Source organism: Streptomyces sp. RLA131, from assembly GCF_056270125.1.
The window spans coordinates 398,398-454,179 of the sequence record NZ_JBWDOQ010000002.1; the positions used below are offsets into that span (position 1 = coordinate 398,398).

At 69.4% G+C, this 55,782-nt stretch carries 56 protein-coding genes and 6 pseudogenes (1 of these 62 only partly in view); 27 read left to right on the forward strand and 35 right to left on the reverse strand.

All coding sequences use genetic code 11. From position 1 onward, the window contains the following. Positions 1–64: 64 nt before the first annotated feature. Positions 65–1,594: a non-reducing end alpha-L-arabinofuranosidase family hydrolase gene (locus RWE79_RS02455; RefSeq protein WP_475938323.1), complete on the reverse strand. Its 1,530-nt coding sequence runs from the start codon at positions 1,592–1,594 to the stop codon at positions 65–67. 572 nt (positions 1,595–2,166) lie between these two features. On the opposite strand from RWE79_RS02455, the gene RWE79_RS02460 reads away from it, so the two are divergent. Further along, entirely contained in the window at positions 2,167–2,445 is a 279-nt protein-coding gene (locus tag RWE79_RS02460) for a hypothetical protein (RefSeq protein ID WP_475938324.1), read from the forward strand. A gap of 266 nt (positions 2,446–2,711) precedes the next feature. Here RWE79_RS02460 and RWE79_RS02465 read toward each other — a convergent pair whose 3' ends face one another. Beyond that, the gene (locus tag RWE79_RS02465; RefSeq protein WP_475938325.1) at positions 2,712–4,220 is read right to left on the reverse strand and encodes a CoA-acylating methylmalonate-semialdehyde dehydrogenase; all 1,509 of its coding nucleotides are present in this window, start codon (positions 4,218–4,220) and stop codon (positions 2,712–2,714) included. A 13-nt stretch (positions 4,221–4,233) separates the two neighbouring features. Then, entirely contained in the window at positions 4,234–4,545 is a 312-nt protein-coding gene (locus RWE79_RS02470) for a hypothetical protein (protein ID WP_475938326.1), read from the reverse strand. 274 nt (positions 4,546–4,819) lie between these two features. Between RWE79_RS02470 and RWE79_RS02475 the strand changes: the two genes are divergently transcribed. Beyond that, a complete protein-coding gene (locus RWE79_RS02475) occupies positions 4,820–5,842 on the forward strand; it encodes an LLM class flavin-dependent oxidoreductase (RefSeq protein WP_475938327.1) in 1,023 nt (340 codons plus the stop codon). A 96-nt stretch (positions 5,843–5,938) separates the two neighbouring features. Continuing rightward, positions 5,939–6,136, forward strand: a complete 198-nt coding sequence (locus RWE79_RS02480; protein ID WP_475938328.1) for a hypothetical protein — start codon at positions 5,939–5,941, stop codon at positions 6,134–6,136. A 269-nt stretch (positions 6,137–6,405) separates the two neighbouring features. Here RWE79_RS02480 and RWE79_RS02485 read toward each other — a convergent pair whose 3' ends face one another. Then, positions 6,406–6,879: a VOC family protein gene (locus tag RWE79_RS02485; protein WP_475938329.1), complete on the reverse strand. Its 474-nt coding sequence runs from the start codon at positions 6,877–6,879 to the stop codon at positions 6,406–6,408. Between the two features lie 468 nt (positions 6,880–7,347). Here RWE79_RS02485 and RWE79_RS02490 point away from each other — a divergent pair, with 468 nt between their 5' ends. Beyond that, entirely contained in the window at positions 7,348–7,503 is a 156-nt protein-coding gene (locus RWE79_RS02490; RefSeq protein ID WP_475938330.1) for a hypothetical protein, read from the forward strand. 108 nt (positions 7,504–7,611) lie between these two features. Here RWE79_RS02490 and RWE79_RS02495 read toward each other — a convergent pair whose 3' ends face one another. Then, positions 7,612–7,977, reverse strand: coding sequence for a MerR family transcriptional regulator (locus RWE79_RS02495; RefSeq protein WP_475938331.1), 366 nt, complete (start codon positions 7,975–7,977; stop codon positions 7,612–7,614). Positions 7,978–8,073: 96 nt separating this feature from the next. Here RWE79_RS02495 and RWE79_RS02500 point away from each other — a divergent pair, with 96 nt between their 5' ends. After that, positions 8,074–8,553 carry a hypothetical protein gene (locus RWE79_RS02500; RefSeq protein ID WP_475938332.1) on the forward strand — a complete coding sequence of 160 codons (480 nt, stop codon included), beginning with the start codon at positions 8,074–8,076 and terminating at the stop codon, positions 8,551–8,553. Here RWE79_RS02500 and RWE79_RS02505 read toward each other — a convergent pair. From RWE79_RS02505 to RWE79_RS02520, 4 genes and pseudogenes are all read right to left on the reverse strand, one after another. Then, the gene (locus RWE79_RS02505; protein ID WP_475938333.1) at positions 8,547–8,984 is read right to left on the reverse strand and encodes an NUDIX hydrolase; all 438 of its coding nucleotides are present in this window, start codon (positions 8,982–8,984) and stop codon (positions 8,547–8,549) included. The genes RWE79_RS02500 and RWE79_RS02505 overlap by 7 nt on opposite strands. Positions 8,985–8,993: 9 nt before the next feature. Beyond that, positions 8,994–9,193, reverse strand: a pseudogene (locus RWE79_RS02510) (hypothetical protein). A gap of 40 nt (positions 9,194–9,233) precedes the next feature. Then, on the reverse strand, positions 9,234–9,935 hold the full coding sequence (locus RWE79_RS02515) for a Clp protease N-terminal domain-containing protein (RefSeq protein WP_475938334.1): 702 nt from the start codon (positions 9,933–9,935) through the stop codon (positions 9,234–9,236). Between the two features lie 48 nt (positions 9,936–9,983). Beyond that, on the reverse strand, positions 9,984–10,208 hold the full coding sequence (locus tag RWE79_RS02520) for a hypothetical protein (protein ID WP_475938335.1): 225 nt from the start codon (positions 10,206–10,208) through the stop codon (positions 9,984–9,986). 204 nt (positions 10,209–10,412) lie between these two features. On the opposite strand from RWE79_RS02520, the pseudogene RWE79_RS02525 reads away from it, so the two are divergent. Both RWE79_RS02525 and RWE79_RS02530 read left to right on the forward strand, forming a co-directional pair. After that, positions 10,413–10,629: pseudogene (locus tag RWE79_RS02525) on the forward strand (IS1380 family transposase); the annotation flags it as partial. A 188-nt stretch (positions 10,630–10,817) separates the two neighbouring features. Then, positions 10,818–11,366, forward strand: a complete 549-nt coding sequence (locus tag RWE79_RS02530) for a DUF1062 domain-containing protein (protein ID WP_475938336.1) — start codon at positions 10,818–10,820, stop codon at positions 11,364–11,366. Positions 11,367–11,558: 192 nt separating this feature from the next. Here the strand turns inward: RWE79_RS02530 and RWE79_RS02535 are convergent, their stop codons facing one another. Next, positions 11,559–12,146, reverse strand: a complete 588-nt coding sequence (locus RWE79_RS02535; RefSeq protein ID WP_475938337.1) for a TetR/AcrR family transcriptional regulator — start codon at positions 12,144–12,146, stop codon at positions 11,559–11,561. A gap of 208 nt (positions 12,147–12,354) precedes the next feature. On the opposite strand from RWE79_RS02535, the gene RWE79_RS02540 reads away from it, so the two are divergent. The 3 genes from RWE79_RS02540 to RWE79_RS02550 all read left to right on the forward strand — a co-directional run bounded on the left by RWE79_RS02540 (position 12,355) and on the right by RWE79_RS02550 (position 15,071). Further along, positions 12,355–13,800 (forward strand): MFS transporter, encoded by a 1,446-nt coding sequence (locus tag RWE79_RS02540; protein ID WP_475938338.1) that lies wholly within the window; start codon positions 12,355–12,357, stop codon positions 13,798–13,800. A gap of 217 nt (positions 13,801–14,017) precedes the next feature. Further along, positions 14,018–14,500 (forward strand): carboxymuconolactone decarboxylase family protein, encoded by a 483-nt coding sequence (locus tag RWE79_RS02545; protein ID WP_475938339.1) that lies wholly within the window; start codon positions 14,018–14,020, stop codon positions 14,498–14,500. A gap of 85 nt (positions 14,501–14,585) precedes the next feature. Next, a complete protein-coding gene (locus RWE79_RS02550) occupies positions 14,586–15,071 on the forward strand; it encodes a carboxymuconolactone decarboxylase family protein (RefSeq protein WP_475938340.1) in 486 nt (161 codons plus the stop codon). Between the two features lie 396 nt (positions 15,072–15,467). Here the strand turns inward: RWE79_RS02550 and RWE79_RS02555 are convergent, their stop codons facing one another. Together RWE79_RS02555 and RWE79_RS02560 are read right to left on the reverse strand one after the other, a co-directional pair. Beyond that, positions 15,468–16,280: an alpha/beta fold hydrolase gene (locus RWE79_RS02555; protein ID WP_475938341.1), complete on the reverse strand. Its 813-nt coding sequence runs from the start codon at positions 16,278–16,280 to the stop codon at positions 15,468–15,470. A gap of 75 nt (positions 16,281–16,355) precedes the next feature. Beyond that, the gene (locus RWE79_RS02560; RefSeq protein WP_475938342.1) at positions 16,356–17,021 is read right to left on the reverse strand and encodes a DUF4097 family beta strand repeat-containing protein; all 666 of its coding nucleotides are present in this window, start codon (positions 17,019–17,021) and stop codon (positions 16,356–16,358) included. Between the two features lie 236 nt (positions 17,022–17,257). Between RWE79_RS02560 and RWE79_RS02565 the strand changes: the two are divergent. Beyond that, positions 17,258–17,443: pseudogene (locus RWE79_RS02565) on the forward strand (helix-turn-helix domain-containing protein); the annotation flags it as partial. An 84-nt stretch (positions 17,444–17,527) separates the two neighbouring features. After that, a complete protein-coding gene (locus RWE79_RS02570) occupies positions 17,528–18,124 on the forward strand; it encodes a Tn3 family transposase (RefSeq protein ID WP_475945559.1) in 597 nt (198 codons plus the stop codon). Here the strand turns inward: RWE79_RS02570 and RWE79_RS02575 are convergent. Next, a pseudogene (locus RWE79_RS02575) lies at positions 18,007–18,417 on the reverse strand (LysR substrate-binding domain-containing protein); the annotation flags it as partial. The gene RWE79_RS02570 and the pseudogene RWE79_RS02575 overlap by 118 nt on opposite strands. An 89-nt stretch (positions 18,418–18,506) precedes the next feature. On the opposite strand from RWE79_RS02575, the gene RWE79_RS02580 reads away from it, so the two are divergent. Beyond that, positions 18,507–18,689, forward strand: a complete 183-nt coding sequence (locus RWE79_RS02580) for a hypothetical protein (RefSeq protein ID WP_475938343.1) — start codon at positions 18,507–18,509, stop codon at positions 18,687–18,689. On the opposite strand, the gene RWE79_RS02585 is transcribed toward RWE79_RS02580, so the two are convergent. The 6 genes and pseudogenes from RWE79_RS02585 to RWE79_RS02610 form a co-directional block, all read right to left on the reverse strand. After that, positions 18,673–18,981, reverse strand: a complete 309-nt coding sequence (locus RWE79_RS02585; protein ID WP_475938344.1) for a hypothetical protein — start codon at positions 18,979–18,981, stop codon at positions 18,673–18,675. The genes RWE79_RS02580 and RWE79_RS02585 overlap by 17 nt on opposite strands. A gap of 76 nt (positions 18,982–19,057) precedes the next feature. After that, positions 19,058–19,491 (reverse strand): annotated as a pseudogene (locus RWE79_RS02590) (transposase); the annotation flags it as partial. A 170-nt stretch (positions 19,492–19,661) separates the two neighbouring features. Beyond that, a complete protein-coding gene (locus tag RWE79_RS02595; RefSeq protein ID WP_475938345.1) occupies positions 19,662–20,171 on the reverse strand; it encodes a hypothetical protein in 510 nt (169 codons plus the stop codon). Between the two features lie 43 nt (positions 20,172–20,214). Beyond that, positions 20,215–20,757, reverse strand: coding sequence for a hypothetical protein (locus tag RWE79_RS02600; RefSeq protein ID WP_475938346.1), 543 nt, complete (start codon positions 20,755–20,757; stop codon positions 20,215–20,217). Between the two features lie 171 nt (positions 20,758–20,928). Beyond that, positions 20,929–21,687: an MFS transporter gene (locus RWE79_RS02605; RefSeq protein WP_475938347.1), complete on the reverse strand. Its 759-nt coding sequence runs from the start codon at positions 21,685–21,687 to the stop codon at positions 20,929–20,931. An 845-nt stretch (positions 21,688–22,532) separates the two neighbouring features. Beyond that, positions 22,533–23,489, reverse strand: coding sequence for a helix-turn-helix domain-containing protein (locus RWE79_RS02610; RefSeq protein ID WP_475938348.1), 957 nt, complete (start codon positions 23,487–23,489; stop codon positions 22,533–22,535). A 71-nt stretch (positions 23,490–23,560) separates the two neighbouring features. Here RWE79_RS02610 and RWE79_RS02615 point away from each other — a divergent pair, with 71 nt between their 5' ends. The 3 genes from RWE79_RS02615 to RWE79_RS02625 all read left to right on the forward strand — a co-directional run bounded on the left by RWE79_RS02615 (position 23,561) and on the right by RWE79_RS02625 (position 27,216). Further along, positions 23,561–24,415: a phytanoyl-CoA dioxygenase family protein gene (locus RWE79_RS02615; RefSeq protein WP_475945561.1), complete on the forward strand. Its 855-nt coding sequence runs from the start codon at positions 23,561–23,563 to the stop codon at positions 24,413–24,415. A 687-nt stretch (positions 24,416–25,102) separates the two neighbouring features. Next, on the forward strand, positions 25,103–26,575 hold the full coding sequence (locus RWE79_RS02620; protein ID WP_475938349.1) for an RICIN domain-containing protein: 1,473 nt from the start codon (positions 25,103–25,105) through the stop codon (positions 26,573–26,575). Positions 26,576–26,742: 167 nt separating this feature from the next. Next, the gene (locus RWE79_RS02625) at positions 26,743–27,216 is read left to right on the forward strand and encodes a hypothetical protein (protein WP_475938350.1); all 474 of its coding nucleotides are present in this window, start codon (positions 26,743–26,745) and stop codon (positions 27,214–27,216) included. A gap of 591 nt (positions 27,217–27,807) precedes the next feature. On the opposite strand, the gene RWE79_RS02630 is transcribed toward RWE79_RS02625, so the two are convergent. Continuing rightward, entirely contained in the window at positions 27,808–28,371 is a 564-nt protein-coding gene (locus tag RWE79_RS02630; protein ID WP_475938351.1) for a TetR/AcrR family transcriptional regulator, read from the reverse strand. A gap of 106 nt (positions 28,372–28,477) precedes the next feature. Between RWE79_RS02630 and RWE79_RS02635 the strand changes: the two genes are divergently transcribed. Continuing rightward, on the forward strand, positions 28,478–29,374 hold the full coding sequence (locus tag RWE79_RS02635; RefSeq protein ID WP_475938352.1) for an SDR family oxidoreductase: 897 nt from the start codon (positions 28,478–28,480) through the stop codon (positions 29,372–29,374). Here the strand turns inward: RWE79_RS02635 and RWE79_RS02640 are convergent. After that, positions 29,346–29,780: a hypothetical protein gene (locus RWE79_RS02640; RefSeq protein ID WP_475938353.1), complete on the reverse strand. Its 435-nt coding sequence runs from the start codon at positions 29,778–29,780 to the stop codon at positions 29,346–29,348. The genes RWE79_RS02635 and RWE79_RS02640 overlap by 29 nt on opposite strands. Before the next feature lie 547 nt (positions 29,781–30,327). Further along, positions 30,328–30,714, reverse strand: a complete 387-nt coding sequence (locus tag RWE79_RS02645; RefSeq protein WP_475938354.1) for a MerR family transcriptional regulator — start codon at positions 30,712–30,714, stop codon at positions 30,328–30,330. Positions 30,715–30,830: 116 nt separating this feature from the next. Between RWE79_RS02645 and RWE79_RS02650 the strand changes: the two genes are divergently transcribed. Beyond that, positions 30,831–31,541, forward strand: a complete 711-nt coding sequence (locus tag RWE79_RS02650; protein WP_475938355.1) for an SDR family oxidoreductase — start codon at positions 30,831–30,833, stop codon at positions 31,539–31,541. Positions 31,542–31,745: 204 nt separating this feature from the next. Here the strand turns inward: RWE79_RS02650 and RWE79_RS02655 are convergent. Together RWE79_RS02655 and RWE79_RS02660 are read right to left on the reverse strand one after the other, a co-directional pair. Further along, a pseudogene (locus tag RWE79_RS02655) lies at positions 31,746–31,886 on the reverse strand (IS21-like element helper ATPase IstB); the annotation flags it as partial. A 93-nt stretch (positions 31,887–31,979) separates the two neighbouring features. After that, positions 31,980–32,987: a terpene synthase family protein gene (locus RWE79_RS02660; RefSeq protein ID WP_475938356.1), complete on the reverse strand. Its 1,008-nt coding sequence runs from the start codon at positions 32,985–32,987 to the stop codon at positions 31,980–31,982. 263 nt (positions 32,988–33,250) lie between these two features. Here RWE79_RS02660 and RWE79_RS02665 point away from each other — a divergent pair, with 263 nt between their 5' ends. Continuing rightward, positions 33,251–34,660, forward strand: coding sequence for an alpha/beta hydrolase family protein (locus RWE79_RS02665; RefSeq protein ID WP_475938357.1), 1,410 nt, complete (start codon positions 33,251–33,253; stop codon positions 34,658–34,660). 333 nt (positions 34,661–34,993) lie between these two features. Here the strand turns inward: RWE79_RS02665 and ltrA are convergent, their stop codons facing one another. From ltrA to RWE79_RS02690, 5 genes are all read right to left on the reverse strand, one after another. After that, on the reverse strand, positions 34,994–36,238 hold the full coding sequence (gene ltrA, locus RWE79_RS02670; protein WP_475938358.1) for a group II intron reverse transcriptase/maturase: 1,245 nt from the start codon (positions 36,236–36,238) through the stop codon (positions 34,994–34,996). 715 nt (positions 36,239–36,953) lie between these two features. Beyond that, positions 36,954–37,877, reverse strand: a complete 924-nt coding sequence (locus tag RWE79_RS02675; RefSeq protein ID WP_475938359.1) for a hypothetical protein — start codon at positions 37,875–37,877, stop codon at positions 36,954–36,956. Positions 37,878–37,899: 22 nt separating this feature from the next. Beyond that, positions 37,900–39,492, reverse strand: a complete 1,593-nt coding sequence (locus RWE79_RS02680) for a hypothetical protein (protein WP_475938360.1) — start codon at positions 39,490–39,492, stop codon at positions 37,900–37,902. 185 nt (positions 39,493–39,677) lie between these two features. Continuing rightward, positions 39,678–40,250, reverse strand: coding sequence for a GNAT family N-acetyltransferase (locus RWE79_RS02685; RefSeq protein ID WP_475938361.1), 573 nt, complete (start codon positions 40,248–40,250; stop codon positions 39,678–39,680). Between the two features lie 77 nt (positions 40,251–40,327). Then, positions 40,328–41,263: a MerR family transcriptional regulator gene (locus RWE79_RS02690; protein ID WP_475938362.1), complete on the reverse strand. Its 936-nt coding sequence runs from the start codon at positions 41,261–41,263 to the stop codon at positions 40,328–40,330. A 666-nt stretch (positions 41,264–41,929) separates the two neighbouring features. Between RWE79_RS02690 and RWE79_RS02695 the strand changes: the two genes are divergently transcribed. From RWE79_RS02695 to RWE79_RS02725, 7 genes are all read left to right on the forward strand, one after another. Further along, positions 41,930–43,000 carry a bifunctional class I SAM-dependent methyltransferase/NUDIX hydrolase gene (locus tag RWE79_RS02695; protein WP_475938363.1) on the forward strand — a complete coding sequence of 357 codons (1,071 nt, stop codon included), beginning with the start codon at positions 41,930–41,932 and terminating at the stop codon, positions 42,998–43,000. Positions 43,001–43,038: 38 nt separating this feature from the next. Next, positions 43,039–44,157, forward strand: coding sequence for an NUDIX domain-containing protein (locus tag RWE79_RS02700; RefSeq protein ID WP_475938364.1), 1,119 nt, complete (start codon positions 43,039–43,041; stop codon positions 44,155–44,157). 445 nt (positions 44,158–44,602) lie between these two features. Further along, the gene (locus tag RWE79_RS02705; protein ID WP_475938365.1) at positions 44,603–44,785 is read left to right on the forward strand and encodes a hypothetical protein; all 183 of its coding nucleotides are present in this window, start codon (positions 44,603–44,605) and stop codon (positions 44,783–44,785) included. 89 nt (positions 44,786–44,874) lie between these two features. Beyond that, positions 44,875–46,035, forward strand: a complete 1,161-nt coding sequence (locus RWE79_RS02710) for a response regulator (RefSeq protein WP_475938366.1) — start codon at positions 44,875–44,877, stop codon at positions 46,033–46,035. Positions 46,036–46,426: 391 nt separating this feature from the next. Further along, positions 46,427–46,978, forward strand: coding sequence for a mycothiol transferase (locus tag RWE79_RS02715; protein ID WP_475938367.1), 552 nt, complete (start codon positions 46,427–46,429; stop codon positions 46,976–46,978). Positions 46,979–47,144: 166 nt separating this feature from the next. Next, a complete protein-coding gene (locus RWE79_RS02720) occupies positions 47,145–47,708 on the forward strand; it encodes an NmrA family NAD(P)-binding protein (RefSeq protein WP_475938368.1) in 564 nt (187 codons plus the stop codon). Further along, a complete protein-coding gene (locus RWE79_RS02725) occupies positions 47,701–48,087 on the forward strand; it encodes a hypothetical protein (RefSeq protein ID WP_475938369.1) in 387 nt (128 codons plus the stop codon). The genes RWE79_RS02720 and RWE79_RS02725 overlap by 8 nt, the downstream gene beginning before the upstream one ends. Before the next feature lie 112 nt (positions 48,088–48,199). Here RWE79_RS02725 and RWE79_RS02730 read toward each other — a convergent pair whose 3' ends face one another. The 5 genes from RWE79_RS02730 to RWE79_RS02750 all read right to left on the reverse strand — a co-directional run bounded on the left by RWE79_RS02730 (position 48,200) and on the right by RWE79_RS02750 (position 53,727). After that, positions 48,200–49,090 (reverse strand): COG4705 family protein, encoded by an 891-nt coding sequence (locus tag RWE79_RS02730; protein WP_475938370.1) that lies wholly within the window; start codon positions 49,088–49,090, stop codon positions 48,200–48,202. Positions 49,091–49,278: 188 nt separating this feature from the next. Continuing rightward, positions 49,279–50,370, reverse strand: a complete 1,092-nt coding sequence (locus RWE79_RS02735) for a sensor histidine kinase (protein ID WP_475938371.1) — start codon at positions 50,368–50,370, stop codon at positions 49,279–49,281. Beyond that, positions 50,367–51,095, reverse strand: a complete 729-nt coding sequence (locus RWE79_RS02740) for a response regulator transcription factor (RefSeq protein WP_475938372.1) — start codon at positions 51,093–51,095, stop codon at positions 50,367–50,369. The genes RWE79_RS02735 and RWE79_RS02740 overlap by 4 nt, the downstream gene beginning before the upstream one ends. After that, entirely contained in the window at positions 51,064–52,101 is a 1,038-nt protein-coding gene (locus RWE79_RS02745) for a DMT family transporter (protein WP_475938373.1), read from the reverse strand. Before RWE79_RS02745 ends, RWE79_RS02740 begins: the two co-directional genes overlap by 32 nt. Before the next feature lie 240 nt (positions 52,102–52,341). Next, positions 52,342–53,727 carry a serine hydrolase domain-containing protein gene (locus RWE79_RS02750; RefSeq protein ID WP_475938374.1) on the reverse strand — a complete coding sequence of 462 codons (1,386 nt, stop codon included), beginning with the start codon at positions 53,725–53,727 and terminating at the stop codon, positions 52,342–52,344. Between the two features lie 162 nt (positions 53,728–53,889). Here RWE79_RS02750 and RWE79_RS02755 point away from each other — a divergent pair, with 162 nt between their 5' ends. Beyond that, on the forward strand, positions 53,890–54,642 hold the full coding sequence (locus RWE79_RS02755; RefSeq protein ID WP_475938375.1) for a TetR/AcrR family transcriptional regulator: 753 nt from the start codon (positions 53,890–53,892) through the stop codon (positions 54,640–54,642). Positions 54,643–55,194: 552 nt separating this feature from the next. Here the strand turns inward: RWE79_RS02755 and RWE79_RS02760 are convergent. Beyond that, positions 55,195–55,782, reverse strand: the final stretch of a protein-coding gene (locus RWE79_RS02760) for a PfkB family carbohydrate kinase (protein ID WP_475938376.1). Its footprint extends 1,011 nt past the window's final position; only the last 588 of its 1,599 coding nucleotides appear in the window; the start codon falls outside the window, past its right edge; it ends in the stop codon at positions 55,195–55,197.

Consider the following 55,782-nt stretch of genomic DNA (forward strand, 5'->3'; position numbering starts at 1 on the left):
GCCGCACCGGCGGATGTTCTCCTGGCCGGTGCGGCAACGGTCCTCCCCCTCCTGCCCGTTCGGGTCAGCAGTTGGAGTTGGCCTGGGTGAGCAGGCCCATGCGGTAGGGCAGTTGCGAGTAGTCGCCGCTGGAGCCGGGGTCACGACCCTGGTAGACGTACTGCAGATGACAGGGGTCGATGGTCAGTGTCTGGTCGTTGCCGGAGCGGACCATCTCGCCGTGGCTGATGTCGTTCGTCCAGGCGCTGCCGTTGAAGGAGACGTTGGCCTTGCCCGCGAACGGGGCGCTCTCGGTGGACGCGAGCGGGGTCCAGGTGCCGGTGAGGCTGCTGGAAGTCCAGGAACGGAAGTAGCGGCCGCCCGATCCGATGGCCTCGACCAGCAGGAGGTACTGGTTGGCGCCGGACACCTTGTAGACGTTGGACGCCTCGAAGAGGGCGTACTGGGAGTCGGACATCACGATGGTGGTGTTGCCGAAACCGTTGGGGAAGTTCGCGAGCGTGGTCTGGGCGCGGTAGAGGTGCCCGTTGTCGTCACTGAAGAACAGGTAGCAGTTCGAGGTGTCGCAGACGGTCCAGAAGTCGATCCATCCCCCGTTGCCCTTGTTCTGTGTCACCACGGCGGGTTCCGAGGAGATGAAGGTCTTCGGGGCGGACCAGGAGGTGGGGTCGCTGGGGTCGGTCGTCGTGGAGTAGGTGGGCGGACCGGTCTGGTAGACCATGTACCAGAGGTTCTGCGGGGCGAAGTAGAAGACCTGGGGCGCCGCCCGGTAACCGGTGCCGATGGCGGAGGAGTCCAGGTAGTGCTGGGTCGCCGAGGAGGCGTTCGCCCACTTGTCGAAGCTGAAATACTCCAGGTTCCAGCCCCCGGACGTGCTCGCCGTGGTCGCGTAGACGTGGTACTTGCCGTTGTACCGGATGACCGAGTAGTCCTTGATCGATGCCAGGCTGTGCGAGGAGTTCGACTGCGGGCTTGCCAGTACCCCGGTCGACACCCATGAGTACGACGAGGGCAGGGAGTTCGACACGGTCCCGACCTTGACCAGCTGCCACTGCTGGCCGGTTCCGCCGCTGTCCGTGTACTGGTCGACGGCTGCGGCGTCGGCCGTGGACGCATTGGCGACCTCGACGGCCTTGCCGCTGTTGCGGTTGATCAGGCGAACGTACCCGCCCGTGGAGTCCGCCAGGGAGAACTGCTGGTTGGTCGCGTTCGCGTCGTCCCACTGCTGGATCCGGGCCCCGTTGACCGTCGACTGGGCGGACACGTCGAGCACCTTGCCGGTGAAGCGGGAGCGCAGCCGGTAGTAGCCGCTCCCGGAGTCGACGAAGCGCCACTGCTGCCAGGCCCCGTCGTTGCGGGCGTACTGCTGCAGTCCGACTCCGTTGTCTGCGTCCCGGTTGGTGACGTCCAATGCCTTGCCACTGTTGCGGTTGACCAGGACGTACCAGGCGCTGGTGTCGACCGAGGCGGCCGACGCCGGCGTCGTGGTGAGGGCGAGAAACAGGCCGGCGAGCAGCGCCGTCACCGCGATCCCGACCACGCTTCGTCGCCGGCGCCACAGCGCGCCTTCGCGTTTCTTCCTGCCTGTTGCCATGTGTCTTCTCCTGGATTCGCGGTTCTGCCACCTCACGGCGCGAGGCGGCTGCGGGGAAACATCCCGGCGGGCGTCCACCGTTCGCACGCGTGCGCGTCACTGTCCGGTCCGGAGCGTGGCGGCCGGGCCCGTTCGGTGTGAGCGGGGATGATCCGGAGAACGGGGTTGCCGTAGGTCGTGGCCCAGGTCGAGGAAGACGCCGCGGGCTGTGCGGCGGACGCCTGTCCGGTACGCCGCGGCGGGCTGGACAGTTCCCGCCAGCAGGCCGGTGCCCGTCGCGAGTACGGCACGACGGTTCACAGCATGACGAGCGCATGACATATGACACTCCTTGTGACGTCTGGGCCGGGCGGGCGGCAGGGCGAGGCTCGGCGGCCGCTGCATGTTCGATGTTTCGAACGCGTAACGGCAGCCCGGACGGTAAGGATCGTAGACAGCACCTGGGACGCGTCAACCCCCTCTGCATCATTCGATCGCTCATCGAATTGACGCGCTCGCCCGGCAATGCCCGGACGTCACCCTCTCGGCCGTACTGCCCTCCGGGTGCGGGACTTTCCTTCCAGGCGAAGCGCGTGCAGGCCGTGCCCGGCGATCGTCGTTCCTCACCAACGGCGCATCGCTCCTGCGCAGCCGGGCCCCCCTGCGGGGGCGAGCCCGCCGATCCGGTCGACGCCGGCGCCGCCGTGGACGCGGTCCTGGTGGCCCTGGTGCCCACCGCGCAGGCGGCCGACCCGGTGTTCGGGCGGGCCGTCTCCCGCCGGATCACCGAGATCGTCGCCCACCGGCTGCAGGGCGCCCGCACCCGTCTGCTGGACCTGTACGGACCGCACGGCAGCGGCCCCCTGCGGTGAACGCCGCCCGGCTCGGCACGGGACCCCGGTGAAGGAGGAGACCCCATGCACCCCCGCGCAACCCTCTACGGAGACGGCCTGGCCAGTCTCTGGTTCGGCGCGCCCCTGCCCCGGCTGTACAGGGCCGGGCGCGCCGCCTCGTGCCAGATCCGCATGAACTCACCGTCCGGGACGTCGAGCGACGGCCGGCTCGACCTGGCCGCGGACGGCCGCGGCCGCCCGGGCACCGTGGGGTGCCGGGGCGGCCGCGTGCGGGCTTGCGGGGGTCAGCGGGACACGGGGAAGCCCAGGTCCGGACCGGCCGCCGTCTCGCCCGGGTCCGACCAGCGGCTCGTGATGACCTTGCCACGCGTGTAGAAGTGCACGGCTTCGCTGCCGTACATGCGGTGGTCGCCGAAGGCGGAGTCCTTCCAGCCACCGAAGGAGTGGTAGCCCACCGGCACCGGCATCGGCACGTTCACGCCGACCATGCCGGTCTCGACCTCCAGCTGGAACCGGCGGGCCGCGCCGCCGTCGCGGGTGAAGATCGCGCTGGCGTTGCCGAACGGGGAGCCGTTGATGATTTCCATGGCCTCCTCGTAGGTCTCCGCGCGCAGCACGCACAGGACGGGGCCGAAGATCTCGTTCCGGTAGGCGTCGGAGTCCGTGCTGACCTTGTCGAGGAGCGAGATGCCCATCCAGTGCCCGTTCTCCAGGCCCTCGACGGTCAGGCCCCTGCCGTCGAGCACCACGTCGGCTCCCTGGGCGGCCGCGCCCGCGACGTAGTCCGCGACCTCGTCGCGGTGTGCCTTGGTGACGAGCGGGCCCATCTCGGACGTCGGGTCGTTGCCCGGGCCGATCTTGACCTTCACGGCGCGCTCGACGATCCGGGACACCAGCGCGTCGCCCGCCGAGCCGACCGCGACCACCACGGAGACTGCCATGCAGCGCTGGCCCGCGGAGCCGTAGGCGGCGGTCACGGCAGCGTCGGCGGCCGTGTCGAGGTCGGCGTCGGGCAGTACCAGCATGTGGTTCTTCGCGCCACCGAGGGCCTGGACGCGCTTGCCGCTGGCGGACGCCCTGCTGTAGACGTGGCGGGCGACCGGCGTGGAGCCCACGAACGACACGGCCGCCACGTCCGGGTGGTCGAGCAGTGCGTCCACCGCGACCTCGTCGCCGTGCAGGATGTTGAGCACACCGTCGGGCACGCCGGCCTCGGCCGCGAGTTCCGCGAGGAGTATGGACGCGGACGGGGCCTTGCTGCTCGGCTTGTGGATGAAGGTGTTCCCGCACGCGATCGCCATGGGGAACATCCACATGCTGATCATCGCGGGGAAGTTGAACGGTGAGATGCCGACGATGACACCGAGCGGCTGGCGGATCGACGCCACGTCGATCTGGCTCGACGCCTCCGTGGACGTGTCGCCCTTGAGCGCCATGCCGAGCCCGCAGGCCAGCTCGACGATCTCCAGGCCCCGGGCCACCTCGGCGAGCGCGTCCGCGTGGACCTTGCCCTGCTCAGCGGTGATCAGCGCGGCGATGTCGTCGCGGCGTGCGTCCAGCAGCGCGCGGTAGCGGAAGAGCACCGCGGTCCGCTGCGCGAGCGACGATGTGCGCCAGGTGGCGTAGGCCTCCTTCGCCGCGGCGACCGCGGCTTCGACCTCGTCGGCGCCGGCCATCGCGACCTGAGTGGTGACCTCTCCGGTCGCGGGGTCGGTCACGGGGCCCCACTTGCCGGAGGCGCCTGAGGCGTCTCCGAAGGGCTTGCCACCGATCCAGTGGGTGACGGTCTTCATCGGCGGAACTCCTTCAAAGATGGCGGCGGCGGGCTGCGAGGTTTCTGTCGTGCACCTCACCGGTCTTGACCCCGGCCGGACGGGCCGCGGTCTCGGTCACGAGCGCCCTGCGGCGCCCGCGGAACGGGACCGTTGACACGGAATCCACGGTTCCGATTTCTATACTCAGGCCGATGAAGGCCTCGGAGTCCGCCTCGGCCCGAAGTGCCTCCATCACGTCCCGTACCGTCGTGGCGTGGATCACCCCGCTGTCGAGCAGCGTCGCGTCCACCGCGGGATCGACACCCGTCTCTGCCAGTGCCGAGTAGTCATCCGGGCTGGTCAAGCGGCGTGTTGGTAATGGGTTCAGCACACCGGCGGGAGCGCGCACGGATCACAGGCGGCCGGGGCAATTCGCACCGGGCCGGCGCGCCGGCACATGGCTCGCCGTCCTCGAACCGGCCGCCCGCTGCTGTATCGGGCGCCATCGTGGCAGTCGCAGCAGTGCAGGGAAGCGACAGTCGCCTCTCTGGGGGTCCCGGTACTCGCACCGCCGGTCGGCCTGGTCACACCGCGCCGACGCGGGGAATAAACGTGGCCGCCGGACGCTCTCAGCTTGCGTGAAGAAGATTGGATTCCTCTCCTTCGGCCACTGGTCGCCGAGTGAGTACTCCCAGACCCGGTCCGCTGCCGACTTCCTGCATCAGTCCATTGACCTGGCGGTCGCTGCCGAGGAACTTGGCGTGGACGGTGCGTATTTCCGCGTGCACCATTTCGCGCGGCAGGCCGCCAGCCCGTTCCCGCTGCTATCGGCCATCGGTGCACGGACCTCGACGATCGAGATCGGCACCGGCGTGATCGACATGCGCTACGAGAACCCGCTGTACATGGCCGAGGACGCGGGCGCTGCCGACCTCATCTCAGGCGGCCGGCTGCAACTCGGCATCAGCCGCGGGTCGCCGGAACAGGTGACCGACGGCTGGCGCTACTTCGGTCACACCCCCGCGGAGGGCGAGACCGGCAGCGACATGGCCCGCCGGCACACCGAGGCCTTCCTCAAGGTGCTTGAGGGTGAGGGCTTCGCGCAGCCGAACCCGCGGCCGATGTTCCCCAACCCGCCGGGGTTGCTGCGTATCGAGCCGCATTCCGAAGGGCTGCGCGAGCGGATCTGGTGGGGCTCCGGCTCGAACGCGACCGCTGTCTGGGCCGCGAAGCTGGGGACAAACCTGCAGAGTTCCACACTCAAAGACGACGAGACGGGCGAACCGTTGCACGTCCAGCAGCGCAAGCAGATCGAGGCGTTCCGCGAGGCGTACCAGGAGGCAGGCCACACGCGAGAGCCGCGGGTGTCGGTCAGTCGCAGCATCTTTGCCCTGACCAGCGACCTGGACCGGGTCTACTTCGGCCACGACCGCGACTCGCGGGACCAGCTCGGCATGATCGACGACACGACCAGGGCGATCTTCGGACGCTCGTACGCCGCCGAGCCGGACGTGCTGGTGAAGCAGCTCCAGGAGGACGAGGCCATCCAGGCCGCGGACACCCTGCTGTTGACCATCCCGAACCAGCTCGGGGTCGACTACAACGCCCATGTGCTGGAGAGCATCCTCACCCACGTGGCACCGGAGCTCGGCTGGCGCTGAGCGCTCCCCCGCACTGCGCCCGGGCCGGCCGGGCTCCGACCCGGGCGGCCTTTCACCGAATGTGCTCTCGGGCTTCTGCCTGCGAGATGAATCGCGGTGCGGCTGCTGGAGATTGACCACGAAAAGGTGAGAGAAAAGGATCGTATTCTCATCGTTCCCTACAACTCTCCCCAGTACCTGAAGACTCGTAACGAATACGACAGGATTTTGGACACTTGGCCCATTCTGGTGGAATTAAAAAACGGTTCCATTCGTTTCGCAGAGCTTGACGAACTGACATTCTGGGGCAGTTAGATCCGGGCGGCGAGAATCAAGACCGGGCGGCTCTGCACCCCAACAACTTGTAGGGGACTGCCCGCTATGTAGCGGATCGAACAAAGGGCCGCGACCTGGTTCCGCTGCCGGACGGCCCGGGAGCTCGCGCACTGCACGGGGTTGTGGCAGTGCCCGTGTGACGGGAGCGTACGGCGTGGTCCCATACCGGCCGGGCCGCTGGGCGTGGAGCGCACCCTCGACCCAGCGGTCCTGCGCCGGCGCTGCGCACCCGGGTGGCCGGCGTGGTGTCAGCGGCCGGGAAGCCGCTGCGTGATCTCCTGGAGCACCCAGCCGTTGCCGTCGGGGTCGCTGAAGGTCGCGAAGGAGGCATACGAGGAGCGGTCGGGGTGTGAGGCCGGAAGCCGCCCCTGGCCCTCGACCTGGTGGGTGACCTCTCCGGCCTCGTGGCCGTGGTAGAACAGTCCACCGGCGTCGTGGAACACCTCGCTCACCTCGACGCCACGGCCGACGAGTTCCGCGCGGGCCGCTTCGATGTCGGTGACGATGAGGTACAGGCCCTGGGTCGAGCCGGGCGCGGCGGGGGTGAGCCCCCTGCCGAAGATGATCGAGCACTCGGAGCCGGGCGGCGTGAAGTGCACCGCACGCCAGTCCTCACTGACGGCCTTGTCGACATCCAGGCGGAATCCCGCCGCCTCGTAGAAGGCCTTGGCCCGATCGATGTCGGAGACAGGCAGCACAATGAGTTCAAGCTTCAAATCCATGGTGTTTCCTTCTTTCTTGACGTCGGTGAAGCGACGCACCCGCAAGTCACCGGTTCCGTAGGGGCCGAGGTCGGCAGAGCGATACGTGCCGCTGGGTGGCGCCTGCCGTCCAAATTTCGGGGAACTCATGACCGAGACCTATGCGCCGCGCCGCGGTTCTTCGGCCGATCACGGTGATGGGTGCAGGCGCTGTCGACCGGCGCAACGAAACCAACCGCGAAGCGCCTGTTCGCCGGTCCGCTCCGCGCGTGAGGTCGGCTCAGCGGTCGAAGCCCGTGGACCGTGCTTTCGGAGCCGCGAAGTAACGAGGTTTCCGGCAACCGCCCTGCGGCATCCGGGCCGGTCGGCGGGCTCGGCCGTGCTGGGGTGGGCGGTGTGCGTGAGCGCAAGCCTCAGAGGAACTGACGCACTGCTCGGACGCGTCGGTTGGTGATCACGCGGCAGGCCGGCCGGTTTCAGGAATGCTTCGTGGATGTCGTCGTGGATGTCGGCTCGGATGTCCCAGCGGATGCGCAGGCGGCGGTACTTGTCGAGGCCGTAGCCACGGTCGGCGAACAGTTTCCGGGGGCGGTGACGAGGGCGACCGGTGCGGCCCTTGAAGTGCGGTACCGCATCGAGCTGTGACTGAGTGCTTCAGTTGGCCGGCTTGAGCGCCCGGCCCCGGGTGGTGCGCGGTGGCCTCGTCTACGGCCTTGGTCAGCGGTCGGGCCCGTCGCGCTCCCGACCCCGTCCTCATCCGGGTTGGCCGGCTGCCCGCAACGGGCATCCGGTGCCGACGCGCATGGCGAGTTCGGCCCGCAGGGTGGCGAGTTCGGCCATGCGTGCGTCGACGACGTGGATCTTCTCCTCGAACAGCGCGGACAGCGCTTCCGCGACGTCCGGTGCCCCACGCAGTTCCTCGCCGTTCCGCGCGATCTCCGCCAGAGAGAATCCCAGTGTCTGTGCGGTGCGGACATAGTGCAGCCAGGCCACCGCCTCGGGTGGGAAGTCGCGATAGCCATTGGCCAGGCGGCGACCTGCGATGAGGCCGACCTTCTCGTAGAACCGGATCGTGTCCCTGGTCATCCCCGTCTGCGCGGCCAGCTCTCCGATGCGCATACCCCAGCGCCCCCTTCGGATGGTGAACTTGACCTTGGACCGTACTCCACTGTTTAGCGTGAGGCTTCGCTGACCCCGACCAGCCGGAGCCGCATCATGAGCCGTCCCTTCACCCCCGCACGTCCCGCCTATCTTCGTGTCGTACGCGCGAGCGCCTGGTACGACCTCGCCGTCACATCGGGATTCGCGACACCGTGGACATTCACGCTGGTGCACGACGCGCTCTCTTCATTGGGCGGCGCACTCGGGTTGGGCCTCCTGCCCGAAGTCGAGCCTTGGCAGACCCTGTACGCCAACCTGATGGGTTCGGTCGTGATCGTCTGGGCCGCCCTGCGCATCGTGCGGCCGCTGCCGGTGCACGGACTGCTCGACGGCATCGCGCGCATCCTGTTCTCAGCGTGGATGGCGTACGCGCTGGCCCACGGAGCCTCGCGGATATTGTGGCCGTTCATCACCGTCGAGGTGGCCTGGGGCATCGTCCAGCTTGTGCCGTGGCGGCGGAATGGACACGCCAACCCGGGGGACGGCCACGCCGGCCCGGCCGATGGGCACCCGCTCGGCGCGGCAAGTCAATGAGCTCTTTCAGCGTGGCCGCTGATCGGGTGACGGCGTCGATGCCCGCGACGCACCACGATTGCGAGACCGGCACCGCGGAGTTCGTCCTGCACTGGCGAGACCCGAGCAAGGCCGTCGGGGCGCGGCCCAAAACCGGGCCGAGCCCGGTCGACCGCGCCGGACCCGGCCCCGGGCGAAGTCCCGCTGGACGTCGCCCCGGCGGTCGCGCGGGGTGGGTAGGTGCCGACGTGCACCATCGTGGCCGTATCGATCCGGGACTGGAGTTCCTCGTCGATCTCGCGCGCCAGGGTCTCGGCATCGGACTCCCCCGGCTCCCTCTTCCCACCAGGAAAGTAGAAGACGTCCACACCGCGGTTGCGTGTCACCAGCACCCGCCCGTCACGCACCAGAACCCAGGCCACCTTCTCCGGAACGACTTCGGCACTCCCCATGCCCGGACCCTACCCACCCCCGCACCGACACAGCCGGGCCGCCTCGCCAGCTTCCCCGGGTCCCCGGCCCGCGATGTGGAGCAGCAGTCCGTCCAGCGGTCCGCCTACGAGTGCGGCGTACGTCTGGTGCGGCAGCGGGCCGGGGTTGGGTCGTCGTGGTCGTGGCCGTACACCCGGCCGCGCAGCGGCTGCTCGCCATCGGCGTTCATCCGTTCGGCCTTCCGGCCATCACCGACGGCGCGGGCCGGACTACTTGTCGCGCGCGGCGGACCGTTTGGTGATCTCGGTCTTGACCGTCTCGCGCAGCTCCTCCGACGTGAAGCCGAGGTTGCGCAGGATCTGCGCGGCCCGGCTCTCCTCGGCACGGATCAGGCCCAGCAGCATGTGTTCCGTGCCGACCCAGTCATGGCCGAGGTCGGCCGACGCGCGGCGTGCCTGCTCGATGGCCTCCTTGCTCTCCGGCCGGAAGGCGATGTGACCCCGAAGCGCCTTCTCCCCGGCCGGCGGCATCGCTTCCTCGATCGCGTCGCGGACGCGTTGCTCCGACTCGGCTTTCGCCACCAGCACCTCGTACGCCAGGCCCCGTGGTTCGCCGAGCAGGCCGAGCAGCATGTGTTCGGTGCCGATGGAGTCGTGCTTGTGCGTTCGGGCGGCCTCCTGCGCCAGCACGATGCTGTGCCGGTTCAGTTCGGTGAACTGCGCGAACGCGGCGGGCGCGTGGCGTTGCTGGGCGGCCTGCTTGGACACGCCGATGGCGTCGCCGATCTCGGTCCACGACGCGCCGTCCCGCTTGGCCTTGCTGACGTAGTGGTCGATGAGCTGGTCACCGAGGTCGGACAGGGTCTGGGCACGCAGTCGCGCTTCGCTGATGCGGGCCAGTTGGTTGACTTCGGGCAGTTCCTCGTCGAGACGGGCGATCAGGTCCGCGAGGCTGATGTCGAGTGGACTCATGCGTCAATCGTAAGTTGACGATACCCAATCGTCAACCTCTAATTGACGCTAGTTGCCGTCTCGCGAGCCGCGCGTCGCCGGCTCGCAGGCGGCCATCATCACTCGCTCGCCGAGCCGGCCGGTGACCCGGCGGCCCAAGGCCCGGCCCAGAGCCGTCCGCGCCGACTCGGCGAGGCGGGTGAGGAGGAACAGCACGACGACGAGCCAGCGGTAGCACTCCCGTGCCGCCGGGGTGCCCAGCCCTTGGCCGATCGCCGAGGTGAGCCTGTCCACCAGCTCGCCGATCGCGATGGCGATGCCGACCGGGGCCGCACCGGCGAGGCGGCAAGGGTCTGAATGGTGGTACTGGTGTCCACCTCACCGCAATGCAATTGACCTCGCGCTTGCACGAGTCAGGTCGCCCACGGGGTGACCCAAAAGCAGAGGAGCGCCGCTGACCTGGGACGGTAGGGCTTGTTCGAGGTCCTGATCGTCGGCCTGGTCGACGCGCTCGCCCGGTCCGGGCCCCGTGCCCTGGAGGCGATCCGCCGGACCGGGGCCGAAATGCGGGACCGGGTCCGGCAGTTGGCCGGTGAGCAGGCCCCGCACACGACCGGCCGGGTTGGCCGTGGACATCGACGGCGTACTGGTGGTGGCGCACTCCGACAAGGAGAACGCCCGACCGACCTGGAAGAAGACCTACGGGCACCAGCCACACCGCCGAAAACCAGTGGAGCAGCGCCGCTGTGCGCCATTACCGTGCTGCCGAGCCAAGTCGTCTAGTCAAGGACCTGCCGTTGTACACCGTGTGAGACCTCCCGAGCGCTGATTCGTCGCGCGTCGCGCATGTGCGCGCCGCGCTGCTTTTTGCTGCGGACTTCTCACTGGAACCGGTGTACTTCTGTGCTCAAAACCTGGGTGGTCGTGCCCACCTGCCTGCCGCTCGTTCTCCGCCGTTGCCACGCGTGCGCGTCCGAGCGCTTCCGGGCAAGCGGTAAATTTCGCGTCAACGCAAACCACAAGCTCCTCGACGCCTGGCTCCTCGTGCTCTGTACCGCTTGCGGGGAAACCGCAAAGCTCACGGTCCTGGAGCGGATGAATGTGCGCTCCGTACGACCTGAGCTGCTGGGCCGGCTGCATGACAACGACCCTGGACTGACAGCCGAGTTGCTCCAGGATCCGGTCGTGCGGCGTCGTAATCGCATCGCCCTCGACTGGGACAACGCCTGGCGCCTCGACACCGGCGGATCGGATCACCTGGACCGCGAGGCGATCGATGTCTCGGTCCGCTTCGCGGCGCGGATCCCTGTCCGGCCGGTACGACTGATCGCTGAAGGTTGCGGTCTCGCGCGGGCCGAGGTCGAGAGACTGATCACGGAGGGGAATCTCGTTTCGGGAGTCCGGCTGAGCGGCAAGCTCTCCGGCGACTTCACCTTCACACTGAAGCGCTGAGCCCTCCTCGGGACCGAGGGCCTGTCCGGCATGATCCGCCGGACAGGCTCCTCCAGCGACAGGTGGCCACAGGCGAGACGGGAAGTTCGCCGGTGAGTGGCCGTACTCCATGGTGGCCGGCCACAGCGGTCTCCTCCTCGGCGCGGAGTCCGGGCGCGTCCGTACGGCGAGAAGCGGGTTCCCGCAGCGGGGCTAAGCCGCCGGCCGGGGAGGTGGTGGATCGATCAGGTCGCAGGCGATGCCGAGTGCCGCGTCGATCAGGTCGGGGCCTCCGTTTTCCGCGCGTTCTGCCTCGTCGCCCGCCATGTGCAGTGCGGAGATGGCGAGTCGGACTCGCAGGGACGCGGCAGGGTCGCCGGGCCCGGTCAGCACGCCGGGCCCGGTCAGTAGGTCGAAGAGCGTGATGACGTGCTCTCGTACCTCCGTCGCGAGCGGCTGGTTGCGGAGCGCGGGCTCGTTGTCCTGAGCGAAGCGGGCCGCCGCCGTGATGCCGCTGGTAGTCAGCTCTGCGTACCGGCGCAGCAGTTCGCGCCGGGTCTCGGGCCCCGGAGGCTGCTGCTTGCCCCAGTCGGTGAGTTCGGCGACCGCGGCCGAGAAGTCGGCGAGTACGGCGGCGAGGATCTCCTCCTTGGACTTGTAGTGGTAGTACAGGGCCGCCTTCGTGATGTTCAGCCGTTCCGCGATCATGCGGAGCGAGGTGCCGTCGTACCCGTGCTCGGTGAAGAGCTGAAGGGCGACGCGCTGGGCGCGTTTACGAGTGTCGGTGCGGCGGCCTGCCATGGAAGTCCCTTCTTCGCCGTCGTCGCGGCCCAGCCTACGGATCGGGCCGCCCGAGGCTGTCCACAGACACCATTGCTTGCCGATCGGCAGGCAATGGGCTAGGTTCGCCCTGCCATCAACTTTACCTGTCGGCAGGTAATGGATGCGTACGTGCCCGTACACGAGTCCACGAGGGGGCCTTTTCGTGCTGACCAAAACCGGCAAAAGAGTGGGGAGCGCTTTAGGCGCCGATCCGGCGCGACTGCATGCGCGCCGGTGGTGGGGGCTGGCGGTCATCGCGCTCGCCCAGCTGATGATCGTGCTGGACACGACCATCGTGACCATCGCACTGCCCACCGCCCAACAGGACCTGGGCATGTCCGACGCGAACCGGCAGTGGGTCGTGACGGCCTACACCCTGGCCTTCGGCGGGCTGCTTCTGCTCGGCGGCCGCATCGCCGACCGGATGGGCCGCAAGAACACCTTGGTCGCCGGCGTCCTGGGCTTCGCCGTCGCCTCCGGCCTCGGCGGCATGGCGGCCTCCGGCTGGATGCTGCTCGCCGCCCGCGCCGGACAGGGCGTGTTCGCGGCGCTGCTGGCGCCCTCGACACTCGCGCTGCTGATGGCGGTGTTCCCCGGACCGGCCGAGCGGGCCAGGGCCATTGGGCTCTACACCGGGGTGCTGACCGCCGGCGGCGGGCTCGGCCTGGTCGGCGGCGGGCTGATCACCAGCTATCTGGACTGGCGCTGGTGCATGTACGTCAACATCCCGATCGCTCTGGTGGCCGTGCTCGGTGCGATCGCCGCGCTGCCCGACCCGCCTGGGCGGAAGGACGCACGGATCGACGTCCTCGGCGCCCTCACCGGCTGCGGCGGCATCGCAGCCCTGGTCTACGGCTTCTCCGAGGCCGGCGAGCACGGATGGCACACACCACGTTTCTCCCTCTCTGTGGCCCTGGCCGCCGCCCTGCTCCTGGTGTTCGGGATCCTGCAGGCCAGGCTGCGCACACCCCTCCTTCCGCTGCGGATCCTGACCGACCGCAACCGGGGCGCCGCCCTCGGCACCGTCGCGCTGGCCACGCTCGGACTGTTCGGGGTGTTCCTCTTCCTCACCTACCAACTGCAGTCCGTGATGGGCTACTCCGCGGTCAGGACCGGCATCGCCCTGCTCCCGCTGGCCGCGATGAACGTGACGGCGTCGACCCAGCTGTCCAGCCGTCTGCTGCCCAAACTGCCGCCCCGGCTGCTGATCGTGCCCGGACTGCTCTCCGCGGCGAGCTCGCTCGCCCTCCTCACCCAGCTCACCCCCCACAGCTCCTACACCGCCGTCATCCTGCCCGCCGAGCTGCTCCTCGGGCTCGGCATCGGCACCCTGTTCGCCCCCGCCGTAGCCACGGCCACCAGCGGAGTCGAGGCCCACGACGCCGGCATCGCCTCCGCGACCGTCAATACCGCCCAGCAGACGGGCGCCTCGATCGGCACCGCGCTGCTCAACACCATCGCGGCCAACGCCACCAGCGCGTACCTGGCCGACCACCGCGGCGCACACGCCCTCCAGGACGCCGCCGTGCACGGCTACGCCGTCGCCGCGACCTGGGCACTGGGCATCATGCTCGGCACCGCGGTCCTGGCGGCCCTGTGCATCACCGCGGACCCGCGCAGGACCACGGCGTGACGGGCGGCGGAACAGGTCCGGGCAGCCGCGCCCCACCGGCACAGCGCTCGCGCCGTGCGGCACAGCCTGATCTCCCCCTCACAGCGCCGGATCGGCGCACAGGGACACCGGCAGCCCCCGATCGGTGTACACGGCGCACGCCACCCCTGAGGGAGCGTCACAAAACGCGAGGCGCCGGTGTCTTGATGCCGACAACGCCAACATCAAGGAGCACACCATGACCGTCCGTTTGAACCTCTTCGGCAATCCGACCGCGACCACCGCCAAGGCCGCCGGGCATTTCGGAAGGGCGAGCAAGACGATCCTGGAGGAATCCACGCTGCCGGCCGCGACCCAGAAGCTGGTGCTGCTGCGCGCGAGCCAGATCAACGGCTGCGGCTACGCCACCGACGTGTGGAGCAAGAACGCCGCACACGCCGGGGAGAGCGCCACCCGCATCAACCTCGTCGCGGCCTGGCGCGAGTCCACGGTCTTCACCGGCGCCGAGCGCGCCGCCCTGGAACTGACCGAACAGGGCACCCGCATCGCCGATGCCGCCGGCGGCGTCACCGACGACGCATGGGCCAATGCCGCCCAGCACTACGACGAGGACCAGCTGTCCGACCTGGTGATGCTCATCGCCCTGATCAACGCCACCAACCGCATGGGCGTCATCGTCCGGCAGCGCGGCGGCGACTACCAGCCCGGACGGCTCGGATAACCACAAGCAGCCTCCGGCGCCCGAGCGACGGACACCGTGGATACATGCCCCACGGCCCCCCATGGCATGAGTGAGGAACCACATCATGGAAGCCCGTTTCGACCTGCTGGCCAACCCGCTCGGCGCCAGGATCGCCAAGCGGATCTACAACGTCGCCCTGGCGATCGTCCAGTCGCCGCTCCCCCGCAGCACCCAGAACCTGGTGATGCTGCGGGCCAGCCAGATCAACGGCTGCGGCTTCTGCGTCGACTACCACACCAAGGACGCCGTGGCCGCCGAAGGGGACACGACCCGGATCAACCTGGTCGCCGCTTGGCGTGAGTCGACGGTGTTCACCGAGGCCGAACGCGCCGCGCTGGCGCTCACGGAGGAGGGCACCCGACTCGCCGACGCCGACCCGGGCATGTCGGACGAGACCTGGGCCCGGGTGCGCGAGCACTACGACGACGACCAGATCGCCGCGCTGGTCTCCCTGATCGCCATGATCAACGCGAACAACCGGCTCAACGTCATCGTGCGCAACCCTGGCGGCTCCTACCAGTCCGGCATGTTCGCCGACATGGCGAACTGACGCACGGACCCACGGCGGCCCGGCGGCCCGGCGGCCCGGTGGCCCGGCCAGGATCGCTCGATCCCAGCCGGGCTCGTCCGGGCCAGCGAGTACATTCCGAAGACGGCCAGGCCCACCACGAACAGCGGACGGTGACCGTACAGGTCACAAGCGCGACCCCCAGTAGCAGCAGTCCGCCGAGGTGAGCGCGTAGACGTGCACGACCCACGACAGGTCGAGCGGTGCGAATCCCAACGCGGTGCGGATTGTGGGCAGTGCGACGTTGACCACCGACATGTCCAGGGCGAAGAGGAAGCCCTTGCCCCTGCGCGACCCGGACCCAATCGACCTGGACGATGATGACGATGGTCGCGCGGACGTGCAGCTGCAGCTGTCGTCAGTCCTCAGGTCGTGTCTTCAGCGCCCGCGCTCCAGGGCTGCGACCGCGCGTACAGCCTCGGCGATGGCCGGGAAGTCCTTCTTGAGGATCGCGCCGTGGTTGCTGGCGACCTTCGCACCGATCTGGATGTTCGGGTTGTCGGCGGTCACCGCATCGAGGCTGGTGCGTATCCGTTCCTGCTCATCACCGCGGCTTCCGAAGGACGTCCCCGAAGCGATCACATACCGCACCGGGACGGTGATGTTGTCCAGCACGGGGCCCAGCTCGCGCTCGCGGGAGAGCCTGCCGAGCTCGATGTTGCTGTCCGCCTGCTGTTCGGCGGTCAGCCGCGGGGCCAGGCCCGTGGGGCGCAGCAGCGGCAGGAACCAGCTCAGCCGACGGAACAGTCTCCGGATCCGCAGCTCCATGGCCTCGTCGAGCCAGTCGTACGGGAACGCGCCGTCGACCAGGACCGCGCCCAGGGCACGCCCCGGATTCCGGCTGGCCCAGTGCGCCCCGACGACCGCCCCGTAGGACCAGCCCACCACCAGCGCCCGGTCCACACCCCTGGCCGCGAGAACGGCGTCGACGTCCCGGACGGCTGCCTCGAAGGAATAGTCCGCCGAACGCTTCGATTTGCCGCGGGCCCGCTCGTCGTAGGTGATGTGCCGCCACTCCGGCCCCAGTTCGGCGATGACCCGCCGCCAGTACCCCTGAGTGGCGAACTGGCCGTTGAGGTAGAGCACAGGGACACCGGGACCGCCGGTGTCGGTGACGGCCAGGGCCGTATCGTCAACCGGCACCATGCCCGTCCACGTCGAACTGGTCGCGGAAGTGCTGTTCTTCGTCATGTGTTCCCCCTGGTCGCGTGAGAGCGTCTGGTACGACTTGCGGACGGCCGCGTCGATGGTCCTGCTTCTGGTCCGTCAGAGGCTGCGGGCGGTGATGTCGCCGCGGGCGGTGGTGGCGCGGATGTCGAGTTCGGCGGTGCCGTCGTTCTTGAGGGCGTTGCTGACCCGGCCGTAGTCGGTGCCGGCGTCCAGGGCGGCCGAGACGCCGGGGGCGGCGGCGATCGAGATGTCGCCGGACTGGGTGCGAAGCACGACCGTGCCGCGCACGGCCTCGGTGATCCGGATGTCGCCCCTCGCGGTGCTGATCTCCGCGGGGCCGTTGAGCCGGCCGATCTCGACGTCGCCGTCGATCGCGGTGAGGCGGACGCTCGCGGCCTCGTCGATCTTGATCTGGCGGTACGCGCCGTCGAACGCGACGTCGCCGAGGCGTCCGACGCCGCGGAGCTCGGCGCCGGCGGCCTTGGCCTCGATGCGGGAGCCGGCGGGCAGTTGGACGGTGACCTCCAGGGATCCGGAGGGGCCGAAGAGCTGGTTGTCGGGGGTCGAGGCCGTGATCCGCAGGACGCCGTCGGCGTAGGTGACGGTGGTCTGCTCGGCGGTCTTGGTGTCGCGGCTCTTGGAGGGGTCGGCGGGCAGGATCTCGACGGTGGTGTCGGCCCGGTCGGCGGCGATGAACTGGATGCGTCCGGCGGGGATGTCCAGGACGGCGGAGATGGGGGCGGGGGTGTCGAACTTCTGCATCGTGGTCTCCCGTACTCGTTCGCTGTTTCTGACTTCAGAAACGCTACGTTGCTTTTCAGGATTCGACAACACGTCCGTTGCACAGAATCCGCATCCACGCAGGTCATAGCCAGGAAAACGTTGCAATGACCCTAGGGATAACGCAACGCCATCTGGTCTCAACGTTGCAATGGCTGAGAAGTGAAAGCTATAGCGGGGGATCAGAGACCGCCATGAGGCATCACCGAGGGATCGTGATGCCTGGAGGCAGGCTCATCCGGCAGGAACGCCTGCAGATCGCGCTGGGGCTGGCCGACAGCCTCCCCCACGCCGAGATCGCCCGACGCCTCGGCCGTCCGACCTCGACGATCACGCGTGAGGCGATGCGCGGCGGCGGCCCCACCGCCTACCGCCCCGACCACGCCCACCGCGCTGCCGAACGCACCTGTCTGTTCACCACCGACGCCGGGCAGCCTCACCGCCTCCCGACTCGCTCCTGAAGTACGCCGAGTTCGAGACGGACTTCAATCGCCGAGTTCACCTCGGCCGTCACCAGAGAGAACCTGTCCAAGGACGTGCTGCGGCGCCGCCTGCTGCTGGTCCTGTTCGGCCTGGGCACGAACATGGGCATCAGGCGGGTCGCGGTGACCGGCCAGCACGGCGAGAGCGGGGCCACGCTGCGCGGGGTGCGGCAACTGTTCGTCAACCGGACCAACAACGCCACCTTCGCCATCCGGGACGAGATGTGGTGGGACACCGGCACCGCGTACGCCTCCGACAACCGCAAGTTCGGCGCCTGGTCCAGCAACCTGATGATCGCCGACGTCGAGATGCGCCGGGGAATCGGGGCGGACAAGCTCACCGACGCGGACCGCGGGGCCCGGCACGATGACACCCGCGGGCTCCGGGCGCGGCCCGAAGGCGGCCCCCGCCACCCCACACCGGGGCCGCAACCGCCCAGGGCCGGGCCAGGTAAGCGCCCGCGTCCTCGGATCAGAATCGAGTCTCAAGGTGCAGTCCGCCGGGCCCCCGGGACGGGGCCTGTGAGAAAGGACTGGGCGAGCGTGCGGAAAGCGGCGACGAGTCGGCTGCGATCTTCCGCACGCACGGCCAGCACGACGTGACTGGGTTCGACATCGCGCAGCGGGACGGCGGTGAGGTAGGGGCGGCTCCTGCCGTCCAGGGCCGGGACGATGGCCACGGCCCGTCCGGAGGCGATGAGTTCGAGCTTGTCCTCCAGGTCCTCCACGAGGGGACCGTCCGGAGCGCGGCTTCCGTCGGGACGGGGGTCGATGCGCCAGAAGGCGTCACGGGCCGGGTCGCTTGCACGGATCAGGGGCTCATCGGCGAAGTCCGCGAGACTGGCGGAGTCCTTGCCGGCCAGTCGGTGGTCGCTGGAGACCACCAGGACGCGAGGCATGGGAATCGGCGCATAACCGCATCGATCGCGTCAGCCGCGGCTGAACGCTTGGCATGCATGGCCCCGGACACGACACCGCAAGCGCCTTGACGACCCCACCGACCCCGGTGCGGAGCCGGGCGCTGGCCGAGCACGAGAAGAGCCAGGCGTATCCAGAGGCCGTCGAGACGGCGCACGCCGACTTCGCCGCCCTTCAGCAGCGCGACAGCGCTAAACGCCACCTGGCCGTAGAGACCTCGCGTTGCTATGCGGTCAAGTCCTCGGGATGAGTTCTCCGTTCACGGCGCGGTCGTAGAGCCGCTTGTGCCACTCGTTGGCGTCGGGTCCGGGATCGGTTGTCAGGACGGGGTTCGGGCCGGTCTCGATGAGGTGCAGCAGGGTTCCGGCGACGCCGTAGCAGTCGTCTGGGCCGAAGCAGGAGACGAGCGCTCGGGCTTCCTCTCCCGTCACCGGCTTCGGGATCGCTTCGAGTTGCTCGACGCGTCTGTCGATCTCTTCTCCACACGCGTCCCAATTGGGGAGCGGGCCGTCGGCGACGAACCTCTGCACTTCGGGTCTCATGGGTGAATTGTCAGCCTCCCTCGCCACCTCAGGCAAAGTGCGCTTGCTGGTCAGGACACGTCGCGATGCCAACGCGTCAAGCTGCGGCGGCGGCTTCGGTGGGGTCGGCGGTGTTCTGGTCGAACAGCTCGTGCTGCTGTAAGCAGTGGTAGAGCTGGCCGAGCATGCGGTTGAAGAGGTTGCGCCGGGCGACTGCGTGCCAGTCCCGGCCCGGGTGATGGGCGATGTGCCTGCGTAGGCCTTGAGGCCGCGGGCGTCGGCGAAGCGGGTGTGGTCGTCCCCGATCTCAGCGAGGATCCGGGCGGCGAGCTGGATGCCGAGGCCGGGGAAGCTCAGCAAGGTCTCGGCGTCCGGGTGCTGAGGGGGTGCGTCCTCCACCGCCTCGGCAAGGTCGTCGGCCGCGGTGCAGGCGGCGCCGAGCTGGGTGAGGAGGGCGAGCATCTGCTTGCCGAGGGCGTCCTCGACCAGCTGGGGCTGGTGGTGAAAGGCATCCCTTCGACGCCCCCTCAGGCAGCGAGTGCTGACGCTATGCGATCAGCATCGTTGCTCGAACGGCACCAGGGCTCGACGCCTGTTCCATGGGGCCGCTAACAACGGATTAGCTGTACAGGGCCGTGAGTCCCGTGGGTTCACGGAAACCGAAGTCTCTTCAGTGCGACCCACGGGGCCACCGATGTGCTTCAGGTCAGTGGATCCGTGGGTTCGGGCGTAACACGACGATGCTGAGTGAGCCGAAGAGCTTCGGCCAAGACGTCGGCGTCGACCTGTGCCGGTGTCCTGTCGCCGTATTCGAGGATGTCGTACTCGTCGTCCAGGTTGGCGAGTCGTTCGGCCAAGGGCAGTTCGTGCCCGAAACGATGGTGAATCCGGAAGGCCAGCTCGCGTGATGTCAGCTCGCCGGCCAGCATCCGGGCGGCAAGTGCTCGCGCGGCGGCTTCCTGTCCGGCAACGCTGCCCGCTGGGTGGAAGGTGAGGCCCAGTTCGTCGATTGCCGGGGGAAGGAGGTCGGGGACGTCGTAGTCCGCCTCCGCGCGTGTGCACGCGGCCAGCATCCGCAGGGCGGGACTGTCGAGGCCGGCGACGAGAGCATCACAGGCGCCGGTGACAACATCGGTTGCACGGATCTCGCCCATGCTCCAGAGAACGGCACGGTCCTGAAGCTCGCGGGCTGCTGGTTCGGGCGACGTCATCTGTCCATGATCCCGTCACTGGGATGAGCAAAGCGAGCCGGTTTCACTGCGATACCTGCTCGGCGGCCTCTCCCAGAAGCGCGCTTGCCGAGTCCGCGTAGCGGATGGCGGTCTTCTCATCGATGCCGAAGACGAGGGCGCGGTGGAGTGGGTCGGCGCCGTGGTCGAGGGCTTCTTCGAGCTGGCGGTCGACGCGCTGTCGTTCGAGGGTGGCGGTGAGGTTGCGGGTGGCCCGGGTGGTCCAGAGTTTGCCGGCCGGGCCGAGTTCGACGGCGGTCTTCTGGGTGATCAGCTGGTGCGGGTTGGCTGTGTTCGGCCATCGGTTGCGGCGGTAGTCGAGCCAGTCCGGCACAGCACGGCGTGTGAGGTCGTCGAGGGGGCGGACGTGACCGCCGACGGTGTTGCGCTGGCTGCCCAGGTCGACGTCCTCCAACTGCATGGTGCGGATCATCTTCGGTCGTGCTGCGTGGACGGCGGCCAGGGCGATGATGAGCCGGATGTCCGGAGTGCTCGCAGTGGCGATCGCCTCGTCGATGTCCGCCTGGTCGAGAGGCTGGACAACGCCGCCGCTCTGACGGGGGGACACGGATCCGCATCGTGGGATTGCGGAAGATCTGCCCGTTCTTCTTCGCGTGCCGGAACAGTGACCGCACAGTGACCGCAGGGCGACGACATGGCTCTCGCGATGTTTGCCAGTGATGACATCCCGGACGGTGATGATGTCCTCCCGGGTGACTTCCCTCAGGTGGTAATCCGGTCAAGGCTGCACGGTGTCGACGCCCTGCGGCATCATCCCCAGCGCTTCTGCGTCGTCCGGTGGTTCTTTCGCTTCCGTTCGGTCATCAACGAGCCACATGCCGCGCCCTCGGTCCGCCAGGAGGAGTGCCAGTGCAAGCAGTAGCGCTGCTGTTGCCGCGATCGGTGCCACCAGGAATGATCCGGCGCTTCCATGACGGTCGGCGAGGTACCCGGCCAGCGCTTGCCCTGCCGCGGTGCCGAGGGGTCCTCCGGCGCACAGGATCGTCATCGCGACGGTCGCCCGGTCGGCCGGCGCGAGTCGTTCGGTGAGGGCGTAGAGACTGATCATGTAGGGGGCTACGGTAACGCCGGCGACGGCCACGGCGGCGGGAACGGCATGCAGCCTGTCCCCGACGGCAAGGGTCAGCCCGCCCAGCAGCAGGGTGGCTGCGAAGGTCACGTAGCGGTGGCGCAGCGCGAATCGCGATGGGAGCCAGGCGCAGGCAGCGCCGGCCAGGGCGCTGCCGATGCCGAAGACAGCGTAGAGAAGTCCGGCGGTGCCGGGTTGCCCGCTGTTGTTGGCGTAGGCGGTGACGCCGGTCTGTACTGCGCCGAACATGGCGCCCATAGCGGCCATGGCAAGGAACATGGCCGCAAGCGGGCGTCGTGGCAAGGGAGTTCTCGATGCGCTCGGTGTTGGCTGCTGCGTACCGCCGCAGTGGGTGAGGGACAGCGCGAAGGGCAGGGTGGCCAGTGCGAGAAGGGCTGTGGTGGCCACGGTCGGCGCTGTCGGTCCGAGGGGGGGTGAGGAGCCCGACGATTGCCGGTCCGGCGACGAAGCTTGTCTCATCGGCGATCGCTTCGTACGACAGGGCGGTGGCCATGAGTTCTGGCCGGTTGCGTGCGTGCAGCAGGCGTGACCAGTGCACTCGTACGAGCGGGCCGACCGGCGGTTGGGTGAGGCCGACAAGGGCCGCTGCGGTGAGCATGCTCGCGCGGTCGGCGTGGCTTGCCACGACGAGGCCGGTCAGGGCAACGATGTTGGCGATGGCCATGGTTGCCCCGATGGAGCGGTGACCGTGGCGGTCGGCCAGCGCCCCGACGATCGGACCGCCGAGAGCGTTGGCGCTGCCCTGCGCTGCTGCGGCCAGACCGGCGAAGGCGTAGCTGCCGGAGGCTGCCTGGACAAGGATGAGTGTCGCGAGGGACGAGGTTGCGTAGGGAAGCCGGGCCAAGAAGCCCAACGGGAAGAACCCCGCACCAGGAACACGCAGAAGGGACCGGTACGCCATTGGCGTCTCCAATGAGCACGTCTGAGAGACGCGCTACCCAGCCACCGGCGCGTTGACTATCCCGATTCTGTTCCGCAGCCTAGCGAGCGAACCCGCATGTCACCAGATGACATGGTCTCCTCACCGGTAGCGGAGGCAGGGGCGGAGGCTTCTCCCCGTGAGGTGACCCCGGGAGTGTGATCTTGTGAGCCCGCGCCTGACTCGTGCACCCGGGCAACCGTCGCGCCACGAAAGGGGGCTTGCGGCAAGGCCCCGGGGGCCTACCGCAGAATCAGTGGCCAAAGCCAGGATCCAAGGAAGCACAGGATGCCGTGATCTCCGACGCGCCGGATCAGGTTCGCGGGTCGGTACGCACCGATCCGTGTTCGGCTCTGTACGCGGTCCGGTAGGTGCCGGGCGGCACTCCGTAGCGCTGTCGGAAGACCCGGTTGAAGTGGAACGGGCTGGCGAAGCCGGATGCCGCGGCCACCCGTGCCACCGGCAGCTCGGTGGCCTCCAGCAGCCGGGCCGCGTGCCGCAGCCGGGCGTGCCGCAGCGCCCGCATCGGGGTCTGGCCGAGCTGCTCGGTGAACAGATGCGCCAACCGGGACGGTGACAGCGAGACGGTGTCCGCCAGCGACCGTACGGTGTGCGCGGCGCCGGGGTCGGCCGCGATCAGCGCCTGGGCCCGGCGCACCCGCGGGTCGGTGCCCGCGCCGTCGAGCTCATGCCGCGCGGCACCCGCGGTCGCGGTGGCGAGCAGGACGACCTCCTCCAGCGCGCACAGGGCCAGCTCTTGTGCGGCGCTGCTGTGGGCCACGGCAGTCCGATCGACCTGGGGGTCGGGGTCGGGGTCGGGGTCGGGCGGGGCGGCACTGCCCGACCAGCGGGCGTCCGCGAGCATCCGGCGGAAGGTGGTGCCGATCCGGTCGTGCACGTCACCGGGTACCGAGTCGACAAGGAACAGCCGGTCGCCGCGGGCGTACGGCCGCAACCAGGCGCACCAGGACGGCCTGGCCTGGCAGTGAGCCCACCAGAAGGTCCACTGCCGCGCGCCCGGAGCGACCGCGTAGCGGTGCGGCACTCCGGGCCCCAGCACCACCAGGCCGCCCGCCCCCGCCTCGGCCGTTGCCGTCCCCTGCTGAAGTCGTCCACGCCCGCCCGTGGTCCAGGTGAACAGCCAGCTGTCCGCGCCGTGCGGCCGGTTCACGCGGTAGCCGGGCCGCTGGTCGAAGTGGCCCATGATCACCAGGCCGGACGGCGGGGACGGCGTAGCAGGACCGGACAAGTCGTCAGCGTGCACGGTCATCCTCCCGGGACGGTCTGAGCCCTAGCGTGGCAGCCCGGGGACGCCGACCGGAAGGAAATCACATGACAGCCATGGATATCGCGGCCACGGACGCCGCCGCCCTCGTGGCAGCCCGTGAGCCCGGCCTGCCGGAGGCCGGCCGTCGGCAGTTCGAGGACCAGGGCTTCACGGTGGTGCGGGGACTGTTCGGCCGGGACGAAATCGCGGAGATCTGCTCGGAGTTCAAGGCCCTCCAGGCCGGGGGGCCGATTCCTGGCCACTTCCAGCCGCGCGTGACCGGGGCCGCGTCCAGTGGGTCGGCCGACCCGCTGGACGCGTATCCGCGCGTGCTGCATCCGCATCAGATCAGCGAGCCGGCCCTGCGTTACCTGCTCGACCCCCGGCTTCGGGATGTGCTGGAGACACTTCTGGGGGAGGAGGCCTTGGCCGCCCAGAGCATGTTCTACTTCAAGCCGCCGGGCGCCCGGGGCCAGGCGCTGCACCAGGACAACTTCTACTTGCGTGTGGAGCCCGGGACCTGCGTGGCCGCCTGGATCGCCTGCGACGTGATCGACGGGGACAACGGTGGCCTGGAGGTCGTACCCGGTACGCACCGCATGGATCTGTTCTGCCCGGAGACGGCGGACCCGGATCTGTCCTTCGCCCGCGAATACGTCGCGCCGCCCCCGGGACTGGCGGTGGTGCCGGTCGACATGGAACCGGGTGACGTGCTGTTCTTCAACGGCAGCCTGGTGCACGGCTCGCAGCCCAACCGCACAGCCGACCGTTTCCGCCGCTCTCTCATCTGCCACTACGCCGGCCGCTCGGCGGAGCGGATCGGAAGCTGGTACCCCACGCTGATGATGAACGGCGAGCGTGTCGTCCTGCCGGAGAGCGAGGGCGCGGGCCCCTGCGGTACGGAGTTCGAACCGTCGGGGCCGCACTGAGGGCCTGGCTCCTGAACGTGTCGGGGACCTGGCCGCGCCGGGCGCGGACCATCGGTCCAGGGCTGCGCTGAACCGCTCCGGGATCGGTGGAGGCAGCGGCGGACGCTCACCTTTCACCCCCTTGGTTCCGCCGGATGTCGCGTGTCAGGTTCGGCAGAATCATGTTGAGGAGCAGGGCGTTGCCGCAGCGTGACGCCGACGTGACGGCCCCGGACTCCTCCAGGCCCCGGGTACAGGCGGCCCTCGCATCCGCTGGGCGGCGGAGGCTCGACGGAGGGGTAGGAACGGTCGTGGCGCCGGGAGTGGTCCCCCGAGGACGTGGCGGCGTACTGGACCGCCGGTGGGCAGCCGGCGTCCCACCCCGCAGGCCGCCGGACAGACCGCTGCCCGTCTCGCCGACACCGCCGGCCTCCATGGTCAGTGGTCCGGGCCCTCACCGCGTCGCGGCTGGTTGACCAGGTAACTCGATTTTGTAAGAGGCATTGACGAATGCCTGGAGGGCTCCTACCTTCATGGCCGTCGTACTCCATACGTCATATACGAGAAACATGGACACAACGGAAGTCGCGTTTCCAGCGCCACGACAGACAGCGCGACCGCGACAGTGAAACCTTCCAAAACCTGAGGCACCGCATCACGTATCCCGCAGTGTCATGTACGCAACAAGTAGGGACGGGAAGGAACAGCATGCGTAGAACGACATACGAACGCCCGAAGACCGCACGGCGATTACGCCGCTGGGCTCACACGGCCATCGCGTCGGTACTGGCGGTGCCGCTCCTGGTGATCGGTGTCTCCGCAGGTCATGCGCAGGCCGCGGCCCCGAGCGGCGGCGTCACCTACACCCTGGCCGTGACCAAGAGCGGCATGTGCCTCGACGTCGTCGACGCCGGCACCGCCAACAAGGCCCTGGTCCAGCAGTGGAACTGCCACTCCACCCAGTCCAACCAGCAGTGGACAGCCATCGACAGAGGCTCCTCCACCTACGAGCTGATGTCCGTGGGCAGTGGCAAATGCCTCGACGTCCCCGACTCCAGCACCACCAGCGGAATCCAACTCCAGCAATACACCTGCGTCGGCAGCACCAACCAACTCTGGCACTTCACCGCATCGGGCACCGGCACCTACCAGATCATCAGCGCCAGCAACGGCCTCTGCCTCAGCGACCTCAACGCGAGCACCACCGCCGGCAACCCCGTCATCCAGGAAACCTGCACCGCCAACACCAACAAACAATGGCTGTTCCAGCCGGTGAGCGGCCGGACCTGGTCGAACGCGGCGGACGGGTTCGCCGCCACCGGGGGCGGCACCACCGGCGGCGCGGCGGGCACCACGGTCACCGTCACGGCCTACGCCGACCTGGTGAAGTACGCGGCCGCCACCGCTCCTTACGTCATCAGGGTCTCAGGAGCCATCACGGTGCCCACCTACGGCACCGAGGTCCCGGTGACGTCCGACAAGACCATCATCGGCGTCGGCTCGACGGGCGAGATCGTCAACGGCGGCCTCAACCTGGGCACCGGCGTACACAACGTGATCATCCGCAACCTGACCATCCGTGACACGCGGATGGCCGACGACGACCCCGATGACAAGGTGTACGACTACGACGGCATCCAGATGGACACCGCCGACCACGTGTGGATCGACCACAACACCATCGAGCGGATGAACGACGGGCTCATCGACAGCCGCAAGGACACCAGCTACCTCACCGTGTCCTGGAACAACCTCGGCGAGGACAACAAGGCCTTCGGTATCGGCTGGACCGACAACGTCACCGCCCGCATGACCATCCACCACAACTGGATCCACGACACCAACCAGCGCAACCCCAGCATCGACAACGTCGCGCTCGCGCACCTGTACAACAACTACCTGCAGAACATCACCTCGTACGGCAACCTCTCGCGCGGCTCGTCGAAGACGGTCATCCAGAACAGCTACTACGAGAACGTGAACGACCCGTACACCATCGACACGACGGCGGCCTCGCTGACCCAGACGGGCAGCGTCGTCGTCAACTGCACGGGTGACCAGAAGACCAACGGAACCACTTTCGACCCGGGCAGCTACTACAGCTACACCCTCGACCCGGCGAGCGATGTCCCGGCCCTTCTGAAGCAGTACTCCGGGCCCCAGCCCGACATCGGCACCTGAGCGCCCGCCGTCCGGTGCCGCCCGCACGACACGGCACCGAACGGCCTCCGTACATGCGCATGAACAGTTCGGCTGTCGCAGCGCGCGCGCGTGCGAGTTCTCGTGCCGGCGTGGAGGATGCAGGGCCGTAGAGTGGACTCCTCGACAAAGCGGTAGGGGCAACGGCTGTGGAGATCACCGTCCAGTGGATCCGGACGACCTGGACGAAGGAATCCCGGGGCGGGGATGCTGCGGCTCGTAGGAACGCGACCCCCGTCGGCTTCGCTCTCCCGCATGAGGCGGCTCCCCTCGCGCATGTGATCCGGATGCATGAGCGCCATGCCTTCGAGCCGCATGACAGCCGGGAAGTTTTGAGCAAGGTCGATGTCCAGCTGCGTGAAGCAGATGATCGGCTGCGGGTATTTCCGCGAGTGCAACCGATGTTTGCCCTGCCGCCTCGGAAGCGGCGGCCACCGGCTGTCCGGCTCGTACCTGGCCAATGGGTCCGCTGGCAGCTCAACTACCGGTTCAGCAGCGCACTGGGTATTCGGGGCTGGACGTACTGGATGGACACGTTCAACATCGCATACGGCCCGGTGAACGCCGACGTGTTCTTGTCCGCGCCCACCGTGTTCGTCGACGAGCGCGGACCACTCCGGTAGGAGCAGCACCTGGACCAGGGCCTTGGTGCCTTCCTTTCGCCGGCAACCTCGTATCCAACGCCGTCCGCCACACGCCGCCCGGCGGTCGGGTCAGCCTCCACGCGCCCAGGGATGGTGGGCCCCAGAGGATCTGCCTTCGGCTCCTGCGGGGAACTGACCACGTGGCAGCTTTGGAAGAGGAGTTGCGCAAAGCTGGCGCAGAGCCCTTGCGTGCCGCAGGATGTGCACCATATGGCCCGCAGCGTCCCGGACTATGCAGTCATCGCGTTGACTGCCGGGCCAGGAATATGGCTCGCCCTTCGCGCCGCCATCCAGGGACTCGCCGAACGGAACCGGCACAAAAGCTTCTGTCTCGAACTGCCCAGCGGGACCTCGATGACCGCGGATGGACACCCTGGGCAATACTCGTCTCAGTCGACTCGCCCCTTAATGGAGCGGCCGCCCTCCTCGACAACTGCCGGACTACGCGCCCTGGCCTTCGGCGAGATGGTGTTTCGCTGCCCGGCGCGGCCGGCCGGTGGTTGACGGCGAGAGGTGGGTGTTGAGCGCCCGATCAATGTCAGTGGGATGCGCAGGGGCTCTTCCACGTCTTCAGGCTGCCAGTGCTTTCAATTCTTTCAGTACCTCACGCTCGACCTCGGCGAATGATCTCTGTTCGTCCTCGGCGATCCACTCGACGAAAGCCACACTGAATACCGTCACGCCGGTTTCCGCCGCGAGAACGGCCGCTCGCTCGGCGACGCCGCGCGTACGCAACGCATCGGCTACCGCCGCCGCGAGCGATGCCTTCTTCAGCAGGTCTCGTTCCCGCAGGGCACGGTTCGCGGTGATGACCGCATGGCGCTGACGTGACCAGGGCCGTCGTTCGTCGGCGAAGAACTCCGCCGAGGCCGCCAGGGCCGCGGTGACCATCTCCAGCGGCGACGCGGACGGCGGGGCCGCGCGCACGCCGTCCAGGAATGCCTGTTGCAGCATGTCCTGTCCGTCGAACAGCACTTCGCGCTTGTCGGCGAAGTGACGGAAGAACGTGCGTTCGGTCAGGCCGACGCTTCGGGCAATCTCGTCGACGGTCGTCTGCTCGAAGCCCTGTCGGACATAGAGCTCCAGTGCCGCCATCTGCAGGCGCTGCCTCGCACCTGGATCCCATCGTGCCATGGCGAGAGCATATCGATGACAGCGGCTGACATCATGCACTAGAGTGACGGCAGCGACTGACATTACGGGTGTGTCGGTTGGCCGGCATCAAGAAGGAGATCCATTCATGCGCGTTTTTGTCACCGGAGCATCCGGCTGGATCGGCTCCGCCACCGTCGACGAGCTGCTCGCGGCCGGCCACGACGTCGTTGGCCTCGCCCGCTCCGACACCTCCGCCGCCGCTCTGGAAGCCAAGGGTGTCAGGGCCCGGCGCGGCGACCTCGACGACCTCGACGGCATCCGCGCGGGCGCCGCGGACGCCGACGCCGTGATTCATCTCGCCAACAAGCACGACTTCGACAACCCCGCCGTCTCGAACAGGGCCGAGCGAGCCGCGATCGAGGCAATCGGGGACACCCTCGACGGTTCGGGTCGGCCGTTCCTGTTCGCCTCGGGCATCATCCCGGTCGGCGGTGGTCGTCCCGCCACCGAAGACGATGCCTCTCCGTTCCACGGCGCCGACGCCCCTCGCGGCGGCGGCGAGAACCTCGCACTGGGCTACCTCGCCCGAGGCGTGCACGTGGTCGGGGTGCGGTTCGCCCCGACCACGCACGGCGCGGGCGACAACGGCCTCATGACCACTCTCGTCGGTATCGCGCGGGAGAAAGGCGTTGCCGGCTACGTCGGCGACGGTGCGAACCGGTGGCCCGCGGTACACCGCTCCGATGCTGCCCGCCTCGTCCACCTCGGACTGGAGAAAGCACCCGCTGGCTCGCTCCTGCACGCGATCGCCGAGGAGGGAGTTCCGACACGCCGGATCGCCGAGGCGATCGGCCACGCGCTCGACCTGCCCGTCGCCTCCATCTCGGCCGAGAACGCACCAGCACACTTCGGCTGGATCGGCGGATTCTTCGGGCTCGACGTCCCCGCCTCCAGTACTCGCACCCAGGAACTCCTCGGCTGGACACCCACCGGCCCCACCCTCCTGGACGACCTCAACACAGGCGCCTACTCCCACGCCTGACAACACGCCCCCGCTGATACCCCGGCAACGAGACGTTGGCCGTCGCGCGCGCCGGGCAGCGGCCGCTCCGCTTGCGGACTTCGACCACCTCGGCAACCGGCGGTCCAAACAGACCGTGCACGGGCAGCCGACCGAGCGTGTCGGTGCGCAGCCAGCTCGCCGCCGCCAGCTTCGGCACGCCGAAACCCGCCGCCCAGATGGTCAGTGCGCCCGGACGCACCGCACCGTCGGCAGTGTCGTAGTCCAGCGCGCGGCCCGACGCCAGCTGCACGGCGCTGTCGACGACCGGCTGGGCGCCCTCGCCGAGCAGCGTGCCGTAGTCAATCGTGGCGCCGCCGGTACGGGCCACGAACTGGTGCAGCCGGTTGGTCGCGAGCGTTCCGGCGTAACCACCGCCGATGACCACGACCCTGCGGACATCACTCCGTTTGCGAGCCCGGAAAGGGAAAGACGCCGACCGGGGCGGCCAGCGACGCTCCCGGCACCAGCCCGGTGCCGACTGCCGCGAACGTCCACCGGCATCCTGCCCTGACGCCCCGTGCCGGTCACAGCCGCCCGCCCGCCGGGCCGGGGCGCCCGGCGCACTCCCGGGCTGCGCCATGAGGAGGGCCGCACTGGCTGGAAGGTCGGTCAGCTACTTCGAACGGCCGGAGCAGGCCCGCGCGCCGCATCCGTCCTCGGAGGCGCTGGCCGCACTGGGGTACGGCGCTGCGGCTCACCGCCGCGGAGCGCGAGCCCCTGGCACGGCTCGCCGGGCAGATCCTGCCCGGGACGGTCGCCGATCGGGGCCCGGTGCCCACCGGCGCCCACCGGCTGCTGAACCGGCTCGGGCCGACAGGGCCCATCCCCGGACGCACGGCCCACCACCAAGGGACGCTGGTGACGGCCAGTGACGTGCGTCCGTCCGCGTCGGGCGGACAAGCACTGCCGCACGCCTTGGGAAGGCGCGCTGCTCAACGAGGGCAGGGCCGGCCCACGCTCCTGGCTGTGGCAGCTGTGGCAGCTGTGGCAGCTGTGGCGATGATGGCGTCGAGCCGGTCCCGGGTTTCCACCAGGGCGCTGACCTGCGCATCGATGCGGCCTCGTTCGGCCGACAGCCGGTCGAGCAGCGCCGGAGTCACCTCCCCGGTATCGACACACGGCAGCAGTTCCACGATCGCCCTGCTCGGCAGCCCCGCGGCGTACAGCTGCTGAATCAGCTCGACGCGGTCGACCGCACTGTACGGGTACTGCCGCTGGCCACTGGGGCTGCGCACCGAGGCCAGCAGGTTCTGCTCTTCGTAGTAGCGCAGTGCCCGCACGCTCACGCCCGCCCTGGCGGCCAGCTCGCCGATGCGCATCACTGCCTCCTCTATGAACCGGATCACATCTCTTGCCTCTGACGTCAACGTCAGGTTTTAGCGTAGCCCGTGAACAGCCCGGACAGGAATCATCCCAGCACGGCCAGGAGGCCCCCATGAAGATCACCGGTTCCGTCGCCCTCGTCACCGGCGCCAACCGCGGCATCGGCCGGCACTTCGCCCAGCAGCTCCTGCAGAGGGGCGCCACCAAGGTCTACGCGACCGCGCGCACCCCCCAGCTCGTCGACCTCCCCGGTGTTGAGGTACTGCGGCTCGACATCACCGATCCGGCTTCGGTCGCCGCCGCGGCCGGCGCGGCCTCGGACGTCACCCTCTTGATCAACAATGCCGGCGTCTTCACCCGGCAGAACCTCGTCACCGGGGACCCCGAGAAGATCCGGCTGGAGATGGACACCAACTACTTCGGCACCCTCAACGTGGTCCGGGCGTTCTCCCCCGTCCTGGCCGCCAACGGCGGCGGGGCGATCCTCAACGTCCTGTCGGCGATGTCCTGGCTCGCCTACGACGGGGCCAACGCCTACAGCGCGGCGAAGGCGGCCGCGTGGAGCCTCACCAACGGCGTCCGCCTCGAACTCGCGGGCCAGGGGACCACGGTGACAGGCCTGCACCTGGCCAGCACCGACACCGACATGTTGGCCGGATGGGACGTGGAGAAGAACGACCCCGCCGACGTCGTGCGCGCAGCGCTCGACGGCATCGAGGCCGGGAAGATGGAGATCCTCGCCGACGACGACTCCGTCCAGCTCAAGGCGGCCCTGTCCGCCGACCCGAGCGTGCTCTATCCGCAGGCGGTTCCCGCCGTCTGACCGTACGCAGCCGCCCGCCCGGCCGGACGTCAGCCGACGTTCGAGGATCTACGGATCCGACCGGAGACCGTCCCGGCAACGCCGGCAACCCTGAAGCGCGTCCTGGACAACTGGAACCGCGCAGAGCGGCCTCGGGGCCATCACTGTCGGCAATGGCCGGGAGCTGAGCAGGAGATGGCCCCGACGGGCCTCACCGTGGCGTCGTCAGCGGGCGGCGGCTTGCTGTTCGGCTCGGGTCCGGGTGGCCGCGGGGCGGTAGGAGTCGGTGCCGGTCTCGGTGATCTTCCCGCCGATCGCGGCGCAGAGCCTGGGGTCGGTGAATGTCCTGGTCCACTCTCCGAGCGATCGCCACAGAGTCCGTTTCCTCTTCGGCGAGGTCGGTTGCTTCCCCGTACCGCACCCGCTGACGCCCGGAACTGATCGCGCCCGCAAGGGCTGTTACGCCCCGAGTATCCGGTCGAAGTAGCCGGGTCCGGTGTGGGGGCGGACGTGGGGTGCATCGGTGTATCGGTGGGTTTGGGTCTGCCAGGCGTGATAGCCGCTCATCCACGCGCCCATGATCTCGACGTATGTGTCCACGTCGGCTGTCTGTCTGCCGGTCAGCCCCAGCTGTGCGCACAAGGCGGGTACCTGGCGGGCGAGTTCCTGGAATCGTTCGACGCGCCGGCGGACTTCCCGGCGGGTGTCGGTGATGGCTTCGTCGCGGGTGCGGCGGCGGCTGTGTTCGAGGACCAGGACGAGATTGTCCATGTCTCCGCGCGCTTCCTCCTTCTCCAACGAGTAGACGTCGTTGCACATGAAGGTGACATCGATGGCCGCCTGACGCATGATCCGCAGCTGAGGGCTGTGGAAGGCGGCCGCGGGGACGGTGATGCCGGCGGCCCTCTCGCCGAGGGAGAGCGGCAGGTCGGTACCGGCGATGCCGCGCCGGACCTGGAGGTAGGTCTCCATATCCGCCGGGGTCCCACGAAGCCGGCCTATCGCCTCGTGGGCCTGGGCTGCGAAGTAGTACTCCCATTCGTGTGCGGCCCGCGTGACCCAGCCGGGATGTGCTCCGTCGCTGCTGCGCGCCCAGATGTCGGCGAACGCCAGCGAGCACGGGTCCGCGCCGGGAACGGGGAGGGCGCCGTGGACGATGTCGATCATCTTCTGGCACACGGCCGCGGCCCGGGCCGGGTCCTGACCCAGGGAGCCGTCGAACTGGTCGTCGAAGACGAAGAACAACGCCATCGCGTCCGCGCACAAGTCCAGGGCCGGCCCTTGCGCATAGGGGAAACCCAGGGCGGCCAGCCGCGGCATGTCCCAGGAGGTGTACCAGGCCAGGGACCGCCCGTCTCCGACCAGGCCCAGGCGGTTCACCCAGTCGAGGTTGCGCCGGCGTGCGGCGTCGAGGTCGGGGCTGATCCCCGCGGGGGCGGGGAGGTCGAAGTCGATGTCCTGTGGCACTGGGTCTCCCGGCGTCGTAGGAGGGGGCCTGTTACGTAATCCCTGTTTCCGCGCGGTATCCAGAGAATTGTCAGCTCCCCTGGCCGAGCGGCGAAAGGATCCGGCGGACGCTCGGGCCGATGCCGGGCGCACCCTGGCCAGGAATGCCGGTGGGGACCCGGGTCGCGGCACGGGGCCGCTGACCGGATGTTCCGGGCTGTTCGGGGGAACGACCTGTGTCGTGCGGGCAGGCACGGGTGACGCGGCTCCTAAGGTCAGCTGGCATGACGCACGAATGGCAGGACGCATCCCATCTGAGCCGGCGCGCCGCGCTCGCGGGGCTCGCCGGTGGGGCCGGGATCGTGCTGGCTGCCGGTTGCACCTCCTCGAACAGCACCTCCGCGCAGGGGCCCGCGCCCAGGCCCACGACGTCGGCCACCGGCTCGGCCGGGGGCGCTACGCCCGGGGTGATGACGCTCTTCCACGACCCGGCGTTCAACTTCGGCGGCCTGTGGGCCCTCGGTGGAGCAGGGTTCGGCGGCAGCGAGGTGGGCGAGGTGCTCACCGCCGTGAACACGATCAACAAGGCGGGTCTCTCCGCGCAGACGTATGTCGAGACCTTCACAAAGCTCGGCGATCAGCTGATGCGGGCTCCCGAGGGAAGCAAGCCCGACCGGCAGACCCGGCGCTTCCACGCGCTGCGGGCGGCGCAGTACTACGCCCAGGCTCTGTTCTTCGTCCTCGGCTCCGACAAGCCCGACAGCGAGGAGCCGCTCTACAGGGCCGGGCGTGGTGCCTGGGACACGTTCTGTGAGCTGTGCGAACCGGCGCCGGTGACGGCGAACGTCCCGTACGGGAAGACCCCGCTGCCGGTGTGGTTCTTCCGCCCGGACGACTCCGGCAAGCAGCGCCCCACCGTGATCCTCACGAACGGCAGCGACGGACAGAACGTCGACATGTGGGCCTATGGCGTCTCGGCCGCCCTGGACCGCGACTGGAACGCCCTGGTGTACGACGGGCCGGGCCAGGGGCAGTTGCTCTTCGTGGACCGCGTGGTCTTCACACCGCGCTGGGAGACGGTGGTCACGCCGCTCGTCGACTGGCTGGTCGCCCGTTCCGACGTGGACGCCGACAGGGTCGCCCTGACCGGGCTGAGCATGGCGGGCAACCTGGCCCCGCGGGCCGCGGCCTTCGAGAAGCGGATCGCCGCCCTGGTGGCGATGCCCGGATGCCTGGAACCCTGGCTGGGCTTCCCGCCGGAGATCCGAGAGATCCTCACCCCGAGCAAGGTGAAGACCAACAGCATCTGGAACAAGGAGGTCGTCCCCGAGCTACCTGCCGCCGCTGCCGCGACGATGAAGAAGCGCTTCGAGCCCTTCTCCATCGCGGCGATGCTCGCCGCCCGCGACGGCAAAGTCTTCACCGACTTCTACACCCCCGCCAAACGCGTCGAGTCACTGACAATCACGAGCGTCGTGGACCGCATCACGATGCCAACCCTGGTCCTTGACTACGAGGACGAGCAGTTCTATCCCGGACAACCGCGCCGGATGTTCGACAAGCTGACGTCCCCCAAGGACTACGTGAAACTCACCGCGGCCACCGGCGCACAGCTCCACTGCTCCCCCATGGCCCCGCGACAGCACTGCGACGTCGTCTTCGACTGGCTGCAGGAGACCCTGCCGGAGCGCTGACCCCCACCCCGGGTCGCCGCGCGCCGGAGCCGCGACAGGTCGCGGGTACCGATCGCATCGCGTCCGGGGCCGCAACGCCGACGGAGGCGGTGACCTCGACCGGGCGCGGCCGTGCCGTTCGGGCTGCTGCGATTCGACGCGCGCGCAGCTGGGCCCGGGCACGAGGGCGGAACTTGGGTTCCTGGCCGCAGCCGCACGGTTCCCGGCCCTCGTAACGCAGTCCGGCGTTGAGCACCGCAGAATGCCTGGTCGGGTCGCCCGGGGGATCTCACCCCCGGGCTCCCACAGAACGGAGCGTGACAGTCTCCCGTCACTCCGCTCTTGTCACTCTGATCACCAGAAACACGGTGTCCAAGCCCAGTGGGCGAAGAGCCTGGGGTGCCGGCTGGTGATGCGTTGCCAGCACTTGTGGGCTGCTTTGAACGACCGAAATCGCTTGTACTTCTTGCGGATCCAGCGCATCAGGTAGGCGCTGATGCGCCGTAGGAGGGGCAGCAGTTCGGAGCGGTAGAACGCTCCGTAGTACTGCATCCACCCGCGGACGATCGGGTTGATTTTGCGGGCCAGTTCGGCGAAGGTGAGGCCGATCCGCAGGTGGATCCGCCAGGAACGGACCTCCCCACTGATCTTCTTCAGGGCCTCCTTGCTGATCGCGGGCAGGAAGTTGGTGAAGTTCTTCCCTCTCCTGTTCCGCGCCCTGCGGGCCTGGAACGTGAACCCGAGGAAGGTGAACGACGTGTGCTCGTAGGCACCGCGCCGGTTCCCGTCCTTGCAGTACACGATCTTGGTTTTGTCGGGGTGCAACCGCAGCCCGACCTCTTCCATCCTGTTCCCGAGCGCCGTCAGGACCTGTTGGGCCTGGCGCTCGCTGACGCAGTGCACGACCGCGTCGTCGGCATACCGTTCGAACTGGACATCCCGGAAGGCCCGGGCCAGCCACAGGTCGAACGCGTAGTGCATGAACAGGTTCGCCAGCACGGGCGAAACGGCAGACCCCTGCGGGGTCCCCCGGTTCCGCTTCTGCAAGGTGCCGTCGGGCAGTTGAAGCGGCGCCTGGAGCCATCGCTTGACATACAAAATCACCCAGACGGCATCGGTGTGAGCCTCCACGGCCTTGACGATGAGGTCCCACCGGACGCTGTCGAAGAATTTCTGAATGTCGAGATCGATCACCCAGTCTTTCCTCCAGCACCGTTCCCGGCAGCGTTCCACCGCATCCAGGGCCGACCGACGTGGCCGGTATCCATAGGAATCCTCGTGGAACGCAGGCTCCACCCGGACTCCGAGGTGCCTGGCCACCACGGTCTGAGCAACGCGATCGGCGACAGTGGGAATACCTAGCATTCTCGTGCCGCCACCATGCTGCTTCGGGATCTCCACCGCTCGCACCGGAGGGGGAAAGTAAGCCCCTGACGACATCCGATTCCAGATCTTGTACAGGTTGCCCCGAAGATCTGATTCAAAGTCAGCAATGGACTGCCCATCCACTCCCGGCGCGCCCTGATTCCTCTTTACCTCCTGGAACGCCTCCCAGACTTCCCACTTCGAAATATCAAACGACTTCTCCGACGACTTCAACTGGTCCCTCGACTCCTCCCGGAGAACCTCCGGTTGGTCAAACTCCCACAGTCACGAGTGACCCGGCCCCTTCGCTCCACCCCCATTACAGGGGCTTCAGCACTACTACGGGCCGGTCCGCCGACATGCCCCGCGACGGTACTCGGATCCTCACGGTGGTCACCGCTTGGAGTGCTCCCTCTCGCGCCCGCACCGGGCTGCAGTGTCGAGGCATGTCTTCCCACGTTCCGTACAAGAGCAGCAGATCAGGCTCACGTCACCTCCATGCCGGACACCGCCTGGCCAATAAACGGGAACCCGCCAGACTCCTCCCGGAGCAAAAGCCATCGCCCCGGTTTTGATGCCACTTGAGTTGGATAACGACACGTCATCAGTGATTCGCTCGCGCTCGTCTTCCTAATCCCCACCTGACACTTCAAAGAGTGCCTTTTCCACATCGCTCACCACGGTCGCGTCACCGCTTCCGCAGCATGTGGCGGTTTGGAGCCTCCCCCCGCAGGGCGGCTCCGAAGGGCCAAATCCTTCATCTCCTGCACAGCATCAATCGCAGCGGCTCTCCTACATCGAGCCCCTCCTCTTGTTCGTGGCACACAGTCTTTTCCAACCTTCGGCGACGGCTGGGAAGTTGGCCTGCCCGCGCACGATCGCCGACCCGTCGAGGTCGATCATTCCGGTGCGGTCGCGGGTGCCGAACAGGCCCTGGGCCTCTACGGGTTCAGAAGGACGGGCAGTTGTACTGCACCTGCACGGGCACGGTGACGCAGTACTTGGCGCCGGCGGGCGATCGCGGGACAGTGAACACGACGGTTCGCGAACGGGGCATCACCACAACGCCGAGCCGGCGTACAAGGGTCGCGTCCTGCGTCTTCTCGTTCACGCGGTAGAGCCCGATGGGGACCGTCTCGCCACGGGGGAAGCCGTCGACGACCAGTCGGCGCCTGCTGTCGCCGCGCAGCGCCTGCCGCTCCGGGTTGTCGGGCACCCCGACCGCCTGCCGGTACGAGGCACTTCCGACGGCCTGCTTCGCGCTGATCGTGATGCGACCCGCCGCCGCGACGTTCTCCCGCGGGAGGGACGACGGCACGAAGTCCCACGTCTCGCTCTGCATCACGCCGCTGCCGACGCCGTACACCCTCAGCCGCTTTCCGTTGAAGAGCGACTCGGCGGGTTCGTACCGGATGCCGGTGAGCCGGCCCGCGGCGGGCTGGACGGTGGTGTTGTAGCTGCGGCGGCCGTCGGAGACCGTCACGGTGACCGGACGGTCCGCCGCGAAGCCGTGCAGGCACAACGCGCTCTCACCGGTGAAGACCAGGTTCCTCGGTCCCCGGATGTCGCTCATCCAGACCGCCGGGGAGGTGGCGAAGGCGGGCGGCAGGGACGCCAGGTCGGCCGCGCAGTCGGGAGCGGCACCGTCACCGGCCGCGATGAACTTGAACCGCCCCGGCAGCTTGCGGCGGGGCGCCCTGCGGCGGCCGGACCGGGTACCGTCGGTTGGCGCCTGATCGAGGTCCGCTGCGACGGCGCTCGCGCCGGCCGACGCGGTACCCGTCGCCCGTACATCGTCCTGGCCGCCGGGGGCGCACCCTGCGGCGGCCAGACACAGCAACGTGAGCCATCCGGCCAGTTGTCGGCGCTTCACGACGTGGTTCCTTTCCTCGGCTTCACTTGGGGCTGCTCCTTGGCCCGCAGCGTGCGCGGGCCTCGGACATCTGCTGGGCGAAGTCCTTGCGGGACGCCTCGTACTGCTTCCAGGCGGCGGCGCCGGTGCGTACCGCGTTGCGCAGGTCGCCGAGCGAATCCCGCAGGCCTTGGGCGCCGGTGGTCAGGTCGCAGCGTTCCAGTGCCCAGATGGCAAGCCATTCCTGCCACATGAACCGCCGGACGAAGTGCCCTTCCAGCGCAAGGGCCTGTCTGATGTCGGAAATGGCGGCCTCCAGTCGGCCGCGGTCCGCCTCTCGCTGGGCCGCGATGGAGGCGGCGATCGCCTGGAGCTCGGGGACGCCGACCCCTGGTCGGGCGGCGCGTACCCGGCGCACCGCCCGACCGATGGTGCCGTCGTCGGAGGTGAGCTCGGCGGCGACCCGGCAGTACTCCACCTGGGCCAGGTTGACGGTGGCCTTGAGCCGGCCGAGCGATGAGAAGTCTGGGTCGGCAGCCAGCCTCCGCAGGGTCGACGAGACGGCGGCGAGGTCTGCTCCCCGGGCGGTGCCCGGATCGCAACCGCTGGATCCCAGCGCCCGCAGATAGGTGTTTCCGGCCAGGCTGAGCTGTGCCCGGAGCCCGATCGGCGAATCCACGGGGATGGCCCGGTACTCGGCTCCGGCGGCGTTCAGGGTCGAAGGGGAGACGTCCTGCCCGTCCAGAGCCGCCTGTTCCAGCGCGTGCCCCCGGAACAGGTGTACGAGGTCGGGGCTGACGAATCCGCTGCCGGCGTCCAGGGCCACCGTCCCGCTGCCGCCGGGCAGCAGTCGTGCGAGGGTGCGTCCGGCCTGCGCGGCGTCGCCGTCGTGCCAGGCGTCCAGCGCGTCGGTGAACAGGGCCAGGCCCTTGGCCTGCGCGACCATGTCGGTCACCAGGGCGGCCCGGCTGTGGGCCGAGGCGAGTCCCGCGACGGTGGCGACCGGATCGCCGGTGTACCACCCGGCGAGCTCCGGGGCGTCGGGCACGTGGTCCGCGCGGACGTAGACGGCCGGCCGGACCGTGGTCTGCCCGGCCGGTCCGCCCATGACGATCCCGCCGACGAGGATGGCCGCGTTGGACTGGCCGACGAACTTCCGGGTCCTGGTGTCGAGGTGGCGATGGTCGCGGTGCAGGAGTTCGGCAAGCGGCAGCGCGTACTCCCTCGCGTAGTCGCGTACGGCCATGCCCGCCGGGAGGGCCTTGAGCAGGTCCTGGGCGAAGGTCGCGGAGACGTCGTCCAATACCCGCCCGTCCTGGCCGGAACCCTGGTCCTTGAAGCCGACCACGGCCACGTCCTGAGGGCCGGTGAGGCGGTACAGCGGTGGGGGTGGCGCCTGGAAGCGGAGCAGCACAAGGACGGCGCCGACGAACAGACAGCCGATCCCGCCGGCGAGCGCGGCCCGTTTCCGGGCGGATACCCCCGCGAACCTGTCCCGTAGGAGCTGGCTGACCGACCCCAGGAATCCGGTCACCCCCACCAGAACGCCTACGAAGGTGGCCACGCGGCCCGGCCGGGCGCCCAAGGTGCCGGCCACGGCGAGGGATCCCGCCAGGGCCAGGCTGATCCCAGCCACGGCCGCCCAGGTCCGCGAGATGCGGGGGGCACGGTTCGAGTCGAGAGAGCGATTTGGTCCCATCTGCTCGCATATTACCGTCATGCACCCCTGATGACCCGTAAGCTGCGGGGTCGCCGCACCGCGTGCCGTTCGAACTTCAGGACGGGAGCAGCCTCAGCCGATACGCGGAGGGCGCGCGGATCTCAGGCGCTCGTGCGCTCGCGCCGTAGGTGCAGGTGGCCATCGCGGGGGAAGGAGGGCGGCGCCGCGGGCAGGACGCTGTCAAAGTCGTACCGGCTCTTGTGCGCGACCCGGCACGATGCCGGGTTGTCCACCTGGTGCAGGAGTTCGAGACGCTCCAGCCCGTCGGCTCCGAAGGTTTCGAAGGCCCAGCCGGTGAGCGCCTCCAGAGCGCGGGGGGCCACTCCCCTCCCGCGAGCGTGCGCCGCGGTCCAGCAGCCCACCTCGGCCGCCGGTCTGCCGGAGGTGACTTCCTTGAGGACCACGTTGCCCACCAACTGCTGGCCAACTCCGCCGGGTTGTGCCCCGAAGACCGCGAAGCTGAACCGGTCCCCCGCTGCCCAGTGTCGCTGCTGGGCCTGCACCCACCGTGCCCCGTCAGCATCGTTGTCCACGACATGGCTCGTCCAGCGGCGCAATCCGGGATCCCTGAACACCTCGACCAATGCGGCTGCGTCCTGCGTGCGCCAGGGGCGAAGAACGAGAGCAGGCACGGTCGGCGTCGCGGCAACCTGCAGGACGACGGGGGTATTCACCGGCGAATCATATGCGGCGGTGTTCTCACCCCACGCCGACCGTGTCCGGCCCCGACCGCCTCGTGACCGCCCCGTCATCACTGTGTCCGGACGCGCAGGGCCTGTACGGACCAGTCGAGCACCGGCGCCAGACTCTCCGGCGGCGGCCAGCCGTTGATCACCGCGAGCAGCCGGACGTACCTTTCCCTGCAAGGGTTGTTCACGCTCTCCAGCCGAGTCGACAGCCGGCTGCGAAGCTCGATGTCGTCAGGGCGGCCAAGAAGGCCCGCGTAGTGCGCCGTGAACGCCGCGACGATCGGATCGGCCTCGGGCGAGGCCGGGTCGATGCCAGCGGTCAGGGCCGGGCCGACCTGGTCACGGACGACTGCGGCGATGTCGCGACGCGGGCCCATCATGTCGCCCTGGGCCATCTCGGCTGCCTGGTCCTGGACCATCTGCCGCACCTCGGCACGGAAATCCGAGTCCAGGGACAGTTCGGCCAACTCCACCCATGCCCGGACTTGCTCTGCTTCGGGGTTGTCGGGCAGCTCGGGGGTCATCGAGCGCATGACCCCCGCGAAGGCGGGGGCGGCGCCAGGACCACCGAAGACGGCGTCGAGGAAATCGCCGATCAGACGTCGGCGGTCGGCCTCGGAGAGCTGGGCCAGCTGGTGCATGAGTTCCATCTCCTCAGGTGTCAACCCGCGCTCGGCCACCGCCGTCAGCACCGCGCGCCGCAGGCGCAGGACACGGATCCGCACCTCCAGTGCGTCGGCGTGCGCCGCGGCGACCTCGGGAAGCGAGACCTCCCGGTCCACGACCTTGCGGACCGTGGGAAGGTCCAGTCCCAGCTCGCGCAGGGTCCGCACGAGGTCCAGGCGTGCGACGGCATCGATGTCGTAGAGGCGGTAGCCGGCCGGGCTGCGGCTCGTCGGCGCCACGATCCCGCGATCGGAGTAGAACCGAATGGTCTTGACCGTGAGACCGGTCCGCCGAGCGAGTTCGCCGATCGAGTAGAGCGTGTCGCCGTTCATGTCCCCACCTTCACGTCTCCCCTTACTGGACACTCAAGCCCCTCCGCCCGGCAGGTGCCAACCACTCATCACGCACGGGTCAAGCCCATGGGGGCACGCCGCAGCGTGCCCCCATGGTCGCCGGCGCCTGGGGCGTCTTCGACGAAGCCCCCGGCCATCCCCGACAGACGCCGATGGCCCTGGACGTGCGCAGAGCATGGGAGGTCGCGACAGGTGGCGCAATCGTGAAATCGAAAACCCCGGCCCATTCTTCCCAGCCCGGTCCCGGCGGCACCCGAGGGTGGTGCCGAACATGTAAGCGAGATTTCGCCCCTCCGCCCCCGTTACGCGGGACTGATCAGCGGCGTTGTCCGAGTATCCGTCCGATCGGCGCTGGCTAAGGAGCCCCCGGTGAAGCGCCACACCCATGCCATCGGCGTACGCCTGCTGTTCGAAGAGGCCGACGCGAACCCGGCGCGGGCACGATGAAGCGCGGCGCGCCGATGCAGCCCGCCTTGACGGTCGGCGCGTAACCAGGATGCCGCCGCCGTCCGCCACGCCCGCCAGGGCGAAGGGCTCGTGGAGAACGCCACGTTCACTGTGCTCCTCGCCCGCCGCCCCCCTCACCGCAGCCTGATCCGCACGGCCAAACGCGAACCGAACCGGACGACAAGGAGACCAACCGCGGTGGGCTACACCGATCGTCACCAGTGGCACGACCACTACGCCCAGGGGAAAGGCTTCCGCCCGCTCGGCGACAGCGAGCGTGACCTGCTCGCCGAGCACCTGCCGCCGCGGCCGGGCGCGGCCGCGCTGGAGATCGGGTGCGGCACCGGCGAACTCGCCCGTTATCTCGCCGACCTCGGCTACGCGGTCACCGGCGTCGACTACGCCGACAGCGCCATCGCCGCGTGCGCCGACGCCGCACCGGTGAACAGCAACATGGCGTTCGTGTGCATGGACGTGGAGTCCGACGACTGGACACAGCTACCTGATGCAACCTACGACCTGGTCATCTGCAGACTGTCGTACGCGTTCGTCGTCGACCGGGGTCCGTTCCTGGCCCGCGTACGCGACCGGTTGCGGCCGGGCGGCGCCCTCTGCGTCATCACCCCGCTGCACCGGGACGTGCCCGAGGACCGCCGGGACATCGCCCTGGACGACAACGCGATCGACAGGCTGACTGCCGGGTGGCGAGAGGCCGCGCGGTACGACGCCGACGGACTCGCCGTCATCACACTGCGGCATCCGCAGCCGCATCCGAGCTCATTCCGGGTTGTGGAAAAGGGCACGCCCACCCCGCGCGCGCTGGTCGGCGTCAGCGTGATCGTCACCAATGAGCACGGGCAGGTCCTGCTGGGCCAGACCGCCGAGGGCTGCTGGGAATGCCCCGGAGGGAAGACGGCCGGCACATCCGATGGCGGCCCGGAGTCCTTCGAGGCGACGGCCGTCCGCGAACTGCGGGAGGAAACGACCCTGGACGCCGACGAGGTGCGGATCCTCGCGGTGCTCCTCGACTCCTCCCACGGCATCCCACGGCTGACCGTGGCCGCCCACGTCTGCTCCTTCCGCGGAACCGCGTCGGTGGCGGAGCCGCACCTGTTCCGCGTGTGGAGGTGGTTCGCCCCCGAGCGGCTCCCCGATCCGCTGTTCACCCCGTCCGCGCAGGTCCTGGCTGCCTGGCGTCCGCACCTCCTCACCGGCCTGCCGTCCGTCCACCGCTACCCCCTGGCCCCCACGCAAGCCGGTCCGCAGTGACCCACCCCACCGTCCTTTCGAGCGGGAGCAGATCAACGATGGAACCACGCCCCGAGTCCGACCGTCCCGCCCCCGCCGGCGCCCGCATGTCCCAGGCCGAGTACGGAGCATCACGCGCCGCGCTATGGACCGGGGTCTCCGTCCTGTTCACCGACGAACACGGGCGGGTCCTGCTCGAAGCTCTCGACTACCGCGATGTCCGGCTGCTCCCCGGCGGAGCCGTCGACGCCGGGGAAGCCCCCTTGTCCGCCGCCACCCGTGAGATGCGCGAGGAACTCGCTCTGGCGGGCAGCTACCCGCAGGGCCTGGCCGTCGACTGGGTGTCCCGGGACACGGTCGGCTTCGACCCGGCGATGCGTTTCCCCGGCGAGATCATCTATGTGCTCGACGGCGGCACCCTGACCGTCGGCCAAGTCGGCTCGATCCGGCTGCCCGGCCGGGAGGTCACCGGCGTCCACTGGACCGAACCGGCCCTGCTACCACGCTACATGGAGCCCGGCGACGCCCGCCGCGCCCTGTCGGCGCTGCGGGCGAGGATCAACGGTACCGGCGCCGCCCTGCTGGAGGGCGGCTACCCCACCGCGCCCACTCTCCTGGACGAACTCCAGGTTATGCGCACCCCGCGCGAGCCCCAGCGGTGGCCCTGGCACGGCGAGCCCGTGACGCCGGGACTGCGGATCGCCGAGTCACGGGGCTGGCTGTTCGCTCCTGACGGCCGGGTCCTGGTCCTGATCGACCGGGACACCGGCGCCGCGAGCCTGCCCGGCGCGAAGGCAAGCCCCGTCGGCCAGGGCGACCCCGCGGTCGCGCTCGTCACAACGGCGTACGAGGCGGCCCGGATCAGCGTCGCGGACCCGGTACATCTCGGCTACCTGTACGACGCGACCGGCGAGGGCTCCGCCGGCACAGGCCCGTGCGCGCGGGTACGGATGGCGACCCGCATCACCGCCTGCGGCCCCGTGGCCGACACCCCCGACGTGCGGACCAGCGCCAGGATCCTGGCCACTCCCGCGCAGGTCGCCGAGTTGTCCGACTGGGGACCCGACGGCCTCCGCCAGGCCGCCGACGCCGCTCATGCCGCCCGTGTGCAGTTCGGCCTGCCCGCCCCCGCACGCCAGCCGATCACCGAACTCCCCCGCGACGGCGGTCCCCTGTGAGCCCCCGGCCTGGTGACGTGACGTCCTCCCCCGGAGACGTGCCGGCGAGGAGGCAGTCACCCGGCGACGTCCACCTCAGATCGGCGGGCGCACGGCCGAGTTGGCCTCGCGCCTTCATGAAGCGGGCTGTCACGTCCGGCAGCGGCCCGGCCACCAGCCCGGCCATCGGTGCGGCGTAGATGTGGCCCGGCCGCGCATCAGCTTGTCCATGCCCATGTGCAGCCGTACCGCCGAACTGCCCCGGGCGGGTCGGGTCGTGGGCGCCGCCGGGAGGGACGGCACGGGGCATGTGCGGGTGTTGCCGACCTGTTGCCGCGATGCCGTTGCGGCGGTGCAACGGCGGTGCCGCCCGGCATCGTGGGTACTGCCGCGGCTGACCAGTCGCGGCAGTCATGTGCGGCGTTGCGTCGTCGCCGGCGAGAGGCAGGCCGTGCACAGGCCGTTGTTGTCCATCAGAGCCGCGCTCGTGCTCACCCTGGCGCTTGTGACCGGGATCGGCGCGGGAGTGCTGTCCGCGGTGGGCGGCAGCCCGCCCGCCCAGTGTGTTCTCTACGGAGCCGGAGCGTTCGGCCTGGCCGTTCCCTTCTTCGACCGCCTCATCGCCGGAACCGGTCCCAGCGACCCCTAGGAGCCCGCATGCTCGGTCACGAGTCCACCGGTCCCCCGGGCAAGCGCCGGGGGCCGATGCAACCATCCAGAAGCGGAGATCAGGGTCCGATGGGCGGATTACGGCCGCTGGCCGACGATTTGAACGACGACTGCCGGGAGTTCGCGCAGGCCCTGCGGACCCTGTTCGCCGGGCTGGAGGTGTCGGTGCGCCGCTACGCGGCCCGACGTTACCGGGACGCCGGGACCCTCTCGCGCTACCTCAGCGGTGCCCGCGTACCGCCCTGGGAATTCGTCGTCGACCTCTTCGGCGACCTCGCCGCCGGCCACGGCGCCCCGGCCACCGCGCTCACCTTGGAGCATGTGCGCGAGCTCCACCGCCGCGCGGTCCAGGCCACCGTGTCCCCGGCACACGGCATGGAGGTTCTGGAGCGGCAACTGGCCGACGCTGACCGTGAAGCGCGCCGCGCCACCGTCCAGGAGGACGTCCTGGGCGAGGCGCTGCTGGACCGGCAGCACCTCATCGCCGACCTGGAGGTGCGTCTGAACCTGCTGAAAGCCCAGTGGTCGGCCGGACACGGCAACCGCGCGGACGTCCTCACGGCCGACTCGCACGGCGTAGGAGAGCTGCTCGCCGAGCGCGAACGCCTGGAAGCGCAGGTGAGAGCGCTGGAAGGAGAGCTGGAGGAGACGCGCCTTCGGGTGATGCTGGCCGAGTCACGATGCGACCTGCTGGAGCGGCAGCTCGCGGTCGCGGAAGGGACACTTCCCTCGCTGCCGACGGACGTCACCGCACACGGCGATGGAGTCGCGGCGGCTCCGTCCGACGGCGACGGCGGGGGCGTGGGCGTGGGCCGGGCCCGCGCGCGGATCCTGGCGGTCGATGACAAGCCCTCCAATCTCATGGCTCTGGAGGCCGTGCTGGCTGGACTGGGCCACGAGATCGTGACGGCGGACTCCGGCCAGGCCGCACTCAGGGCGCTGCTCCACGAGGAGGCCTTCGCCGTCATCCTGCTCGATGTCCAGATGCCCGGCATGGACGGCTACGAGACAGCCGTACGCATCAAGCGCCGGGCCCGCACCCGCAACATCCCGATCATCTTTCTCACCGCGATGGACCGCGATCCCGCGTACGAGATCCGCGGCTACACCGCCGGCGCGGTGGACTACCTCGTCAAACCCTTCGACCCCTGGATCCTGCAAGCCAAGGTCGAGGCCTTCGCGCAGATCTACCTCGAAGCCCGCCCGATTGGCGTCCCGCACCGCACCTGACCACCGACCCGGCAACCCGGCAACCCGGCGGGAGTGCAGGCGAGCGGCTCGTCCGGGCAGGCCTGCGCCAGATCGTGAGTTCCGGCGGCTGCGCGGTGTCCACGGACAGCGCCCGGCGCAGCTCGGTGGCGGTCCGTTCCCGCCCGGTACCGGCAGTGGGCGCTGACGGCCGGCGGCACCCCGCCTCGTCGGCGTACACGGCGGGGAACGTCATCCCCGACGTGCCGGATTTCCGTAAGCGCGTCCCCTCGAAAGCGGCCGACGGCTCCCCCGGTAGTACGAACAGCCCTGCCGGTCACCGCACATGAGCGGCTTGGATCGTTCACGGACTTGGCCGGGGCGGAGTTCGCCGGGCCGGCACTGTCGGAGCCGTTCGCTAAGGTCCGCGGCCATGACTGAGATCACTGCGCAGGCGTGGCCCGAACCTCCACTCGCCGGTACCGAGGCAGCAGCCGTCCTCGGTGCCCTCGAACGCCAGCGGGCAACGCCGGCCTGGAAGTGCTCCGGCCTGGACGCGGCCGGCCTGCAAGCCACAGTCGGCGCATCCACCATCACTCTGGGCGGCCTGCTCAAGCACCTGGCGCACGTGGAAGACAGCCACTTTGCGCGGCTGTGGCTCGGTTCTTCCGTGGGCGCCCCCTGGAACACCGTCGACTGGGACACCGTCCCCGACTGGGACTACCTCTCCGCCGCACAGGACACTCCCGAGCAACTGCTCACTCTCTGGCAGGAGTCAGTCGCCCGCTCCCGTGCCACCGTTGACCAAGCACTCAGCGCGGGCGGCTTGGACCAGTTCGGTGCCTATGCGACCCGCAGCGGCGAACACCCCAACCTCCGCCGCATTCTCCTGGACCTCATTGAGGAGTACGCCCGCCACGTCGGTCACGCCGACCTCATCCGCGAGTCCGTCGACGGCCTTACGGGCGACGATCCGCCGAGGTGAACTGAGGTGTCCCGTGGCGAGGTGCCCGGCCATCAGCCCCCCGTGGCACTCCATACCGGCCAGGGACGTGTCCATCAGGCGCTGCTCTCCGGTCGAAGTGCCGACCGCTCGATCGCCGGGGAGCAGCACGGACCAGCCGCCGTCCACCACCACGTTGACGCCGTTGATGCAGGCGACTTCGCCGCCGCGCGCCGCTGACCGCTCCGGTCAGGGCCCCGACCGGCGCCGCCGCGCTCACCGGGGCCCCGTCGACAAGTGGCAGATCGAGGAGTACATCCGTGACCTGGGCGTGCCCGTGACGATCCTGCGCCCCGCCGGATTCATGGAGGACTTCACCAGCCCGGCGCGGTTCTTCCAGCACGGCTCGCTCAACGTGCCCTGGCATGACGACCTGGTCATGCAGTTCATCGCCATCGACGACACCGGGGCGTTCGCCGCGCTGGCCTTCGCCGACCCGGACACGTACCTGGGCCGGGCCATGGAGATCACCGGCGACCGGCTGACCGCCCCGCAGATCGCCGACGCACTGAGCACCGCGGCCGGTCGCCCGGTGCCGCACGTGGACTTCGGCGGCCGGCTGGACCGATCCGGCAAGGCACGGCTCCTGGCACACCTGGAACCCGCCCCCTTCGCTTCTCGTGGCCGTCGTGGAGGCTGTAGCGATCGACCCGGCCCGGGCGCCGGGGCGGGCCGGCTCTACGCCCTTCTGCCAGAATCGCCACATGGCTGAACACCACACCGGCCACGGCTGCCTGCTGGACAACAGACAGTCGGAGGCAGGTGTCCGCTTCGGCGCCCTCGCCGAGCTGTTCGACCCTGTGACGTTCCGGCACGTCGACCGGCTCGGGATCGGTGCCGGCATGCGGTGCTGGGAGGTCGGCGCCGGCGGTCCCTCCGGACGGGATGTGCGGGCCGACGCGTACTTCCCGATCACCTCGCCGGCGTGTGCTGTGCTCGAGGGCGCGACGGTGCGGCAGATCCGCCACCGTCTGGTGGCGGAAGGACTCGCCACCGACGAGGAGATCGACCGTCATCTGGCGAACGTCGCCACCGGGCGGCTCGACCTGGCCACCGCTCCGATGATCTCCGCATGGGGACGCCGCCCGTAACCCCGCCCGTAACCCCGCCCGGTGCGTGGCGTAAGTGCGTGGCGTAAGTGCGTGGCGTTCCCAACCGCCTGGCGAACCGCTCGCCTGCTCACGCGCCGGCGGCGGTGTGCCGTCAGGAGGCCTGCCGGCTGTCCCGGCCCAACTCGGCGACGCCTGGGCGAGTGTCGGTCTTCTTCCGCTCCTCCCGGTGGGCGTACCCCATCAGGCCGACCAGGAGCACCAGGAGCACGGCGGAGGAACCGGCCGTTCCGAGATCGAGTCCTCCCTTGGCGACGGGCTTGGTGAGGAAGTCACCGGCCGTGGCCCCGAGCGGCCGGGTGAGGACGAAGGCGATCCAGAACAGCACGACATTGGGCACCGCGGGCACCCGCATCAGAACCAGCAGCACGGCGAGCAGTCCGGAGACCAGGAGGGCGCCGCCCGCGTATCCGAGTCCGGAACTGTCGGACAGGAAGTCGCCCATCGAGGTGCCCAGCGTGTTGGAGACGAGGATCGCCGCCCAGAACAGCGCCTCGCCGCGGAAGGTGACGATGTCGCGGATGGCGAACGTCATCCCGGTGTACCTCCAGACGGCGAAGATGCCGATCAGGATCGAGATCAGGATCCCGGCACCGACGGGGTATCCCAGTCCCAGGCCCTGTGGCCCCCAGCCGAGCGACGTCGCTCCGTCGGAGAGGTAGCTCGTGTCACGGTTCATGAAGTCGGACATGGTGGTCCCGGCCATGCTGGTGGACAGGATGACCGTCCAGTAGAAGAACGGGTTGTAGCGGCGGGACCTGAGCTGGACGACCAGTGTGACCACGAAGATCAGGAAGAGCAGGATCGTGGTGATGAAGTAGCCGAGCTTGAGCGTCTGGGCGAAGAGGTCGCCGCCCGTCTCGCCGAGGGTCGTGGCGGCGGTCTTCATGATCCAGAAAGCCAGGGTCACCTCCGGCAGTTTCTTCATCACGGACCTGCCGGCACCGGCGACATCCAGCTCGGTGAGGACTTCGGTCTCGTTCAACGTCGCACTCCATATCGGTCATTGCGCGGGGTCACGTACCTGGAGCCACCTTTGCCACGGCTCGCGGGTTGTCGCCCGTCAGACAACCGGTGCGGGATAAGTCATGTGCCACTCGCGGGGTGAAGCTTCCGTGAAGCAGCCCTGTCAGCCTGCTGTGCGCCTTCCGGGTGACGGTGGGGGCCCACGCGTCACTCCGGGGCTGTGGGTATCCGCAGGGTGAACGTGGCGCCGTTGCCCGGTCCGGGCGATGACGCGGTGACGTCTCCGCCATGGGCGCGGGCGATACCCCGGGCGATGGTCAGGCCGATGCCGCTGCCACCGGCCGGTGCCGGCCGGCCAGGGTGCTCAAGGCGTTCGAAGCGGCTGAAGATGCGGTTCAGGTCCCCGGCGGTGATGCCGACGCCGTCGTCCGTGACGAGGACGAGGACGTGAGGTGGCACCTCCGCGCCTGTGTCCGCGTCGCTGCGGACGGAGATCGATACGTGTCCGTCGTCGCTGCACGCCGCCAGGGCGTTGCCGAGCAGGTTCACCAGCACCTGGGCGATGCGGTCGGGGTCGCAGGAGGCGATGACCCGGGTGTCCGCCGCGACGGTGAGGGCTACTCGCTGGTCGTCGTACTGGGGGCGCAGTCGTTCGGCGGTGGCCCGGGCCAGCGCGGCGAGGTCCGAGGGACGGCGGTGGAGGGTGAAGGCCCCCTCCTCCACCCGGGACAGGCTGGAGAGGTCGGCGGCCAGCCGTCGCAGCCGGTCCAGGTCGTCGGTGAGGGAGGCGAACATCGCGTCGTCCGGGGCGAAGATACCGTCGGCCATGCCCTCGATCTGGCCGCGCAGGATGGTGATGGGGGTCTTCATCTCGTGGGCGATCTCGGAGACCAGCCGGGCGCGGCGGCGCTCGGTGTCCGCGAGTGCGGCGGCCAGCGTGTTCACGTCCCCGACCAGCGCGGCAAGGCCTGGTTCGCTGGGCAGGTCGAGGACGTGGTCGTAGCGTCCTTCGGCGAGGCGGTGGGTGGCGGCTCGTACGGTGTCCAGCGGGCGCACCAGGAACCGGGACATGACGACGGCCGCGACGACGGCCGCGGCCGCCCCGCTCCACAGGCCCATCGCGTCGGGGTCCAGGTGATGGTGGGCGTGGCGGCCCATCAGTTCCCTGGTTCCCGACATCGCCCCGACCGCCACGAGGACGACCATGACATGAGAGAGGACAAGGCGGGTGCGCAGCGACAGGCGGGCGTGGAACCGGCGCCACCGGGCCCCGCGCCGGGCCGGCCGCGTGGAGGTCATGTCCTTCCTCCGCGCGGTTGGTCACGGGCGACGAAACGGTAGCCGACGTTGCGCACGGTGCCGACGAACCGGGGCGCGTTGGCGTCGTCGCACAGTGCGCGGCGCAGCGTCCGGATGTGCACATCCACCACTCGTTCGTCGCCGAAGAAGTCCTCGCCCCATACCTGGGCCAGCAGACCGCGCCGGGTGAACACCCGCCCCGGGGCGCGGGCCATGGCGATGAGCAGGTCGAAGTCGAGGGCGGACAACTCTGCCGTGTGGTTGTCCCCGACCAGGACGGTCCGGGTGCCCGGGTCGATCGTCAGGCCCTCGAAGTCCAGGGTGCTGTCGGCCGCGTCCTGTTCCGCTCCGAGCCCGCTCTCTGCGCGCCGCAGGATGGCCCGGACGCGTAGCGCCAGCTCGCGCGGGCTGAACGGCTTGGTGACGTAGTCGTCGCTGCCGGTGGTGAAGCCGATGAGCCGGTCCACCTCCTCGTCCCTGGCGGTGAGCATGATCACGGGGACCTGGCTGGACTGCCGGATCCGGCGCAGCACCTGGAAGCCGTCGAGCCCGGGCAGCATCACGTCCAGCACGACCAGATCGGGCCGGTCGCGAGCGACGGCCTGCAAGCCGGAGGGTCCGTCCGGGGCCTCCAGAACCTCGAATCCGTCCGCCTCCAGGTAACCGCGCACGGTCATGCGGATCTTGGGCTCGTCATCGACGACCAGAACCCGTTGCGTACTCATCGTGCTCGCTCTCGCTTACGGTCTCAGGTGCGGGGCCCGGTGCGGCTGCGTGCCGTCCGGCGGCCTGGAGGCACAGGTCCTCGAAGGCGTCCAGCGTACGGCGGACGTCGTGCCGCGGTGCGGTGAGCAGCCCCGGCACGGCCTGCTCCTTCGGTGGCGCGGGTGCTCGCAGGTGGGGGAAGGGCGTGGAACGGGTGATCTGGAGTACGCCCGCGAGGGCCAGTGCCCAGCAGCCCAGCCCGGCGAGTACGGCGGCCGGGGTGAGCGCGGGGGCCTCGCCGAGCAGGCCGATCCCGATCGCGACGGCGACGAAGGGATCGACCAGGGTCAGGCAGCCGACGGTGACCTCCGGCGGTCCGGACGCCTGGGCTTTCTGGACGAGCCAGAAGCCGGCGAGAACGGTGAGGGCCAGAGCCGCGAGCGTGCCGCACAGCACGGTGCTCACGCCGGACGTCGTGAACTCCTCCCCCGCCGCCCGGATCAGCACCGACATGCAGCCGTACGAGCTTCCGGCGCCGATGGCCGCCGCCAGACACCGCCGTCGGCCACCCAGCGACCCGGCGAGCCCGGTACAGCAGGCCACCAGCACCAGGACCAGCAGACCGGCCCGCAGCTGGGCGGTCGCGGTGACGGAGGTGGCGACGGTGATCCGCGCGGCCAGCGTCGCGAAAGCCCCCGTCCCGACGACGACTGCCAGCAGCGCGAGCCCGGTGGCCGCGCCGAGCCGGGCACGGCGTGCCCGCAGCCCCCAGAGCACGCTCACCACGACGGCTCCCACGCCCAGCGGTTGCACGACCGTCACCGGAGCCAGTCGTAGAGCGGTCATGTGCAGGACCGCGCCGGCCGCCATCAGGACCAGCCCGGCGAGCCAGCGCGGCCGACGGACGACGGACGGCCGGGGGCCGGGGCCGGCCGTCGGCTGGTTCAGTGCCTGGTGCTGGAGCCGCGCGCCCGCCGCGTAACAGCACGCATTCAGCACCGCCAGAACGACGGCGAGTACGGTCATGGCCGGCTCCGGCCGTCGTGCCGCACCTCGGCCGTCGCGAAGGCGGCGCGAGCAGCCGTCGTCAGCTGTCTCGGATCACGGTGACCGGCAGCGGTCGGCGACGGAAGGAAGCTCTGCATGCCCGCCAGACAACGCGGACCCGATAAGGCGGGTACCACTCGCCGCGTGAAGCTTCCGTGAAGCCTCGGGTACGGGCGCGTCGCCGGTGGAGTCAGGCAGCGTACCCGCGAAGCCGGGGCATCACGGGGAGGCCGTCGGAACCCGGGTGAACAACCGGCCGGCCAGGTCGGCTCCCACGATCGCGCCGCCCTCGTCGCGGGTGAAGAAGCCGCGCTGTCCCTGCAGGCCGCCGCTGGTGACGATGTACTCGTCGCTGCCGGGCAGCAGGCCGAGGTCGGCCTGCGGGAGGTCCGGGGGCAGTTGGGTGTCCGTCGCCGCGCGGATCTCCGGCTTGATCCCGCATTCGATCGTCAGCCCGGCTCCATCCGTGGCGATGGCGAGCGTCATCATGTCGTTCTCGTAGCTTCCGACGACCTCCCGGGCCCGCACCTTGTCATGGGGAAGCGGCTGCGGGTCCCGGTCGGCCATACCCAGAAACTTCTCGAGTGTCCACCGCACGACGGCTCGGTTGAAGGCGAGACCGCTTTCCGGGCCGGCGTTGGACGCCACCACGACGGCGAAGTTCCGTTCGGGCACGAGGAGCAGCTCGACGAACTGGCCGTTGGCCGACCCGCCGTGCCCGACGGTGCGCACGCCGTCCACGTCGCGCAGGAACCAGCCGATACCGAAGGCGTCCCCGAGCGTGCTGCCCCGCAACTCGACCGTCGGCTCCTTCATCCGTTGCAGCAGCTCGGCGGGCAGCACGCGGACGCCGCTTTCGGCGCGGCCGTCACCGAGATGGAACCGGGCCCACCGAAGCTGGTCCGCCACCGACGACACGCCGCCCCCACCGGGGTTGTTGGCGCGGGTGTCCTTCCACTGCCGGACGACGGACAGCGTGCCGTCGTCGCCGAGATTGTGCCCTACGGCGAACCGCCGGATCATCGCGTCATCGGGCGCGAAGAGGCTGTCCGACAGCCCCAGCGGCTCGAAGAGGAGCGTGGCGACGGCCCGTTCATAGGTCAGCCCGGTGACCTTCTCGATGATCCGCCCGGCCAGGTTGTACCCCAGCTGGCTGTAGGAGGCCCGGGTGCCGGGCGGCGCGATCAGCTCCGACTCGGCCATCCTCGCCACATATACGGCCAGGGCGTCGTCCCCCTCGTCGGTTTCGACGCTCATTCTCCAGTCCAGCCCCGCCGTGTGGTTGAGCAGGTGCGACACGGTGATCTCCGCCGCGGCCCGCTCGTCGGGGAGCACGAGTTCGGGGACGTACCGGCGCACCGGCGCGTCCAGCTCGACCCGCCCCTCCGCGACCAGGCGCATCAACGCGGTCGCCGTACAGGGTTTCGTGACCGAGCCCAGCACGAATAGCGTGTCCGGGTCGACGGGCAGCGGGTTGTCGATGCTCGTCACGCCGTGGCAGGCGTAGACCTCCTGGCCGTCCGCCCAGACTCCGGCGACGACGCCGGGTATGCCGGACTTCTCGGCCGTCGCCTTGACGAACTCGGACAGCGAGTCAGGTGCCATGTCAGTTCCCTTCCGCTTCTCTTCCCGCGCCAGGCCGGGGTCCTCGACCTCCAGCAGCTACTCGCACTGTGTTCAAGTAGAACGATAGGGGCCACTTGAACGCTGTGCAAGTGCCTTGTTGAACGGTGTGCAATCCGCTGCCCCGCGCCCTAGGCTGGGCACATGCCGCGCGAAACGCTGACCCGTGAACAGATCGTCAAGGCCGCCGTCGAACTACTGGACACCGAAGGTCTGGAGGGCCTGAGCATGCGCGCGCTGGGCAAGCGCCTGAGTTCCGCGGCCACGGCGGTCTACTGGCATGTGGGCAGCAAGGACAACCTCATCGCCCTCGCCGGTGACCAGGCGTGGAACGAGATCACGCTGCCCGACCTGGCCGCGACCGACTGGCGGACGGCCGCCACTGAGATGGCCACCGACCTGCACGCGATGCTCACCCGCCACCCCTGGCTGGTGCGGGTCTTCGGCTCCTTCCCGGTGTTCGGCCCCGGCAAGGCCCGCCACGATGACCACCTGCTCGCCGTCTACGAGGCGGCCGGATTCACCGGCGCGCAGGCCGACCAGGCGGCGGCCTCCGTCTTCGCCCTCGTACTCGGCAACGCCCTCGGCCCGGCCGCCGCGGCCTCGCTCACCAGGAAACTCAGCCACGACGGCGGCAACGCCGAAGAGCTGATGCGCGACACCATGGCGAACGCCCGCGAGATCGCGGCGCAGTTCCCACGGCTGCGCGCCCGCCTCGATACGGCCGCCGCCGACTACGCCGCCGCGCCCGACAAGACCTTCGGCTTCGGCCTCCACGCCATCCTCGACGGCATGGAAGCCCAACTCGGCGCCCACCGCCCACCGGCCGACCGCACCGGGCGCAAGCCACCCCGCCACGGCCAAGACCCCCGCGCCACGTCCCCCGCCACGTCATAGCAGCAGCCCAGCGACCCCAACCGAAACGCGGAGGCCAGCGGGCTGCTTCAGCTGGATTCGATTCGTCCCAGCGGATCGGCGCTCTCCGACAACGCCTTCTGCACCGCCGTCCAGCCGGCATCCTGGATGCCGAGCGCATGGCGAAGGCAGGCCCACTGACCCGTGGATCAGGGCCACGCGCTCGGGGTTCTCGTCCGTCGTTTCCCGGACCTCGTAGCCGGCCATCCCGCCGAGCGAGTGTTCCGCCCCGAACAGGGTGAGAAGGCTCTTGTCACCCGGGCTCAGGAAGTACGTCGGCCAGCCACTCCGGTCCTGTCGGACAGCGCGGAGTCGCCCTTGTCCCCGGCGACCACAAGGGTCGGCATGGTCATGCTCTCTCCGGCAACAGCCCGCGCGGCAGCGGCCCCGGCACTCCCCCAATGCCGCGATCCCTGACCGGCGAGCAGCACCGGCCAGACACAGCACCAGTTCGGTGGCGGTCCAGTCCCCCGGGCAGTGGCACCCGGCTCCGGGGCGGGAGGCATCCGCCGGGTGGGGCCGGCCGGCCGTGCCCTATGTGCGCTGGAAGCCCTGGGCAAGCATGACGCGGTCCACGTGCCACAAGGTCTTGTCGATGGCATTGCGCGGGAAGGTGAACGTACGGGGTGTGACGGCGGCAGGGACGAACTCGCAGCCCTCTTCGGCGAGCACCAGGACGCGGTCGAAGCCGCAGTGTCCCTGGAACAGGCCGATCTCGTGGATGACGTTCTGGCGGGCGACCCGGTGTCCGTCGTCGGTGGCGTCCTCGGCGGTCAGCACGCAGATGGCAAAGCTGCAGCGCTGCAGGTAGTCGCTCAGAGCTTCGGTCACCGGGCGGCTGCCCCAGGCGTCGGACTCGAAGGAGTAGACCGGCACGCCGAAGCGCTGCTCGATGAAGGTCTTGACCGCAAGCCACTCCTGGTTGCGGCCATGGGCGATGAAGACTCCGCCGGGCTGCGTGGCGGTGCGGCGGGTCGCGTCCATGGAGCGGACGAAGTCGCGGGTCACTTCGGCGAGTTGCGCGTGCCCGTGGCTGCCGACGTAACGCAGCTTGTGCCGGGCCAGAGTCATTCCGAGAAGAGCGCCGAGTTCCACCTGGAGGCGGTCGCCGGTGAGGACGGC

Excerpts from the sequence above, each read along its gene's own strand:
- RWE79_RS02755 (WP_475938375.1), top strand. The coding sequence starts at position 53,890 with ATGCCGCGCGAAACGCTGACCCGTGAACAGATCGTCAAGGCCGCCGTC.
- RWE79_RS02515 (WP_475938334.1), bottom strand. The coding sequence starts at position 9,935 with ATGAGTCCACTCGACATCAGCCTCGCGGACCTGATCGCCCGTCTCGAC.
- RWE79_RS02750 (WP_475938374.1), bottom strand. The coding sequence starts at position 53,727 with ATGGCACCTGACTCGCTGTCCGAGTTCGTCAAGGCGACGGCCGAGAAG.
- RWE79_RS02545 (WP_475938339.1), top strand. The coding sequence starts at position 14,018 with ATGACCGTCCGTTTGAACCTCTTCGGCAATCCGACCGCGACCACCGCC.
- RWE79_RS02690 (WP_475938362.1), bottom strand. The coding sequence starts at position 41,263 with ATGAACGGCGACACGCTCTACTCGATCGGCGAACTCGCTCGGCGGACC.
- RWE79_RS02535 (WP_475938337.1), bottom strand. The coding sequence starts at position 12,146 with ATGGCAGGCCGCCGCACCGACACTCGTAAACGCGCCCAGCGCGTCGCC.
- RWE79_RS02635 (WP_475938352.1), top strand. The coding sequence starts at position 28,478 with ATGCGCGTTTTTGTCACCGGAGCATCCGGCTGGATCGGCTCCGCCACC.
- RWE79_RS02740 (WP_475938372.1), bottom strand. The coding sequence starts at position 51,095 with ATGAGTACGCAACGGGTTCTGGTCGTCGATGACGAGCCCAAGATCCGC.
- RWE79_RS02555 (WP_475938341.1), bottom strand. The coding sequence starts at position 16,280 with ATGACGAAGAACAGCACTTCCGCGACCAGTTCGACGTGGACGGGCATG.
- RWE79_RS02465 (WP_475938325.1), bottom strand. The coding sequence starts at position 4,220 with ATGAAGACCGTCACCCACTGGATCGGTGGCAAGCCCTTCGGAGACGCC.
- RWE79_RS02725 (WP_475938369.1), top strand. The coding sequence starts at position 47,701 with ATGGCTGAACACCACACCGGCCACGGCTGCCTGCTGGACAACAGACAG.
- RWE79_RS02645 (WP_475938354.1), bottom strand. The coding sequence starts at position 30,714 with ATGCGCATCGGCGAGCTGGCCGCCAGGGCGGGCGTGAGCGTGCGGGCA.
- RWE79_RS02620 (WP_475938349.1), top strand. The coding sequence starts at position 25,103 with ATGCGTAGAACGACATACGAACGCCCGAAGACCGCACGGCGATTACGC.
- RWE79_RS02485 (WP_475938329.1), bottom strand. The coding sequence starts at position 6,879 with ATGGATTTGAAGCTTGAACTCATTGTGCTGCCTGTCTCCGACATCGAT.
- RWE79_RS02630 (WP_475938351.1), bottom strand. The coding sequence starts at position 28,371 with ATGGCACGATGGGATCCAGGTGCGAGGCAGCGCCTGCAGATGGCGGCA.
- RWE79_RS02710 (WP_475938366.1), top strand. The coding sequence starts at position 44,875 with ATGGGCGGATTACGGCCGCTGGCCGACGATTTGAACGACGACTGCCGG.
- RWE79_RS02550 (WP_475938340.1), top strand. The coding sequence starts at position 14,586 with ATGGAAGCCCGTTTCGACCTGCTGGCCAACCCGCTCGGCGCCAGGATC.
- RWE79_RS02585 (WP_475938344.1), bottom strand. The coding sequence starts at position 18,981 with ATGAGACCCGAAGTGCAGAGGTTCGTCGCCGACGGCCCGCTCCCCAAT.
- RWE79_RS02745 (WP_475938373.1), bottom strand. The coding sequence starts at position 52,101 with ATGACCGTACTCGCCGTCGTTCTGGCGGTGCTGAATGCGTGCTGTTAC.
- RWE79_RS02665 (WP_475938357.1), top strand. The coding sequence starts at position 33,251 with ATGACGCACGAATGGCAGGACGCATCCCATCTGAGCCGGCGCGCCGCG.
- RWE79_RS02715 (WP_475938367.1), top strand. The coding sequence starts at position 46,427 with ATGACTGAGATCACTGCGCAGGCGTGGCCCGAACCTCCACTCGCCGGT.
- RWE79_RS02560 (WP_475938342.1), bottom strand. The coding sequence starts at position 17,021 with ATGCAGAAGTTCGACACCCCCGCCCCCATCTCCGCCGTCCTGGACATC.
- RWE79_RS02495 (WP_475938331.1), bottom strand. The coding sequence starts at position 7,977 with ATGCGCATCGGAGAGCTGGCCGCGCAGACGGGGATGACCAGGGACACG.
- RWE79_RS02610 (WP_475938348.1), bottom strand. The coding sequence starts at position 23,489 with ATGACCGTGCACGCTGACGACTTGTCCGGTCCTGCTACGCCGTCCCCG.
- RWE79_RS02700 (WP_475938364.1), top strand. The coding sequence starts at position 43,039 with ATGGAACCACGCCCCGAGTCCGACCGTCCCGCCCCCGCCGGCGCCCGC.
- RWE79_RS02735 (WP_475938371.1), bottom strand. The coding sequence starts at position 50,370 with ATGACCTCCACGCGGCCGGCCCGGCGCGGGGCCCGGTGGCGCCGGTTC.
- RWE79_RS02455 (WP_475938323.1), bottom strand. The coding sequence starts at position 1,594 with ATGGCAACAGGCAGGAAGAAACGCGAAGGCGCGCTGTGGCGCCGGCGA.
- RWE79_RS02505 (WP_475938333.1), bottom strand. The coding sequence starts at position 8,984 with ATGGGGAGTGCCGAAGTCGTTCCGGAGAAGGTGGCCTGGGTTCTGGTG.
- RWE79_RS02595 (WP_475938345.1), bottom strand. The coding sequence starts at position 20,171 with ATGACGTCGCCCGAACCAGCAGCCCGCGAGCTTCAGGACCGTGCCGTT.
- RWE79_RS02615 (WP_475945561.1), top strand. The coding sequence starts at position 23,561 with ATGGATATCGCGGCCACGGACGCCGCCGCCCTCGTGGCAGCCCGTGAG.
- RWE79_RS02650 (WP_475938355.1), top strand. The coding sequence starts at position 30,831 with ATGAAGATCACCGGTTCCGTCGCCCTCGTCACCGGCGCCAACCGCGGC.
- RWE79_RS02500 (WP_475938332.1), top strand. The coding sequence starts at position 8,074 with ATGAGCCGTCCCTTCACCCCCGCACGTCCCGCCTATCTTCGTGTCGTA.
- RWE79_RS02720 (WP_475938368.1), top strand. The coding sequence starts at position 47,145 with ATGCAGGCGACTTCGCCGCCGCGCGCCGCTGACCGCTCCGGTCAGGGC.